45 protein-coding genes and 5 pseudogenes (2 of these 50 only partly in view) are annotated in these 56,937 nt (G+C 68.3%); 33 read left to right on the top strand and 17 right to left on the bottom strand.

Annotation, left to right across the window (positions count from 1 at the left end):
- The 6 genes and pseudogenes from Q0V34_RS07185 to Q0V34_RS07160 form a co-directional block, all read left to right on the top strand.
- A pseudogene (locus Q0V34_RS07185) lies at positions 1-6 on the top strand (hypothetical protein) (its annotated part extends 87 nt beyond the left edge of the window); the annotation flags it as partial.
- 23 nt (positions 7-29) lie between these two features.
- Positions 30-1,253 carry an acyl-CoA dehydrogenase family protein gene (locus Q0V34_RS07180; RefSeq protein ID WP_297509854.1) on the top strand — a complete coding sequence of 408 codons (1,224 nt, stop codon included), beginning with the start codon at positions 30-32 and terminating at the stop codon, positions 1,251-1,253.
- A 260-nt stretch (positions 1,254-1,513) separates the two neighbouring features.
- Positions 1,514-3,118: a tetratricopeptide repeat protein gene (locus Q0V34_RS07175; RefSeq protein ID WP_297509850.1), complete on the top strand. Its 1,605-nt coding sequence runs from the start codon at positions 1,514-1,516 to the stop codon at positions 3,116-3,118.
- Positions 3,118-4,572 (top strand): hypothetical protein, encoded by a 1,455-nt coding sequence (locus Q0V34_RS07170; RefSeq protein WP_297509847.1) that lies wholly within the window; start codon positions 3,118-3,120, stop codon positions 4,570-4,572. The genes Q0V34_RS07175 and Q0V34_RS07170 overlap by 1 nt, the downstream gene beginning before the upstream one ends.
- Entirely contained in the window at positions 4,569-5,078 is a 510-nt protein-coding gene (locus tag Q0V34_RS07165; protein WP_297509844.1) for a hypothetical protein, read from the top strand. The genes Q0V34_RS07170 and Q0V34_RS07165 overlap by 4 nt, the downstream gene beginning before the upstream one ends.
- A complete protein-coding gene (locus Q0V34_RS07160) occupies positions 5,072-5,230 on the top strand; it encodes a hypothetical protein (protein WP_297509841.1) in 159 nt (52 codons plus the stop codon). The genes Q0V34_RS07165 and Q0V34_RS07160 overlap by 7 nt, the downstream gene beginning before the upstream one ends.
- A gap of 127 nt (positions 5,231-5,357) precedes the next feature.
- Here Q0V34_RS07160 and Q0V34_RS07155 read toward each other — a convergent pair whose 3' ends face one another.
- Both Q0V34_RS07155 and Q0V34_RS07150 read right to left on the bottom strand, forming a co-directional pair.
- Complete coding sequence (locus tag Q0V34_RS07155) at positions 5,358-6,866, bottom strand: amidase (protein WP_297509838.1); 1,509 nt, start codon at positions 6,864-6,866, stop codon at positions 5,358-5,360.
- A 132-nt stretch (positions 6,867-6,998) separates the two neighbouring features.
- Positions 6,999-7,787: a thioesterase family protein gene (locus tag Q0V34_RS07150; protein WP_297509835.1), complete on the bottom strand. Its 789-nt coding sequence runs from the start codon at positions 7,785-7,787 to the stop codon at positions 6,999-7,001.
- 152 nt (positions 7,788-7,939) lie between these two features.
- Between Q0V34_RS07150 and Q0V34_RS07145 the strand changes: the two genes are divergently transcribed.
- Both Q0V34_RS07145 and Q0V34_RS07140 read left to right on the top strand, forming a co-directional pair.
- Positions 7,940-8,368, top strand: a complete 429-nt coding sequence (locus tag Q0V34_RS07145) for a hypothetical protein (protein WP_297509833.1) — start codon at positions 7,940-7,942, stop codon at positions 8,366-8,368.
- Positions 8,365-9,051: an HTTM domain-containing protein gene (locus Q0V34_RS07140; protein ID WP_297509830.1), complete on the top strand. Its 687-nt coding sequence runs from the start codon at positions 8,365-8,367 to the stop codon at positions 9,049-9,051. Before Q0V34_RS07145 ends, Q0V34_RS07140 begins: the two co-directional genes overlap by 4 nt.
- Here Q0V34_RS07140 and Q0V34_RS07135 read toward each other — a convergent pair.
- The 4 genes and pseudogenes from Q0V34_RS07135 to Q0V34_RS07120 form a co-directional block, all read right to left on the bottom strand.
- Positions 9,048-9,242, bottom strand: a complete 195-nt coding sequence (locus Q0V34_RS07135; RefSeq protein ID WP_297509828.1) for a hypothetical protein — start codon at positions 9,240-9,242, stop codon at positions 9,048-9,050. The two genes, Q0V34_RS07140 and Q0V34_RS07135, sit on opposite strands and share 4 nt — an antisense overlap.
- A gap of 134 nt (positions 9,243-9,376) precedes the next feature.
- Positions 9,377-11,592, bottom strand: a pseudogene (locus Q0V34_RS07130) (DPP IV N-terminal domain-containing protein).
- A gap of 76 nt (positions 11,593-11,668) precedes the next feature.
- Entirely contained in the window at positions 11,669-12,571 is a 903-nt protein-coding gene (locus Q0V34_RS07125; protein WP_297509894.1) for a polysaccharide deacetylase family protein, read from the bottom strand.
- Positions 12,569-13,759 (bottom strand): annotated as a pseudogene (locus tag Q0V34_RS07120) (SGNH/GDSL hydrolase family protein); the annotation flags it as partial. The pseudogene Q0V34_RS07120 and the gene Q0V34_RS07125, both read right to left, overlap by 3 nt.
- Before the next feature lie 253 nt (positions 13,760-14,012).
- Between Q0V34_RS07120 and Q0V34_RS07115 the strand changes: the two are divergent.
- Positions 14,013-16,019 (top strand): SPFH domain-containing protein, encoded by a 2,007-nt coding sequence (locus Q0V34_RS07115; RefSeq protein ID WP_297509825.1) that lies wholly within the window; start codon positions 14,013-14,015, stop codon positions 16,017-16,019.
- A 165-nt stretch (positions 16,020-16,184) separates the two neighbouring features.
- On the opposite strand, the gene Q0V34_RS07110 is transcribed toward Q0V34_RS07115, so the two are convergent.
- The gene (locus Q0V34_RS07110; protein WP_297509822.1) at positions 16,185-16,862 is read right to left on the bottom strand and encodes a nuclear transport factor 2 family protein; all 678 of its coding nucleotides are present in this window, start codon (positions 16,860-16,862) and stop codon (positions 16,185-16,187) included.
- On the opposite strand from Q0V34_RS07110, the gene Q0V34_RS07105 reads away from it, so the two are divergent.
- On the top strand, positions 16,806-17,147 hold the full coding sequence (locus Q0V34_RS07105; RefSeq protein WP_297509820.1) for an EF-hand domain-containing protein: 342 nt from the start codon (positions 16,806-16,808) through the stop codon (positions 17,145-17,147). The genes Q0V34_RS07110 and Q0V34_RS07105 overlap by 57 nt on opposite strands.
- 5 nt (positions 17,148-17,152) lie before the next feature.
- Here Q0V34_RS07105 and Q0V34_RS07100 read toward each other — a convergent pair whose 3' ends face one another.
- Genes Q0V34_RS07100 through lepB form a run of 3 tightly spaced genes read right to left on the bottom strand, consistent with a single transcriptional unit; the run spans position 17,153 to position 19,730 of the window.
- Positions 17,153-17,623 (bottom strand): DUF2269 domain-containing protein, encoded by a 471-nt coding sequence (locus Q0V34_RS07100; RefSeq protein ID WP_297509817.1) that lies wholly within the window; start codon positions 17,621-17,623, stop codon positions 17,153-17,155.
- Positions 17,623-18,915, bottom strand: a complete 1,293-nt coding sequence (locus Q0V34_RS07095) for an SDR family oxidoreductase (RefSeq protein WP_297509814.1) — start codon at positions 18,913-18,915, stop codon at positions 17,623-17,625. Before Q0V34_RS07095 ends, Q0V34_RS07100 begins: the two co-directional genes overlap by 1 nt.
- Positions 18,916-18,959: 44 nt before the next feature.
- Positions 18,960-19,730 carry a signal peptidase I gene (gene lepB / locus Q0V34_RS07090; protein ID WP_297509811.1) on the bottom strand — a complete coding sequence of 257 codons (771 nt, stop codon included), beginning with the start codon at positions 19,728-19,730 and terminating at the stop codon, positions 18,960-18,962.
- Positions 19,731-19,917: 187 nt separating this feature from the next.
- On the opposite strand from lepB, the gene Q0V34_RS07085 reads away from it, so the two are divergent.
- Positions 19,918-22,692 (top strand): pitrilysin family protein, encoded by a 2,775-nt coding sequence (locus Q0V34_RS07085; RefSeq protein ID WP_297509808.1) that lies wholly within the window; start codon positions 19,918-19,920, stop codon positions 22,690-22,692.
- 63 nt (positions 22,693-22,755) lie between these two features.
- Here Q0V34_RS07085 and Q0V34_RS07080 read toward each other — a convergent pair whose 3' ends face one another.
- Entirely contained in the window at positions 22,756-25,062 is a 2,307-nt protein-coding gene (locus tag Q0V34_RS07080; protein ID WP_297509805.1) for a TonB-dependent receptor, read from the bottom strand.
- Between the two features lie 230 nt (positions 25,063-25,292).
- Here Q0V34_RS07080 and ettA point away from each other — a divergent pair, with 230 nt between their 5' ends.
- The 6 genes from ettA to Q0V34_RS07050 all read left to right on the top strand — a co-directional run bounded on the left by ettA (position 25,293) and on the right by Q0V34_RS07050 (position 36,142).
- Positions 25,293-26,960 (top strand): energy-dependent translational throttle protein EttA, encoded by a 1,668-nt coding sequence (ettA, locus tag Q0V34_RS07075; RefSeq protein WP_297509801.1) that lies wholly within the window; start codon positions 25,293-25,295, stop codon positions 26,958-26,960.
- Between the two features lie 152 nt (positions 26,961-27,112).
- A complete protein-coding gene (locus Q0V34_RS07070; RefSeq protein WP_297509798.1) occupies positions 27,113-31,594 on the top strand; it encodes a hypothetical protein in 4,482 nt (1,493 codons plus the stop codon).
- 92 nt (positions 31,595-31,686) lie between these two features.
- Entirely contained in the window at positions 31,687-31,980 is a 294-nt protein-coding gene (locus tag Q0V34_RS07065) for a hypothetical protein (protein WP_297509795.1), read from the top strand.
- Positions 31,981-32,278: 298 nt separating this feature from the next.
- Positions 32,279-32,830, top strand: a complete 552-nt coding sequence (locus tag Q0V34_RS07060; RefSeq protein ID WP_297509792.1) for a type 1 glutamine amidotransferase domain-containing protein — start codon at positions 32,279-32,281, stop codon at positions 32,828-32,830.
- Positions 32,831-32,942: 112 nt separating this feature from the next.
- On the top strand, positions 32,943-33,902 hold the full coding sequence (locus Q0V34_RS07055) for a 2-hydroxyacid dehydrogenase (RefSeq protein ID WP_297509788.1): 960 nt from the start codon (positions 32,943-32,945) through the stop codon (positions 33,900-33,902).
- Positions 33,903-33,973: 71 nt separating this feature from the next.
- The gene (locus Q0V34_RS07050) at positions 33,974-36,142 is read left to right on the top strand and encodes an outer membrane beta-barrel family protein (RefSeq protein WP_297509786.1); all 2,169 of its coding nucleotides are present in this window, start codon (positions 33,974-33,976) and stop codon (positions 36,140-36,142) included.
- Here Q0V34_RS07050 and Q0V34_RS07045 read toward each other — a convergent pair.
- A pseudogene (locus Q0V34_RS07045) lies at positions 36,139-36,348 on the bottom strand (hypothetical protein); the annotation flags it as partial. The gene Q0V34_RS07050 and the pseudogene Q0V34_RS07045 overlap by 4 nt on opposite strands.
- A 3-nt stretch (positions 36,349-36,351) precedes the next feature.
- Positions 36,352-36,684 (bottom strand): annotated as a pseudogene (locus Q0V34_RS07040) (carboxymuconolactone decarboxylase family protein); the annotation flags it as partial.
- A 32-nt stretch (positions 36,685-36,716) separates the two neighbouring features.
- Here Q0V34_RS07040 and Q0V34_RS07035 point away from each other — a divergent pair.
- Positions 36,717-37,070: a transcriptional regulator gene (locus tag Q0V34_RS07035; RefSeq protein ID WP_297509782.1), complete on the top strand. Its 354-nt coding sequence runs from the start codon at positions 36,717-36,719 to the stop codon at positions 37,068-37,070.
- Here Q0V34_RS07035 and Q0V34_RS07030 read toward each other — a convergent pair.
- Complete coding sequence (locus Q0V34_RS07030) at positions 37,061-37,456, bottom strand: DUF4431 domain-containing protein (protein ID WP_297509779.1); 396 nt, start codon at positions 37,454-37,456, stop codon at positions 37,061-37,063. The two genes, Q0V34_RS07035 and Q0V34_RS07030, sit on opposite strands and share 10 nt — an antisense overlap.
- Before the next feature lie 57 nt (positions 37,457-37,513).
- Here Q0V34_RS07030 and Q0V34_RS07025 point away from each other — a divergent pair, with 57 nt between their 5' ends.
- The 8 genes from Q0V34_RS07025 (at position 37,514) to Q0V34_RS06990 (ending at position 48,597) form a co-directional block, all read left to right on the top strand.
- Positions 37,514-37,891, top strand: coding sequence for a VOC family protein (locus Q0V34_RS07025; protein ID WP_297509776.1), 378 nt, complete (start codon positions 37,514-37,516; stop codon positions 37,889-37,891).
- Between the two features lie 43 nt (positions 37,892-37,934).
- Positions 37,935-38,912, top strand: a complete 978-nt coding sequence (locus tag Q0V34_RS07020; RefSeq protein ID WP_297509774.1) for a metalloregulator ArsR/SmtB family transcription factor — start codon at positions 37,935-37,937, stop codon at positions 38,910-38,912.
- Positions 38,909-39,868, top strand: a complete 960-nt coding sequence (gene metF, locus Q0V34_RS07015; protein ID WP_297509771.1) for a methylenetetrahydrofolate reductase [NAD(P)H] — start codon at positions 38,909-38,911, stop codon at positions 39,866-39,868. Before Q0V34_RS07020 ends, metF begins: the two co-directional genes overlap by 4 nt.
- Positions 39,865-40,734: a CAU/MBL1b family subclass B3 metallo-beta-lactamase gene (blaCAU, locus tag Q0V34_RS07010; protein WP_297509767.1), complete on the top strand. Its 870-nt coding sequence runs from the start codon at positions 39,865-39,867 to the stop codon at positions 40,732-40,734. Before metF ends, blaCAU begins: the two co-directional genes overlap by 4 nt.
- Complete coding sequence (locus Q0V34_RS07005; RefSeq protein ID WP_297509764.1) at positions 40,731-41,807, top strand: homocysteine S-methyltransferase family protein; 1,077 nt, start codon at positions 40,731-40,733, stop codon at positions 41,805-41,807. Before blaCAU ends, Q0V34_RS07005 begins: the two co-directional genes overlap by 4 nt.
- 155 nt (positions 41,808-41,962) lie before the next feature.
- Positions 41,963-44,650, top strand: coding sequence for a methionine synthase (metH, locus tag Q0V34_RS07000; RefSeq protein ID WP_297509890.1), 2,688 nt, complete (start codon positions 41,963-41,965; stop codon positions 44,648-44,650).
- Positions 44,651-44,782: 132 nt separating this feature from the next.
- Entirely contained in the window at positions 44,783-46,948 is a 2,166-nt protein-coding gene (locus Q0V34_RS06995) for an EAL domain-containing protein (RefSeq protein ID WP_297509762.1), read from the top strand.
- A gap of 185 nt (positions 46,949-47,133) precedes the next feature.
- On the top strand, positions 47,134-48,597 hold the full coding sequence (locus Q0V34_RS06990) for a GH1 family beta-glucosidase (RefSeq protein ID WP_297509759.1): 1,464 nt from the start codon (positions 47,134-47,136) through the stop codon (positions 48,595-48,597).
- Positions 48,598-48,607: 10 nt separating this feature from the next.
- On the opposite strand, the gene Q0V34_RS06985 is transcribed toward Q0V34_RS06990, so the two are convergent.
- The gene (locus Q0V34_RS06985) at positions 48,608-49,393 is read right to left on the bottom strand and encodes a hypothetical protein (RefSeq protein ID WP_297509757.1); all 786 of its coding nucleotides are present in this window, start codon (positions 49,391-49,393) and stop codon (positions 48,608-48,610) included.
- 269 nt (positions 49,394-49,662) lie between these two features.
- Here Q0V34_RS06985 and Q0V34_RS06980 point away from each other — a divergent pair, with 269 nt between their 5' ends.
- From Q0V34_RS06980 to Q0V34_RS06960, 5 genes are all read left to right on the top strand, one after another.
- Positions 49,663-50,358: a DnaJ family molecular chaperone gene (locus Q0V34_RS06980; RefSeq protein ID WP_297509754.1), complete on the top strand. Its 696-nt coding sequence runs from the start codon at positions 49,663-49,665 to the stop codon at positions 50,356-50,358.
- A gap of 98 nt (positions 50,359-50,456) precedes the next feature.
- Positions 50,457-50,765 carry a hypothetical protein gene (locus Q0V34_RS06975; protein WP_297509752.1) on the top strand — a complete coding sequence of 103 codons (309 nt, stop codon included), beginning with the start codon at positions 50,457-50,459 and terminating at the stop codon, positions 50,763-50,765.
- A 181-nt stretch (positions 50,766-50,946) separates the two neighbouring features.
- Positions 50,947-51,237 (top strand): putative quinol monooxygenase, encoded by a 291-nt coding sequence (locus Q0V34_RS06970; protein ID WP_297509749.1) that lies wholly within the window; start codon positions 50,947-50,949, stop codon positions 51,235-51,237.
- Between the two features lie 4 nt (positions 51,238-51,241).
- Positions 51,242-52,453, top strand: a complete 1,212-nt coding sequence (locus Q0V34_RS06965; RefSeq protein WP_297509748.1) for an acyl-CoA dehydrogenase family protein — start codon at positions 51,242-51,244, stop codon at positions 52,451-52,453.
- Positions 52,454-52,651: 198 nt separating this feature from the next.
- Complete coding sequence (locus Q0V34_RS06960; protein WP_297509746.1) at positions 52,652-53,743, top strand: NADH:flavin oxidoreductase; 1,092 nt, start codon at positions 52,652-52,654, stop codon at positions 53,741-53,743.
- Positions 53,744-53,861: 118 nt separating this feature from the next.
- On the opposite strand, the gene Q0V34_RS06955 is transcribed toward Q0V34_RS06960, so the two are convergent.
- Positions 53,862-54,773, bottom strand: a complete 912-nt coding sequence (locus Q0V34_RS06955) for an SMP-30/gluconolactonase/LRE family protein (RefSeq protein ID WP_297509744.1) — start codon at positions 54,771-54,773, stop codon at positions 53,862-53,864.
- A 346-nt stretch (positions 54,774-55,119) separates the two neighbouring features.
- Here Q0V34_RS06955 and Q0V34_RS06950 point away from each other — a divergent pair, with 346 nt between their 5' ends.
- Together Q0V34_RS06950 and Q0V34_RS06945 are read left to right on the top strand one after the other, a co-directional pair.
- Positions 55,120-56,139, top strand: coding sequence for a hypothetical protein (locus Q0V34_RS06950; RefSeq protein WP_297509741.1), 1,020 nt, complete (start codon positions 55,120-55,122; stop codon positions 56,137-56,139).
- 61 nt (positions 56,140-56,200) lie between these two features.
- A complete protein-coding gene (locus Q0V34_RS06945) occupies positions 56,201-56,620 on the top strand; it encodes a hypothetical protein (RefSeq protein ID WP_297509738.1) in 420 nt (139 codons plus the stop codon).
- Here the strand turns inward: Q0V34_RS06945 and Q0V34_RS06940 are convergent.
- Positions 56,617-56,937 carry the 3' portion of a dihydrofolate reductase gene (locus Q0V34_RS06940; RefSeq protein WP_297509736.1) on the bottom strand. 198 nt of this gene lie beyond the right edge of the window, so 321 of the gene's 519 nt are visible here — the last part of the coding sequence; its start codon lies off the right edge, out of view; it ends in the stop codon at positions 56,617-56,619. The two genes, Q0V34_RS06945 and Q0V34_RS06940, sit on opposite strands and share 4 nt — an antisense overlap.

Below are 56,937 nucleotides of genomic sequence, written 5' to 3'. Positions count from 1 at the left end.
CGAGGGCCGACCAAGGGAAGAAGACGATCATGGATTTCAACGACTCCCCCGAAGAAGCCGCCTATCGCGAGAAGGCTCGCGCCTGGCTGGCCGAGAACGCCGCCGCCCATCGCGCCAAGTGGGGCGAGCCCAAGGCCAATACGCCCGAGCACATGGCCGCCGCCAAGGACTGGCAGGCGACCAAGGCCTCGGCCGGCTATGCCTGCATCACCTGGCCCGCGGCGATCGGCGGCGGCGGCGGCACGCCGATCCAGTCGGTGATCTTCGGCCAGGAAGAGACCAAGGCCGGCGTCGGCTACGGCTACTTCACCATCGGCCTGGGCATGTGCGTGCCCACCGTCATGGCCTTCGCCGACGGCGAGACCAAGAAGCGCTTCGTCGGCCCGGCCGTGCGCGGCGAGGAGATCTGGTGCCAACTGTTCTCCGAGCCCGCCGGCGGCTCGGACGTCGCGGCCCTGCGCACCCGCGCCGTGCGCGACGGCGATGACTGGGTGATCAACGGCCAGAAGGTCTGGACCACCGGCGCCCACTATTGCGACTACGGCATCCTGCTGGTCCGCACCGACCCCGACGTGCCCAAGCACAAGGGCCTGACCATGTTCTGGGTCGACATGAAGGACCCGGCCGTCGAGTGCCGGCCGATCCACCAGATGTCGGGCGGTCGCGAATTCAACGAGGTCTATTTCACCGACCTGCGGGTCAAGGACAGCCAGCGCCTCGGCGAGGTGGGGCAGGGCTGGCAGGTCGCCCTGGTCACCCTGATGAACGAGCGGCTGGCCGTCGGCGGCTCGGCCGGTCCGAACTATCGCGAGGTGATGAAGCTGGCGCGCGATCTGTCGGGCGTCACCGGCCCGGCGGTCAAGGACCAGGCCTTCCGGGAAAAGCTGGCCGATTGGTACGTGCAGTCCGAGGGCCTGAAGTTCACCCGCTTCCGCACCATGACCGCCCTGTCGCGCGGCCAGACGCCGGGGCCGGAGAGCTCGATCGGCAAGATCATCTCGGCCAATCAGCTGCAGGAACTGGCCAACACCGCCGTGGAGATGGAGGACCAGTACGGCATCCTCTCCGACCCGGAGGTCGCGCCGGCCGAGGCGGCGTTCCAGCAGAGCCTGATGTGGGCGCCGGGCCTGCGGATCGCGGGCGGGACGGACGAAATCCTCAAGAACATCATCGCCGAACGGGTGCTGGGCCTGCCGGGCGACGTGCGCGTCGACAAGGATGTCGCGTTCAAGGACATGCCGACCGGCCGTTGATTTCGTCGAATCTTCGTCTTCAGTCCGTAGATGCCGATCGAGCACCCACGAGCTTAGCCTTGGGGTTTCGAACGATCTCTTAGATGTTCCGGGAACGGTGAAACGTCACGAAAACCCGTGAATTCGCCTGGTGCGCGAGCGCGGATCGTCGTGACGAAGTCTTCATCGCCCGCCGGGTCGAGCTGACCTTGACAGGGTCCGATCCGGGGCACATGAGAGATCATTGATTTATGGTTAACGGCGCGGCTGAAGGGGGATTCATGCGCGAGGCCGGCGACGCAGTTGCGCGCCTTCGGACGCTCCGCGAAGCGGCTAGGCGCGCCTACGCCAGCCGCGACGTCCTGCTGCGTCGGATCCCCGTCACCGCCGTCGTCGCGGCGGTGGTGATTCCCCTGGTCGGCTGCGACACGGGGCCCGCCGCCTGGTTCCACAAGCGGGCCAGCGCCTGCCCGCGGCCCCAGGCCGCTCAAGGGGTCTCGGGCCAGTTCAACCAGCAGCAGCAAGAGATCCGCGCCCTCCGGCAGGGCGGCTTCCGCGGCGACTTCTTCGCCCAGTTGGAGCTCGCCCGCCGGTATGAGGGCCAGCGCGCGGTCGACAAGAATCTCGAGGATCCGGTCGAGGCGGCCGTCTGGTACGCCATGGCTCTGTCCAGTTCGGGCGGCTACGCGCCGATCTCGGCCTATGAGCGCCGGGGGGACTCGTCGCGGGCCCTGTCGCGCTTCGACGACTGCCGCGCCTTCGAGCGGCGCAGCGCGTATGGCGCGCTCGACCGCCTGCTGTCGCGCATGTCGACCGAGGAGCGCGAGAAGGTCCGCAATCGCGTGATCTACATCCTGTCGTCGCAGGGCGCCGACGGCTTCCGCACCCTGGCGCGGATCCATGACGGCTATTTCGGCCCGTTCGGCGAGCCCTCCGACAACCTTCAGGCCATCGAGGCCTACGGCAAGCCCAGCCAGCCCGGCGCGCCGGCCGCCCTGGACCTGTTCCGCCGCAACGACGTCGACGCCTATCTGTACAACTATCTGGCGGTCCAGACCGGCGACGTCTCGGCCTATGTGATGCTGAAGGACTTCGAGCGCAGCTCGCCGCAACGCGCCTCCTACGGCTCGTTCGTCGAGACCAAGGCCAAGCGCTGGATCCCGCCCTACGAGTTCTATCCGCCGGAGTCGCCCGACTCGGGCGTCCCGCATTCCGACGAATCGGATCTGGCCGGCGAGGCGCGCGAGGCGGCGCTGATACGCGTCAACGAGCTGCCCTTCGTCCATGTCGCCGAGGCCCTGGCCTATCTGCGGGTCATCCCCAAGCCGATGATCGACGAGAAGCTGCTCGCCGTCGGCGACGCCCAGACCTTCCAGGGCATGCTGGGCCGGCCGAACACCGGCCGCCTGGCCCCGATCGAGAAGGTGCGGGCCATCCAGTACGCTGCGGTCAACGGCTCGGCCAAGGCGCAGCTCGTCCTGGCGGTCATGTACTCCGAGGGCGTCGGCGTGCCGCGCGACTACGCCCGCGCCTACCACTGGTTCGAGGAGGCCGAGCGCCAAGGCTCGGCCGAGGCCAAGTACGCCATGTCGACCTACTTCTCGCTGGGTCTGCAGGGCGTGGCCGATCAGGATCGCGCCAAGGCGGTGGTCTATCAGATCGACGGGGCCCTGGCGGGCTTCAAGCCCTCCGCCCAGCGCCTGCAGCAGCTGCTGGCCCAGGTTTCCCGGCCGCCGCGCGCGCCGGGCGACCGGCCGCCGGGCCGTCCGAACCCGTATGGTCCGACCGTCTACGACGCCGCTCCGCGCGCCGACGACCGCGATCTTCGCCAGGACGCCGCCGGCCCCGACCGCGGCGCTCGGCCCTATAACGAAGGGAACTACTGATGCGCCGCCTCAGCCGCCTGATGGCGCTTTGGGCCGCCCTGATCTTCGGCTTCGCGCTGGGCGCGCCCGAACTGGCCGCCGCCTCGCCCGACGCCAAGGTCGATCAGCAGATCCGCCCGTGCTTCGGCCTGCTGCTGCAGCCGAACCTCTCGCAGGGCTGCAAGGTCCGCTACGCCAAGCCGCGACCCTGCGCGCGCGGCTACTACCGTTCGCGCGGTCGCTGCGTGCCCGTTTATGGCTACGGAAGCGGCTATGGCTACGGTTATGGCTATGGGGGCGGCTACGGCTACGTCTCTCGCGAGATCAACTGCGACTACGCCTATCCCGGCCAGGTGTCGGCGACCCTGGCGCGGCTCTATGACGGCGACACCCTGACCCTGACCTCGACGAACGGCGGGGCCTGCGTCGACTCGCTGAACATCACCCGATCGGTCAGCATCGTGGTGCGCGACTATACGCCCAGCCGCACGCGGCCCATCCTGGTCGCCGGCGCCGACCAGCCGTGCATCCGCATCCGTCCCGGGGTGCAATATGTGGTGCTGGACGGTCTCGGCATCGAGGCCACGCGGGCCGGGGGCTCGTCGTGCATTGTCGGCGGCGCGACCGAGATCGCGCTGAAGGGCGTGACGATCCGCTATGACGGCGACGCCTCGGCCTTCGACATCAGCGACAGTCGCATCGAGCTGCAGGACGTCACGTTCATCGGCCGCACGCGCTCGGCGGTGGTCAAGGCCACCGGCACGATCATGGCGTCCAATGTCGAGATCGCCGCCACGGCGATCGGCGGCGCCTTCGAGACCTCCGGCGACAGCCGCCTGCGCGACGTTCGCATCGTCCGTCTGGGCGACTGGACCGGCTCCTCGCGCACCCGCAACTCGGCCGGCTTCGTGATCAGCGGCATGAACCGCCAGCAGCTGGTGACCATCGACGGCCTCTATGTCGATGGCTTCTCGCGCGGCGTCTATATCGGGGGCGGCGACGAGACCACGCTTCTGCGGCCGGTGGTGCGCGACAGCGACTGGGCCGTGACGGTCGAAAACGCCAATCTGCGCCTGAACGAGGGCGAGCTGGAGGCCACCGATGTCGGTCTCTACGTCGCCTCGGGCATCGCCTACGCGGCCAACAACAAGATCGTGGGCGTCATGCGCTCGGGCATCTACGCCGACGCCGGCGGTCAGGTGCGCGCCGTCGACAATCGCATCTACGCCCGCCCCGAGGGCTGCAAGGCCCTGGTCAGCGGCTTCTTCGACGGGGAGCTGACCTGCCGGCCGTGGTTCGAGGCGCCGGAGCTCTATCGCACGCCGCGCGACCGCGCCCGCCTCGACTATGACGCCTATTGGCCGACCCAGGCGATCGGCCCGACGCCGCTGGCGGTCGGCGGCGCGCCGGCCGACTTGAGCCGTGACGCCGGCGGACCGCCGCATGGACCGCAACAAGGGGGAGTCCCCAAATGAGCAAGCTGGTTCGCGGTCTGGTGGCCGCTCTCCTCGTCACCTCGACCCTGGCGGCCAGCCAGGCCTGGGCGCAGCGGACGCCCACCGGTCCTCGCCGCGGCGGCGCCGGCGTCTGCGGCGCGCCCCTGACGGGGCAGGCGCCGGACATCATGACCTATGACAGCGCCACCGGCACCCAGGTGTTCGTCGGCGGGACGCGCGGCGGCGGGACGGACGTCTCGGCCTACAACGCGCAGACGGGCTCGGCCGCCGGCCTGTCGGGGGATCTCAGCCGCCCGGGCCTGGTGTCCTCGTGCGCCGTCGACGGGATCACCCACGAGTCGTACGGCGTGACCTCCGACCGTCCCGGCCAGGTCACGATGAGCGGTCGCGACGACCGGGGCGCGCGCTATCAGTTCACCCGCGCCGACGGCCGGACCGAGGTCTGGGAGCCGCGCTACGAGAACCGCTGCTTCCGCTCCAGCCTGGGCCTGTTCGGCTCCAGCCCGTCCGACCGCCGATGCTGAGACCGGCGCTCGCCCTGGCCGTGGTCGCGATGACCCTGGCCGCCTGCGGATCCTATCCCAACCATGGCCCGCCCGCGCCCGTGGCGCCGAGCCGCGCGCGGGTCACGCCGCCGCCGCCGCCCATCGAGGTGGTGCGGCCGAGGGGCCCCTGACCACCGCCATCCCGCGACGCGCTCGCGGGACCCAGGGTTCAGCGCCCACGTCAGCGGTTCGTCCGCTCCGCGCTCCCGCCGGTCAGAGGGGGCCCGCGCGTGAAGCGTGGGATGACGCGTATTCGGATCAGGGCGCGATCGTCGCCTTGAAGGTCGGCGCCTTGCGGTGGTGCGTCGCCTGCTCGTAGGCGTAGCCGAGGTTCAGCAGCAGCTTCTCGCTCCAGGCCGGGCCGATGAAGGACAGACCGACCGGCAAGCCCTTCACATCGCCCATCGGCACGGTCAGGTGCGGATAGCCGGCCACGGCGGGCAGGGTGGTGGCCGAGCCGCCGTAGTTGTCGCCGTTCAGCGGGTCGATGGTCCAGGCCGGCCCCGTGGTCGGCGCGATGATCGCCACCGCGCCCGTGTCCTTCAGGATCTTGTCGATGCCCTCCGGCCCCGCCAGCCGCTTGGAGTCGGCCAGGGCCTTCAGATATTCGGGATCATCGAGGCCCTTGGTCTTCTCGGCCTTTTCGAAGCTCTCCTGGCCGAACCATTCCAGCTCCTTGGGCGTGGCCTTGTTGAAGGCGATCAGGTCGGCCAGCGTGCGGCTCGGGACCTTCTTGGGATCGGTCGAGGCCAGGTAGCTGGCCATGTCCGCCTTCAGCTCGGTGTAGAGCACCACGCCCTCGGCCTTGCCGATCGGGCCTTCGTCGAAGTCCTTGATCTCGACCAGGGTCGCGCCCTGGGCCTTCAGGTCCTTCAGGGCCGCCTCGAACACCAGGTCGAGCTTGGGCGAATAGCCCGTGTAGAACCGCGCCACGGCCAGGGTCACGCCTTTCAGGGCGTCCTTGGAGAGGCCCTTGGCGTAGTCGGTCTTGTGGGCGTCGGCGTCCTTGGTGGCCGGATCGGCGGGGTCCGAGCCGGCGATGACGGTCAGCACCTTGGCCGCGTCCTCGACCGTGGTGGTCATCGGGCCGGCGGTGTCCTGGCTGTGGCTGATCGGCACGATGTGGGTGCGCGAGACCAGACCCACGGTCGGCTTCAGACCCACCAGGCCGTTGATCGCCGAGGGGCAGGTGATCGAGCCGTCGGTCTCGGTGCCGATGGCCAAGGGCGCCAGGCCCGCCGCCACCGCCGCGCCCGAGCCGCTGGACGAGCCGCAGGCGCTGCGATCCAGCACATAGGGGTTGCGCACCGTGCCGCCCACCGCGCTCCAGCCGCTGATCGAGTGGTTCGAGCGGATATTGGCCCATTCCGACAGGTTGGTCTTGCCCAGGATCACCAGGCCCGCGTCGCGCAGCCGCTTGGCGACCGGCGCGTCGCGGCCGGTGATGTTGTCCTTCAGGGCCAGCGAGCCGGCCGTGGTCGGCAGGGGATCGGCGCTCTCGATATTGTCCTTCAGCAGGATCGGGACGCCGTGCAGGGCCGAGCGGACCTTGCCGGCCTTGCGCTCGGCGTCCAGGGCCTTGGCGGCGGCGAGGGCGTTGGGGTTGGTGGCGATGACCGCGTGCAGCGTAGGGTTCTTGGCCTGGATCGTCGCCAGGGCGGCCTTCGTCGCGGCCTCCGAGGTCTGGGCCTCGGCGGCCCCCGCGAACAGCGCGACGGCGGCGGCGCTGGCGAGGCATGCCGACTTGAGACAGGCGAACTTGGTCATGAAGCGTTTCCCCGAGCTGTGCGCGCGATCGTGGCCCGAAACCTCGCCCTTCGACAAGCTCGGGGTGAGGTTTCTTGTGAGCGGCTCGCGGTAGCCCTCACCCCGAGCCTGTCGAAGGGGGAGCGCGGCCTGTCAGACGAAAACCGCCACGTTCTGTCGCGCCAGCACCAGGGGACGGCCGTTCGCGTCCCACAGATGCATCTCCTGGGTCGAGTAGCCGTCGCCGATCGTCTCGGCGCGCGTGCGCAGGAGCCGCCAGCCGTCGTCGCCTTCCGCAGGCGGGCCGACGATGTCCAGCGACCAGGTCATGGTCGAGATGGGGCCGAACTGGGGGAACAGCGCCATGGCCGGCGGCGGCGGCATGTCGGCCAGGGCGACCAGGGCCGAGAGCGAGGTCGCGGCCGGGTCGCGGTGGCGGATCCACAGCAGGTATTCCGGATCGCCGCCGGCCAGGGGACGCGTGCCGCCGGCCTTGCGAACCTCGAACTGGGCCGAGAAGTGCGGCGCGCCCTGGCGATTTTCCGGGAAGAACGGCTCGCATTGCTCGGCCGGCGCCACGCAAGGGAAGGGGACGTGTTCGTAGGCCAGAACCGAAGGCCGCGCCGCGCCGAAGGTCAGCACGCCGTGGGTGGCCACGCCTTGCTCGCCGACCAGGTCGACGGCCACGAACAGGGTCGACTTGCCCTGGCGCAACGGCTTGACCGCGATCGCCAGTTCGCCGGCCGCCGGGCCGACGAAGGCGAACTGGGCCGAGCGCAGCGGCGGCGCGTCGGGGAACGCGCGCAGCGCGCCCTCGACGCACAGCGCGGCGCTGAGCCCGCCATAGGTGGTGCGCCCCTGCTTCCAGTCGTCGGAGACGTGGGCGGACCAGCCGGTGTCGGTGGGCTCGATGGCGGCGATGAGGTCGGTATAGAGGGTCATGCCGGAAGGTTCGTTTTCTTTCGCTACGGAAGTCAAGCGCCGTGCGTCCTTCGAGACGCGCTCGGGAGCGCGCACCTCAGGATGAGGACAGATCACTCCGAATCCCTCATCCTGAGGCGCCCGCGGAGCGGGCCTCGAAGGACGCACAGCGCATGCAACCCCTCCGGCTCCTGCTGCCGGCCCTGATCCCGTCCTGGAACTTCTTCGACGTGATCGCGCCTTCGCCCCGCGTCGAATATGCGCTGCTGGGCGCGGAGACCGCCCCGCCGGAGGATTGGCGCGAGTTCCGCCCTCGGCCGGCGCGCGTCTCGCTCGTGACCATGGCCAGGCGCCTGCTTTGGAACCCCCAGTGGAACGAGAGCCTGTTCCTGGTCAGTTGCGCGGAGCGTCTTATCGATCAGCCCACGGATCATAGCGAGGCCGAGATCCTGAGCCGGATCGCCGCCGATCTGGCTGGCGATCCCGATGCGCCGCCCTGGCTGGCGTTTCGTCTGACGTTCGTCCGCCGCGAGGGCGAGGCGCTGATCCGCGAGGTGCTGTTCCAATCGGCCCCGCGCCGGCGCGAGGCGCTGGTCCGATGAGTTTCGTCGCCTCCGTCCGCCTGACCGAGATCCTGCTGGCCCTGGCCCTGATCCAGCAGAGCCTGGAGCACATGGCGGGGCCGCGTCGGGACAGGGCGACCTACGCCGTCCGGATCGCGTTGTGCGCCCTTGTGGTCAGCGGACTCGCGTCACCCTGGCCGCTGGTCGGGCTGGCGCTGCTGTCGCTGGTGATCCTCGAGCGCTTTCAAGGCCCCTACAACGGCGGGAGCGACCGGATGGGCCTGCTCTCGCTGTGGTGCGTGACCCTGGCGCACCTGCTGCCGGACGCGCGCTGGCAGCATCTGGCCTTCGGCTATCTCGGGGCGCAGCTGACGCTGTCCTATTTCATCTCCGGCGCGGTGAAGGTCGTCAATCCGGAGTGGCGCGATGGCCGGGCGTTGCGCGACGTCTTCCGGTTCTCGGCCTATCCGGTCAGCGAGGGCCTCCGCGCCTGGGCCGACCGGCCGCGCGTGCTGCTGGCGATGTCGTGGGCGGTGATGCTGTTCGAGCTGGCCTTTCCGCTGACCCTGCTCTGGCGGCCGGCCCTGATCGGCGGCCTGGTCGTCGCCGGCCTCTTCCACCTGGCCAACGCCTGCCTGTTCGGCCTCAACCGGTTCTTCTGGACGTGGCTGTCGGTCTATCCGGCGATCCTGTGGCTCCAGGCCCAGGTCGGGCGACTCTAGTGCAAGAGCCCGCGCCACGAGGCGTAGGCGCCGGCGTCGCGCCGGTCGTGCTCTTCTTCCAGGCTCATCTCTTCCAGCAGGATCGCGGCCAGCAGCCACTCCTCGAGGTCGGACGAGGTCGCGCGGCCGTCCTGCAGGGCCTGCTTGACCACTTCGATCAGTTGTTCGACGGCCTTGTCGGTCTTGGTCATGGCGCGCTCCGAAAGCTACGCCCTTAACCTAAAGACTGCTTCGCCTCGGAGGCCTGCGACATACCGTCGGCCCGGCCGCGCAAGTTGTCGCACCCGTTCGCGGCGGCGAAGGCCGCGAACGGGCGCGCCAGGGTCTATTGGCCCTTCAGCTTGCGATCGAAGAACTCCAGGTGCTTCTTCAGCACGCTGAGGCCCTTGGTCTTGCTGCCCGGCGCGCTGTGGCGCTCGCCGGGATAGAGGGCCATCTCGAACGGAATGGCCTTCTTCTGCAGCGCCGACATCACGCGGGTGCTGTTCTCGAAGATCACGTTGTCGTCGGCCATGCCGTGCAGCAGCAAGAGGCCGCCCGGCTTCAGGTTGTCCAGGCGGTTGTTGATGTCGGCATAGGCATAGCCGGCCTTGTTCTCGTCCGGCTTGCCCATGTAGCGCTCGGTATAGGCGGTGTCGTAAAGGCCCCACTGGGTGGGCGGAGCGCCCGCCGCGCCGGCCTTGAACGGCGTGTCCGGCGCGGTCATCAGCATCAGGGTCATGAAGCCGCCGTACGACCAGCCCATCACGCCCAGCTTGTTGGCGTCGACATAGGGCAGGCTGGCCAGGAACTTGGCGCCCTGCAACTGGTCGTCGACCTCGACCGTGCCCATGTGGCGGTCCAGGGCGCGCTTGAAGGCCGCCGAGCGGTTGCCGCTGCCGCGGTTGTCCAGCTTGAAGATCACATAGCCAGCTTCGAGATAGGTGCGCTCCGACGGGCTCTGCCAGGTCTTGCTGACCCGCTGGGCGTGCGGGCCGCCATAGACCGAGACGATGGCCGGATACTTCTTGGCCGGGTCGAAGTTCGACGGCTTGAGGATCTCGTAATACATCGTCTGGCCGTCGGCGGCCTTCAGGGTTCCGAACTCCGGCGTCGGCAGGTTCGCCGCGTACGGCCAGTACGGGTGACCCTCGGCCAGCTTGTTTTCCTCGATCCAGCGCACCCGGTTGCCGTCGGCCGAATAGAGCGCGGTCTGGGGCGGGGTCTTGGGATCGTTGTACGAGGCGGCGAAGGCGCCGCCGGTGTCGGCCACCTTGGCCGTCCACCAGCCGCCGCCCGGGGTCAGGGCCTTGGGCTTGCCCGGCTTGGCGTAGGAGACCTCGTAAATGCGTCGCTCCAGCGGGCTGTCCATCGAGGCGCCGAAGATCACCACCTGGCGCGCCTCGTCCACGCCCTCGACGCCGCCCACGGGCCAGTCGCCCTTGGTGATCTGCGCCAGCAGCTTGCCGTCGGCGGCGTAGCGATAGAGGTGCTGGTTGCCGTCGCGCTCCGAACCCCACAGGAACGTGCCGTCCTTCAGGGGCTTGAAGTCGTTGTTCAGCTCCAGGAAGTGCGGGTCGGTCTCGGTCAGCACCACGCGGCTCTTGCCGGTGGCGGCGTCGAAGGCCAGCAGGTCGAGGGTCTTCTGGTCGCGCGACAGGCGCTGGACATAGACGGTCTTGCCAACTGGGCCCAGGCAACGCGCGCGACATAGATGTCCTTGTTCGCGCCCAGGTCCAGCTGGATCGCCTTGCCCGAGGCCAGGTCGCGGACGAACAGGTCGACGACGGCGTTCGGCCGGCCGGCGCGCGGATAGCGCTGGTTGACGACCGTGGCGCCGCCCGGGCCGATGTCGGCGCGCGGCACGATGTCGACGCCGCTCTCGTCGACGCGGGTATAGACGATCCGCGCCTCGTCCGGGCTCCACCAGTAGCCGGTGAAGCGGTCCAGTTCTTCCTGCGCGATGAACTCGGCGACGCCGAACGACAGGGCGTCCTTGCCCTCGGTGGTCAGGGCCGTCTCGGCCCCGCCGGTGATCGGCTTGATATAAAGGTTCTGGTCGCGGACGTAGGAGACGTAGCCGCCTTTCGGCGAGACCTTGGCGTCGACCTCGTCGCCGGGCGTCTCCGTCAGCCGGGTGACCTTGCCGTCGGCGACGCTGTCTAGATAGAGGTCGCCGTCCAGCGGCACCAGGATGAAGCGGCCCTGCTTGTCCCAGCTATATTCGACGATGCCGCGCGCCTGCACGCGGGCGCGCTCGCGGCGGGCCTTCTCGGCTTCCGACAGCTCCTTGTTTCCCGACGACAGCGCCGCCGAGTCGATCAGCCGATAGGGCTCGCCGCCCTTGACGTCGGCCGCCCACAGGTCCTGGACGTTGGCCGCCTCGGGCTTGGACTTCAGGTAGGTGACCCGCTTGCCGTCCGGCGACAGCGCCACGCCCTTGGCCGTCGGGCCAGACAGGCTGGGGTCGGCGAAGATCCGTTCCGGGGTCAGTTGTTCCGCCAGAACCGGCGAGGAGAGGGCGAGGACGGCCGCGAGCGCCGTGAGCGAGGGCTTTTTCATGGCGCCGGACGCTAAGCGGGAGCGTGCGGGTTGTCAGCAGGGAAGTTGTTACGGGGTTGAAACGCGCCAGCGGCCCCTACCGACAGATCGCGCCCAGCTCGGCGTCGCTGACCGGTTCCGGCGAGACCGGCAGGCCCTTCGCCCTCATCGCCGCGTCCAGGGTCGTCGGCTGGGGCGCGAGGCTCGGATCGACGTCGGTGCGGTAGAACGGATGCTTCTCGGCCTCTTCCAGCGTGGTGAAGCCGAAGCCTCGCTCCTGGTAGAGCTTGAACAGACGCGGCGCCATGCGGGCGTCGAAGGCGCCGCCGTGCATCAGCAGCACATAGGGGATGTCCTGGCCGTACAGCGTCAGGCTCATCGCCCGGGCGCGATCGGCCGCCGCCGCCGCGCCGTCCAGGTAGCGCTTCTCCAGATCGGCGACCGCGGCCTGGTCGCCCTTGGCCATGCAGCGGGCATAGGGATCGTTGAAGGCGTAGTCGTGGAAGCTCATGGTCACGCTGGCGATCTTGTAGCGGTTCGACGCCAGCCATTCCCGCACCGCCAGCCGCTTTGCCTGCGTGTCGCCCTCCGAGAGATAGGGGTAGCGCAGCCAGCGCCAGTCTTCCTTGCCCATCAGGCCTTGCAGCAGCGGCTCGTTCTTGGCCGTGTCGGCCGCGAACTGCTCGGGCGTCGCGCCGGTAAGGTTCAGGTGCGACCAGGTGTGGTTGCCCAGCGGCTGGCCGGCCTGGCGCCACATCGCCAGAACCGGGGTTGAGGCCGGCTCGCGCTCGGTCTGGACGCCGTTGACGAAGCCGAACGCCGGGGCCTTCGCGTCCGCCGACGCTTTCAGCAGATCGGCGGCGATCTGGACGCGCGTCACGCCCGGCGGCAGGGCCGCGTGGGCGGGCAGGTCGTCCCAGGTGAAGGCGATCAGCGGCTTGCCCTGGGCGGCGCTCTTCGCCTTGAGCCCCAACAGGTCCAGCGGCACGGCGTTGGCCATCACCTTATAGCCGCCCAGGTTCGGATGCAGACCGTCGTTGTCATAGGCCTTCAGCATGTGCGTCGGCTGGGCCGGATCGCGCATCACCGCGTCCCAGTCGATCACGGCGTCGAAGCTGCCCGGCGTCCGGATCCAGGCGTTGATGGCCTGGCGATCGGCCTCGCTCTCTGGGCCGGGGTGATAATAGGCCGAGCCGCCATAGGGCAGGATGGTCGCGCCGATCGTCCGGAGGCCTCGGGCGCGGGCGCGGGCGACCATCTGGCGATAGGCGGCGATGACCTGCTGGACGAGCGCCTTGTGCGCCTCGGGCGTCGCGGGCGCCTCGCGCGTCAGGACGCCCAGGTCGTTGACGCCTTCCAGGAAGATCACATGGCTGACGCCCGACTGGCTCAGCACGTCGCGATCGAAGCGCGCCAGGGCGTTGGGGCCGAGCCCGTCTTGGATCACCCGATTGCCGCCGATGCCCAGGTTCAGCACGGCCAGGTTCTGGCCTTTGACGCGCTCGATCAGGCCGTCGGTCCAGCGCAGGTTGGTGTTGGGCAGGACGCCATAGCCGTCGGTGATGCTGTCGCCGAACGCGACGACGGCCCGCGCCGTGTCCGAGGCCACATCGACGCCGGCGATCTGGAACCACTGGTTAGCGGTTTTGGCGCCCGGCAGGTCGACATCGGCGACGTGATCGCCGGCCAGCACGTAGGAGGTGGCGCGCGAGCCCGGATGGCCGGTCTGGACGCTGGGGGCGGCCTCGTAGCGCAGGCTGATGGCCAGCGAGGTCAGCGGCGCCACCTTCAGGGACACCGGATCGGACCAATAGTCGGCGCCGGCGGGGATCGTCACCTCGGACCGGCCCGAGAAGGTCAGGGCGCGGTCGCTCGCCGGGTCGATACGGGCGGTGGCGAGATCCGCCGAGATCGCCACATGCGCGGCCTTCAAGGTCAGCGGCTGGGTCCCGAACGCGTTCGAGAGCCGCACGCGCAGCGCGTCGCCGCCGATCGACAGCCGCACCACCTGACGCAAGGTGGCGTTCGCATAGTCCTCGGGCGCGAGGCGGTTCTTCTCGTCCGGCGCGATCTGGGCGCTGGCCCAGGCGCCGACCCAACGGGGCGTCTTGGCCGGCGTCGCGGCCTGGGCGGGCAGGGCGACGGCGATCCATAGACCAAGCGCGGCGAACGCGGACCGCCAGACCATCTTCATCAGCGTTTTCTCCCTGCGCCGCGTCGATCGCGCGGTAGCGGTAACATTGCTATGGCCTCGCGGCGCGTCCGTAAAGGGCCGCGCCGGATTACGGCGTTTTCATCCGCTCTCGTTCCCGTGATCCGAGGTGATCCGATGTGATCGCCTTATGGTGGAGTTCGGTCAAGGCCAAGCATACATGTAACGCGGCCGCCGATTGACGGGCCGCGATGATCGCGCTCCGGACGGCCGTTTAGGGGCTCTATCCATGTCCAATATCCTGGCGTTTGGACCGGTCGCCGGTTCAGCGCTTGCCGTCGTGCTTATCGCCGCGCTGATCGCCGTGTCCGGCATGATCCGCTATATCGGCAACAACCGCGTCGCGGTGGTCGAGAAGCTGTGGTCGGGCAAGGGCTCGATCGCGGGCGGCCTGATCGCGCTGAAGGGCGAGGCCGGCTTCCAGCCGGACGTCCTGCGCGGCGGCCTGCACTTCTTCTTCCCGTTCCAGTACCGCCTGCACATCCAGTCGCTGGTGACGATCCCGCAGGGTCGCATCGGCTATGTCTTCGCCCGTGACGGCGCGCCGCTGGAGGCCGACCAGGCCCTGGCGGCCAATCCGGACGACGTCGACTTTCAGGACGCCCGCGCCTTCCTCGAACGCGGCGGCCAGAAGGGGCCGCAGCGCAAGATCCTGCGCGAGGGCGCCTACGCCATCAACCTGGCCCAGTTCGTCGTCGTGACCCGCGACCAGACCTTCGCCCTCAGCCTGGACCGGGCCGAGGAAGGCCTGCTGGCCCAGATGGCCGAGGTGATCGAGGCGCGCGGCGGGTTCGAGCCGGTGGTGATCAAGGACGCCGACGACCAGATCGGCGTGATCACCGTCCACGACGGCCCGGGGTTGCCGGCGGGCGAGATCATCGCGCCGCTGGTCGGCTCGGACTCGGCCGACGCGGCGACCTTCCACAACAGCTTCCAGGACGCCGAGGCCTTCCTGCGCGCCGGCGGCCGCAAGGGGCGTCAACTGGAGGTGCTGGTCGAGGGCACCTATTACATCAACCGGCTGTTCGCGACGGTCGAGCGCATCGGCAAGACCGTGGTCGAGGTCGGCCAGGTGGGCGTCGTGGTCTCGTATACCGGCGCGACCGGCGTCGACACCTCGGGCGAGGGCTATCGCCACGGCGAACTGGTCGCCAACGGCCAGCGCGGCGTGTGGCGTGATCCGCTGCTGCCGGGCAAGTACGCCTTCAACACCTATGCCGGCCGCGTGACCATGGTGCCGACCACCAACTTCATCCTGAAGTGGGAGACGATGGCCGTCGGCTCGCACCGCTTCGACGAGAACCTGGCCGAGGTGTCGCTGATCACCCGCGACGCGTTCGAACCGACCCTGCCGGTGTCGGTGGTGGTCCACATCGACTACCGCAAGGCGCCGCTGGTCATTCAGCGCTTCGGCGACATCAAGAAGCTGGTCGAGCAGACGCTGGACCCCATGGTCAGCGCCTATTTCAAGAACATCGGCCAGACCCGCACCCTGATCGAGCTCTTGCAGGACCGCAGCGCGATCCAGAGCCAGTCTAGCGAGGAGATGAAGGTCAAGTTCGGGGCCTATAACCTTGAACTGCAAGAGGTTCTGATCGGCACGCCGCGTCCCGCCCAGGGCGGCGACGACCAGATCGAGAAGATCCTGACCCAGCTGCGTCAGCGCCAGATCGCCGACGAGCAGGTCGGCACCTACGAGCGCCAGAAGCTGGCGGCCCAGAAAGAACGCGAACTGCGCGAGGCCGAGGCGTTCGCCAAGCAGCAGACCGCGATCACCGAAAGCCAGCTGTCGATCCAGGTGCAGCAGAACCAGGGCAAGGCTTCGCTGGCCCGCTCCGAGCAGGAGGCCCAGCAGCGCCGGACCCTGGCCAAGGCCGACGCCGACGCGACCCGGCTGATGGGCGAGGGCGAGGCCGGCAAGGTCGTGGCCCTGGCCCGCGCCGAGGCCGAGAAGGTGACCAAGGTGGGTCTGGCCCAGGCCGAGGCGATCGCCAGCCAGGTCGAGGCCTCGGGCGGCGCGCGCTATCAGCTGGCCCGCCAGGTCGCAGAGCGCTTCGCCCAGGCCCTGGAGACCAGCGGCGTCGACGTGGTGCCCAAGGTCCAGATCACCGGCCAGGGCGGCGAGGCCGGCGCCAATGGCGGCGTCATGCAGGCTCTGCTGACCCTGCTGATGTCCGAGAAGCTGGGCCTGCCGGTCGAGACCGCGCCGGCCCAGTACGAGGCGGAGCAGGCCTAAAGCCGCCCATCGCTGAAGAAAGGGCTTGTCACCGGTGTCATGTTAGCGTTATCAATCCGGTGTGAGGTGCCGAGCGCCTCTGCCCTTCCTGGGCGTTTCCTCCCTAATGACTTTTCAGCCCGGTCGCTTTGGCCGGGCTTTCTTTTTGGCGGAAGGCTGACGTCTTTAGACCGTCACGGCGTTGGACGCGTGGATATGGAGGATCTTCCAAACGCCGCCGCGCTCGACCAGGACGATCGTCCGGCGCGCCAGACTGGTGGCGGTCTCGAGATGGAAGGTGCAGAGGGCCACTGGCCCTTCGACCTGGATCAAGAGATCGCGGGGCGTGAGGTCGCGGTAGGGCGGCGAGCCCCCCGTCTGACGGCTTCGCTCGACCAGCGCCCGCATCGCGGGCGGCATTCCGGGCCGGCGTCGAAGGGCCGCGAGGTCGAGATCGGGCGTCCCGTGCGGCGAGGCGACGACCGGATCGAAACTCACCGCGTCCGGCGCGAACGCAGCCGACATCGTTGGCAGGTCATCGTTTTCAAACGCCTTCAGAAAGGCCTGAAGCGCGGCTTCGGCGGTGGCGCGCCGCTCGGCTTCGGGCGGCCGCGCGCTGGCGGCGCCGGCGGCGGTCGCCAGCGCCGAACCTAAGGCCAGGCGCCGGCTGATCCGAGTTTGTTGTCCCATGGCCGACATAGTGTCGCGGCGCTCCGGAGCGTCAATGCTCAAGGTCCATGATGGGCTTGCTTTTTGCTCGGCGCGAACGGTGCTACCTTCGCCAGCGACATGACGAGGTTGGTTCTGATGAGCGTCGGCAAGCCGCCCAAGAAAAGCGAAGTGCTCGAGGTTCGCCTGCCGCACGAGACCAAGGCCGCCTTCATGGCGCGCTGCCATGGGGCCGGGCGCACGGCCAGCGAGGCGGTGCGCGTGTTCATCGACCAGGAACTGGCGGGCAAGGCCGCCAAGCCGGCCCGCTCCCCGGGGCCCCTCTGGCGCGCGCTCATCGCGGCCCTTGCCGGCCTGGCCGTCGGCGCGGTCGCCGTCCCCTCGCTCGCCCGGCCGACCGCCGTCTCCCGCGCGACGTTCGAGCGCCTCGATAAGAACCACGACGGCGTGCTGAGCTTCGAGGAATTCAGCCGGCGGTAGGGGGCTCAGAAGGACGGCTTGGCGACCATCAGCCATACGATCCCCAAAACGGCGGCGAAGGCTGGAAAGCCTAAAACGAACCACAGCCGGAAGAGCCGGAAATAGCGTTCGGGTAATGGCGTGCCGGTCACGACCGCCTGGATCGCCAGATCTCGCAGGCGTAACTGGATCCAGACCACCGGCAGCCAGCACAGGCCGGTGATGACATAGAGCGCCAGGCTCAGTCCAATCCATCCCGCTAAAAGCCGATAGCCGGCCAGATGGGCTAGGCTCGCGCCCGTAATAGGCTGCAGGATCACGGCCGAGGCCGTGAATACGGTGTCGGCTAGCACCACGACCCCGGCTGTATGGGCGACCAAGGCCGGATCTCGGGTCCGATGGGCCATCAGCATGAAGAAAGCGATGCCCGCGCCCGTGCCCAGCAGCACCGTCGCGCCGATCACGTGGGCGACTTTGACCAGCACGTAAAGGTCCATCAGCGTTCATCCAGCGTAGTCAGGGCGGCCAGGGCCAAAAAGCCGGCCGGAACGCTCTTCAGCAGCGGTCCCATAGGGTCCAGCCACAGGTCGGGACGCACCACTGCGCCGCCGATCAGGTACGCGGCCGTGACCAGCGGCATTGCTTGCAAGGCTCTGCCGGTGGTTGGTCGATAGGCCAGCATCAGGGCCAGGGTCATGTCGACCAGGCCGCCGACGACGACCGCCGCGGTGGCGGGGGCGACGTTCATGCCCGAAGCGGTAAGGACTCCGACGGCATCGCGGAAGCCGACGGTTAGTCCGATCACTCCCGACAGGAACCAGAAGGCGAACAAGCAGACCAGGATAGCGGGCTTGGCGAAATACGCGCGGGCGAACCAGCGCTCTTGAACGCCCGATGGGGCGGCGGCGAGCAGAGCGTCGAAAGATCGCGGCTTCCAGTCCAGGCGCGCGGCGTCCTCGGCGCGTCCGCGAACGCCCATCCGAAGCTGTTCAAGAGCGGCTGTGCGCATGGGGCTACGCCAACCCAGCCAGGACAGGGCGTCGCTGGCGGCGGCGGTCGCTCCGGCGAGGTAGGAGGGCAGGCGCAGGACCGGGGCCGGCGGCAAGCCTAGCCAGCCGCGCAGGCGCGTCACCAGATCGACCAGACTCAGGGCTTCTTCGTGAACCAAATCCAGGCTGACCCGCGTCGGCGCCTCGTCGGTCAGACAGCGCGCTACCGCCAGCGCCAGGTCCTCGGCCCCGACGACCTGGACTCGGCTTTCGCCATGCGCCACGAGACTGACGCCTGGAAATCCCGCCAGGCCCCGGAGCAGAGCCGTACCGCCATAGGCCGCCGGGGCGAATACCAGGCCGGGGCGCAGAATGATCCAGTCGGTGGAGGCCTGGGCCAGCAGGCGCTCGGCTTCCAGCTTGGTGTCGTTGAAGGCAGTGACCCTTTCAGGCCCGACCCCAGCCGCCGAAACATGCACGATCCGTTGGACCCCAGCGACCTCGCAGGCCTGGATGAGGCGGCCGACGCCGTCGACATGCACCGCCCTGAGATCATCGCGAGGGCTGTCCTGCAAGGCGCCCGCGCAGTTGATGACGGCATCGACGCCGGCCAGTAGAGCCGTCCAGTCCTCAACGCCGCAATCGGCGAGGTCGGCGCGCTTCCAGTCCAGAGCGGGAAGGCGACGGCGCGCCGCTTCGATATTCCGGCCGATACCGACCACGCCATGACCGTCGGCCACGAGCCGCGCTGACACGTAAGAGCCGACAAGCCCGTAGGCTCCGATGATCGCGATGCGCATCACCGAGGCTTAGCGTGTGGGCTCCGGAGGTGAAAGCGCCCGCTCTACCGTATCACCCTGAAAAACCGGCCCCATTGCAGGTCCAGCCAGGTCCAGGGCTTCAGGATCGAGGCCCCCGGCTTCCAAGACAGCAGGACGATCTTCGCCCGGCCGACCAGGTTCTCGGCCGGCAGCAGGCCGACGCCGCCCATCGCGGGAGAGAACCGGCTGTCCAGCGAGTTGTCGCGGTTGTCGCCCATCACGAAGTATTGGCCCGGCGGGACGACATGGACCTCGGTGTCGTCGCCAGGCTGTCCGGGGCCGCCGTCATAGGTGACGTAGGCGCGGCCGTTCGGCGTCGTTTCGCCGACTTGCAGGACGGCGCGATCCGGGGCGTCATGGTCTTGGGTCAGGCCGATCGCGGTCTGGGGCAGGGCGGTTCCGTTGACGAAGACCTGGCCGCGCCGGATCTGAACGTGGTCGCCCGGCAGGCCGATCACGCGCTTGATCCAGGTCTGGGACGGATCGCGCGGCGGGCGGAAGACCACCACGTCGCCGCGCTGGGCCTGGCGCCCCAGGAAGCGGCCCTTGAAGAGCGGCGGGTTCAGCGGAAACGACGCCCGGCTCCAGCCGTAGGCCAGCTTGGAGACGACGATGTAGTCGCCGGTCACCAAGCCGGGCTCCATCGACGACGAGGGGATGGTGAAGGGCTGGAACACCACGATCCGAAGCACCAGGGCTATGCCGAGCGCGACGGCGACGGTGCGGATGATCTCGAGCATCTCGCGCCAGAGGCTGGCGGCGGGCGAGGCGGAGGGGGCGGTGGTGTCGGTCATGCGCCCATCGGGCCCCGCGCCGTCTTGGAAGGCCAGCGATGCCTTGTCCGGACGCGCCCTGAATCGTGTCCGGACACGAAACGGAGAGGCCCTTCACTTTGCTTGCGAAGGGGGCTTGTGGCGAAGCCAGCGGGCAACCTACGGTGAAGGTCCGCTCGTCGGGGAGCGCGCCTTATTCGGGATCGTCATGCACAAGCTTTTCGTGTCCGCCGCCGTCTCGGCTCTGCTGGCGGTGTCGCCCGCCGTCGCCGCCACGCCCGCCAAGTCGCCGCCGAAGGCCGCCGCGAAGGTGACCGGCGCCCTGGCCGCGCCTCTGCCGACCATCGATATCCCCTACACCCGCTTCCAGCTGTCCAACGGCCTGACCGTCATCGTCCACGAGGACCACAAGGCGCCAATCGTGGCCGTGAACGTCTGGTACCACGTCGGTTCCAAGAACGAGCCGGCGGGCAAGACCGGCTTCGCGCACCTGTTCGAGCACCTGATGTTCAACGGCTCGGAGCACTTCAACGACGACTGGTTCAAGGCGCTGGAGAAGGTCGGCGCCACCGACATGAACGGCACCACCAACCAGGACCGCACCAACTATTTCGAGAACGTGCCGACGGCCGCCCTCGACCAGGTGCTGTGGCTGGAGAGCGACCGGATGGGCTGGCTGGTCGGCGCCATCGACAAGGCCAAGCTCGACGAGCAGCGCGGCGTCGTCCAGAACGAGAAGCGCCAGGGCGAGAACCAGCCCTACGGCCAGGTCTGGAACCTGATCACCGACAGCACCTATCACCGCGACCACCCCTATGGTCACACGGTGATCGGCTCGATGGCCGACCTGGACGCCGCCTCGCTGGACGACGTCAAGACCTGGTTCAAGACCTATTACGGTCCGGCCAACGCCACCATCGTCCTGGCCGGCGACATCACCGTCGCCGAGGCCAAGGCCAAGATGCAGAAGTATTTCGGCGACATCCCCTCGGGCCCGCCGGTGGCGCGTCAGAAAGCGTGGGTCGCCAAGCGCGCCGGCTCGCAGCGCGCCGAGATGCAGGACCGCGTGCCGCAGACGCGAATCTACAAGGTCTGGAACGTGCCAGGCGACGGGACCGCCGACGCCGACTATCTGGAACTGCTGAGCGACGTGCTGGTCTCCGACAAGACCTCGCGCCTCTACAAGCGGCTGGTCTATGGCGACCAGACCGCCACGGCCGTCGGCGCCTCGATCTCGGCCAGCGAGCTCTCCAGCCTGTTCGTGGTCACCCTGACGGTGAAGCCGGGCGGCGATCCGGCGGCGGTCGAGAAGGCCTTCGACGAGGAATTCCAGCGCCTGCTGCGCGACGGCCCCACCCCCGAAGAGGTGGCCAAGGTTCGCACCAACAATCTGGCCAGCTTCGTGCGCGGCGCCGAGCGGATCGGCGGCTTCGGCGGCAAGTCCGACATCCTGGCCCAGGGTCAGGTCTTCCAAGGCCGTCCCGACGCCTACAAGGACACCTTGGAGCGCTACCGCGACGCCAAGCCTGCCGATCTGCTGGCGGCCGGGCGCAAGTGGCTGACCGACGGCGACTTCACGCTGACCGTCACGCCGTTCCCGAACTACCGTCCCGCCGCCGCGGGCGCCGATCGCAAGACGATGCCGGAAGTCGGGGCGATCAAGGCGCCGGCGTTCGCCAAGCTGCAGCGCGGCGTTCTGTCGAACGGCCTGAAGGTGATCGTCGCCGAGCGGCACGATACGCCGCAGATCCAGTTCAACCTGCTGTTCGACGCCGGCCTCGCCGCCGAGGCGGGCGCCAAGCCCGGCGTGTCCAGCCTGACGGTCGGCATGATGAGCGAGGGCACCACCCATCGCGACAACCTGACCCTCAGCCGCGAACTGGCCCAGCTGGGCGTCAATCTCAGCGCCAGCAACGGCCTGGACACCTCCAGCGTGTCGCTGAACACCCTGACCGCGACGCTGGACCCGGCCCTGGCGATCTATGCCGACGTGCTGCGCAACCCGGCCTTCACCCAGGCCGATCTCGAGCGCCGCAAGAAGCTGTCGATCGCGGGCATCCAGCAGAGCAAGCAGAACCCGAACGCCATGGCCTCGCGGATCCTGCCGGTTCTGGCCTATGGCCCGAACAGTCCGTACGGCCTGCTGTCGACCGAGGCCACCGTCGGCTCGATCACCCGCGACGACGTGGTCGACTTCCAGAAGACCTGGCTGCAGCCGAAGGGCGCCACCCTGATCGTGGTTGGCGACACGACGCTGGACCAGATCATGCCCAAGCTCGAGGCCCAGCTGGGCGGCTGGACCGGCGCGCCGGCCAAGACCAAGCCGCCGCTGACCGGCGCGGGCGGCAAGGGCGCGGTCTATCTGCTCGACCGTCCCGGGGCCCAGCAGTCGACGATCATGGCCGGCGATCTGCTGCCGGCACGCGATCCGGCCGACGAGGCGGCGATCGACGTGATGAACACCGTGTTCGGCGGCGACTTCGTCTCGCGCCTGAACATGAACCTGCGCGAGGACAAGCACTGGTCCTATGGCGCCAGCAGCAGCATCCGCTCGGCGCGCGGATCGCGCCTGTTCATCGCCGCCGCGCCCGTCCAGACCGACAAGACCGCCGAGTCGTTCGTCGAGGCGCGCAAGGAGCTGACGGGCATCGTCGGCGACAAGCCGATCACCCCCGCCGAACTGGCCAAGGCCCAGAACAGCCTGACCCTGTCGCTGCCGGGCTCTTGGGAGACCGGCATGGGCGTCGGCCGCTCGATCGCCGAGCTGGTCAACTTCAACCTGCCCGACGGCTACTTCGACGCCTATCCGGGCGAGGTGAGGGCGGTGACCGTCGACGCCGCCACCGCCGCGGCCCGCAAGGCGATCAAGCCGGACGAGCTGATCTGGGTGATCGTCGGCGACCGGGCGACCATCGAGCCCAAGCTGCGGGCCCTGGGCCTGGATCCGAAGGTGATCGACGCCGACGGCAAGCCGGTGAAGTAGGCGCCAATAGAAAAGGCCGGGAGGTCGCCCTCCCGGCCTTCCTTTCGCGAGGTCAGATGCCCTTTAGAAGCGCTTCTTGACCGACAGGAACACCTGACGCGGCGGCGCGGTCAGCACGGTTTGCGCGTCGCCGGTCGGGTCGCTGTTGACGAAGCCGCCCGAGCCGATGGTCGAGATATAGTCCTTGTTGGTCAGGTTGGTGACGTTGATCTGCACCTCCAGGCCCTTGCCCCAGCCCTCTTCGGCGAAGCGATAGCCCAGGGTCAGATCGGCCACGGTGGTCGACGGCGCCAGGCCGCCGATGTTCTCGTAGGTGTAGTAGCGCTCGCCGGTATAGGCGACGCCCAGCTTCCCGAAGAAGCCGTTCTGGTCGAAGCTGATCTCGCCCTTGAAGATGTTCTTGGGCGTGTTGACGACCGTCTTGCCCTTGGTGCGGGCTTGCAGCTTGCCGTCCAGCGAGACGACGTCGTTGTCGTATTTGGAGTCGTTGTAGGTGTAGGCCCCGTAGACGCTCCAGGCATCGGTCAGGCGGTAGGTGCCCGCCAGTTCGATGCCCTTGGTCTCGACCGAGCCGACGTTCGACAGCACCGGGGCGTTGCCGACGATCGCCGAGCCTTGCGCCACGGCCAGCAGGCGGTTGTCGAAGGCGACATGGTAGGCCGCGGCCACGCCTTGGAACCGCTCGGTCCGGTAGCGCGCGCCCAGTTCGAAGGTCTTGGAGCTTTCCGGCGCCAGGGTCTTGGCGATGTAGTTGACCCGGTCTTGGTTCTGCGAGGCGAACGGACCCGAGGTGGCCGCCGAGACATAGGCGCCCATGTTCTCGGTATAGCCGCCGAACACCTCGAAGTCGGGCGAGGCCTTGTAGACGAAGCCGACCTGCGGGAGGAACTCGTCCTTGCTCTCGATCTGTCCGGTCAGCGGGTTGCCGGCCACGGTCTTGACGCTGTTGGTCACCTTCATCGACTTGAAGCCGAAATTGATCTTGAAGGCGTCCGAGAGGGTCCACTCGTCCTCGATGTGACCGGTCCAGGTCTTGGTGACGAACGCGTACTGCCACTGGGTGAAGAACGGGTTCGACTGGAAGCCGAGCGGGTCGCGCGACGGCGCGGCGGCGGTCTCGCCGTAGAAGCGGCGCGCCTGGTTGAAGTTGTTGACCTCGTGCCAGAAGCCGCCGCTGAGGCGGTGCGCGCCCAGGTCCGCCGTCAGGCCGGCGATCACGCCGCCGCGGTCGATGTCGTACTCGGTGGTGCGGATCGACAGCGGCGCGGCGGGCGAGCCGGCGGTCCCGAAGCCCGGGGTCGGGACATAGGGCGTGTACCACAGGCCCTGGCCCTTATTCTTGTGCTGGTAGGCGGTGGCGTCCAGCTTGACGTGGTCGGCGAGCTTGACGTTCAGCTTGGCGCCGTAGAGGTCGTCGTCGCGCACGCCGGCCCCGGCGTAGTAGGCGTCGTCGACCGTCTGGAACGGCGCGGGCAGCGGCGCGCCGGTCAGGTAGGCGCGGGCGGCGGCGATGGCCAGGGCCCAGTTCGGCTGGGTGTTGTCCCAGTCGCGACCCAGGCGCTTGATCATGTTGAACGACAGGTCCTGATAGTCCTGCTCGCGACGTTCCGAGCGGTGGTAGAAGGCGCTCAGGTCGCCGCGGTCGCCCAGCGGCATGACCAGCTTGGCGTCATACTGGCGCTGCTTCTGCTGGCCGCCGCCCTTCCACTTGTCGCTCTTCTGGTCGGCGACCGAGACATAGCCGCGCAGACCGCCCAGCTGTTCGATCGCGCCGGTTTCGAACCGGCCGAAATAGCGGTGCATGGCGTCCGAGCCGCCGGTCAGGTCGAGCTCGCCGCCCAGGGTCGCTTGCGGATCGCGCGAGAAGAACTGCAGCGTGCCGCCCAGGTTCGAGGTCGAGGCGGTGCCGAGGGCGCCGGCGCCCTGGGCCAGCTCGACGCGGCCGATGTTCTCGCTGGCGATGGCGCGGCTGATGTGCAGGCCGTTGTGGTTGCCGTAGCTCATGTCGCCCAGCGGCACGCCGTCGAGGGTGAAGCCCAGCTGGTTCTGGTTGAAGCCGCGGATCGAGATGCGCGTCGACCACTCGTAGGCGCCGAAGGCGTCGGCCGACTGGAAGGTGACGCCCGGCAGCTTGTCGATCGCCTTCAGGGCGCTGGTGCCGGCGGCTTCGAGGCCGATCGTGTCGTCCTTGAGCGTCTGAACCTGGCGGCTCTGGCCCTGGCCGATGATGATCACCGTGTCGAGCTCGGTGTTCTCGGCCGGCGCGGCCGGCGCGGCGGCGGCGTCGCTCTTATCGGCCGCCAAGCTGGGCGAGGCCGCCACGATCACCAGGGCGCCGATCGCGGCGCTCAGCAGCAGATGGTTCTTCATTGGATATCCCCCTGTTCGCGGCGCGGGTCCCGCCGACGCCTGCGGAGGGTCGGCTAACAGGGGTGTGCGACGGGACGGCGAAGGATCCGTGTCGGCTTTCCGACACTGACGCGACGGCGGCGCGCCGCGCGTCGCGGACGCCGAGGCGCCGCGTGATTGCACGAAGGGCCGGGGACGGCTATCTCAGCCCCCAATCCCCGAAACCCTCGTCCAGCGAGCACGCGAGCCTCATGGCGCAGCAATATATTTTCCAGATGCAGGGCCTGACCAAGGCCTATCCCGGCGGCAAGAAGGTCTTCGAGAACATCTGGCTGTCGTTCTATTCCGACGCCAAGATCGGCGTCGTGGGCGTCAACGGCTCGGGTAAGTCGACCCTGCTGAAGGTCATGGCCGGCCTCGACAAGGAGTTCTCGGGCGAGGCCAAGGCCGCCGACGGCGTCAAGCGCGGCTATCTTCCGCAGGAGCCGCAACTGGACCCGAACCTCGACGTCTGGGGCAATGTCATCGCCGACTGCGAGGACAAGAAGGTCTTCGACAAGTACAACGAACTGGCGGCCAAGCTCGGCGAGGAATACTCCGACGAGCTGATGGACGAGATGACCAAGCTGCAGGAGATCATCGACGCCAAGGATCTGTGGGACATCGATTCCAAGATCGAGATGGCGATCGACGCCCTGCGCTGCCCGCCGAACGACGCCAATATCGAAAAGCTGTCGGGCGGCGAGAAGCGCCGTATCGCCCTGGCCCGTCTGCTGCTCAGCAAGCCCGACATGCTGCTGCTCGACGAACCGACCAACCACCTGGACGCCGAGTCCGTGGCCTGGCTGCAGCACCATCTGGAAGAGTTCCCGGGCTGCGTGATCCTGGTCACCCACGACCGTTACTTCCTGGACCAGGTCACCAAGTGGACGCTGGAACTCGATCGCGGCAAGGGCATCCCCTACGAGGGCAACTATTCCGGCTGGCTGGAGCAGAAGCAGAAGCGCGTCGTCCAGGAACAGTCGGAGTCCGAAGCCCGTCAGCGCGCGCTCACCCGCGAACTGGAATGGGTCCGCTCGGGCGCCAAGGCCCGCCAGGCCAAGTCCAAGGCCCGTCTGGCCGCTTACGAGAAGATGGTCGCCGACCAGGAAAACGCCAACAAGGCCCAGACCTACGCCCACATCCAGATCCCGCCGGGCCCGCGCCTGGGCAATCTGGTGCTGGAGGTCAACGGCCTGGAGAAGGAGTACGGCGACAAGGTCCTGTTCAAGGATCTCTCCTTCAAGCTGCCGCCCAACGGCATCGTCGGCGTGATCGGTCCGAACGGCGCCGGCAAGTCGACCCTGTTCAAGCTGATCACCGGCCAGGAGACCCCGGACGCGGGCACCGTGCGCCTCGGCGAGACGGTCAAGCTGGCCTATGTCGACCAGTCGCGCGACGCGCTGGACCCGAACAAGACCATCTGGGAAGAGATCAGCGGCGGCACCGACGTGATGATGGTCGGCAAGCGCGAGATCAATTCCCGCGCCTATGTCGGCAGCTTCAATTTCAAGGGCAGCGACCAGCAGAAGAAGGTCGGCCTGCTGTCGGGCGGTGAGCGCAACCGCGTCCACCTGGCCAAGACCCTGGCCGCCGGCGGCAACCTCGTCCTGCTCGACGAACCGACCAACGACCTCGACATCGAAACCCTGCAGGCCCTGGAAGAGGCGCTGGAAGAGTTCGCCGGCTGCGCCGTGGTCATCAGCCACGACCGCTGGTTCCTGGACCGCCTGGCGACCCACATCCTGGCCTTCGAGGGCGATAGCCACGTCGAATGGTTCGAGGGCAACTTCGAAATGTACGAGGAAGACAAGAAGCGCCGCCTGGGCGCCGACAGCCTGATCCCCAAGCGCATCAAGTTCCAGAAGTTCGCGCGGTAACGGGACTTCCCGACGATCAGACGGGCGGTGGTCGCAAGGCCGCCGCCTTTTCTTTGCGTTTTGCGCGGATCTTTTGATTTAGTGGGTTGTTAAACTCAACCCCACATAGTGTATTACCGGTTCTGGTTTCGCGTCAGGGTCGGGTGGGTTTCGTGAGCACTTTTCAGACGATCGCCACCGGCGATCTGAAGGACATCGTCCTAAGCAACGACGGCAAGATCGCCTACGTCTCGAACAGCGATGGCGTCGTCAACGCCTTCAATGTGGCGACGGGGGATTTCGTCGCGCGCTGGAAGGTGGGAACCAACCTGGGCGGCATGGACCTGTCTCAGGACGGCCGCTACCTGGTGGCGACCGAGCAGACCTTCACCAGCACCCCGTCAGGCTCCAACCAGATCGCCACGGTCACGGTTCACGTGCTGGACCTGACGACCAATCAGGTTCGCGACTACACGACGACGAAAGACAACGGCAAGCCCTACTACGACGCCGTGTTCCTCTCGGACGGCAAGATCATGCTGTCGGATGGCGCGTACTGGGGCCAGTTTGCGATCCTTGATCCGAACTCGGGCGCGTTCCAGCGTTCAAGCGAAACCTATTCCGAGCAAGGGGTGCTCTCGGCCTCGATCGACGGTTCCAAGGTGATCTTCGCGCCGCAGGACATCTCGGACATGCCCATCTTTGTCTACCAGACAAACAAGGGCATAACGGCCTCGCACCAGAACTATCAGGATGGCGTTCAGGGCTACAATTCCGGGTTCCAGGCGATCTCGCCTTCGGGCGACCTTATCGTCCAGCATGGAAACATCTACGATGGAAACCTGAAGTTCAAAGGCACGCTGGCGACCTTCCAGAAGGAAACGATCTATGCCGTCGGCATGGCGTTCAGCGCCGATGGGTCCAACCTCTACGTCCTCGACCGGAACACGGCGAATATTCTGCAGTTGTCGACGACGGACTGGTCGATCCAGAGGACATTCTCGTCCGGCCTGGCCCAAAATGCCTACTACTCGGACCTTTTCAACGGGGGCGCCTACGGCGATCGCGTGACGGCCTCCGCCGACGGCAAGTACCTGCTCGTCATGAGCGACAAGGTCGTGAACGTCATCAATCTGGCGACCGTCACCAGCCCGGACGGCACCGATCGCGCCGACACCCTGACCGGCGACGCCTCGGCGAACGTCATCCACGGCTATGGCGGCAATGACGTCATAGACGGCGGGGCCGGCAACGACACCCTCTATGGCGGCTACGGCGACGACCGGCTGATCGGAGGGGCGGGCGACGACACCTTGGACGGCGGCGCGGGCTTCGACCTGGCCGACTATTCCACGGCGACGAGCGCGATCAAGATCGACCTGAGCTCGACCTATGTCCAAGACACCGGCGGCGCTGGACGCGACATCCTGACCGGCATCGAAGGCGTGATCGGCAGCGCCTTCGCCGACACCTTGACCGGCGACGCCAACGCCAACCGCCTCGAAGGCGGCGGCGGAAACGATGTGCTCAAGGGGGCGGCTGGTTCGGACACGCTGCTGGGCGGGGACGGGGACGACATCCTGAACGGCGGGAGCGGGGACGACGTCCTCGACGGCGGCGCCGGCGTGGACATCGCCTCCTACGAGGGCGCGACGGCGGGAGTCCGCGTCGATCTGAACAAGACCGGTGTCATTCAGAACACGCATGGGGATGGCCTGGACACGCTGACCGGCATCGAGGGGCTGAGGGGCTCGGCCTTCGCCGACGTGTTCCAGGGGACCGCGGCGGATGAGACCTTCCAGGGCGGTGGGGGCGACGACGTCATCGACGGCGGCGGCGGCATGGACACGGCCATCTATGGCGCGGCGTCTTCCAACTATAGCTGGGTGCGCAACGCCAACGGGACCTGGACGGTGCGCGACCTGCGCGCCACGGGCGGCGAGGGCTCCGACACGTTGCTGAACGTCGAAAAGCTGCAATTCACCGACAAGACCGTGACGCTGTCCTCTTCGGACGCGAGCGTGACGGTGAAGGACGTGGCGCCGACGGGCGCCGTCGACACCATCGCCACCGGCCAGATCGTCGATGTCGTGCTCTCGCCCGATGGCAAGACGACCTATGTCTCCAATCGCGAAGGCTATCTGGCGGCTCTGAACACCGCGACGGGCGACGTAATCTCGAAGTGGAAGGTCGGCTCGCAGCTGGCGGGCATGGACGTGTCGGCGGACGGCCGGTACGTCGTCGTCGCCGACCGCGCGATCGAGAACGTGACCAACAGCGCCACGGGTTCGACGGCCACGAGCAAGCTCCACGTGCTGGACACCCAGACGGGTCTCGTCAAGGACTACGCCCTGACTGGCAGCTACGTCTCGGGCTTCTACGATGTGGCCGTCACCAGCGATAACAAGGTGATCGTCGGGCAGACGGGCTTCTGGGGCGACACGGCGCCCATCACGCTAGACCTGGCGACGGGCGTGTTTTCCGGCTTTAGCGCGCCCAACACCCTCTATGGCTGGCTGGTGGCGAGCGACGACCACAGCAAGGTGCTTTTCAGCGACAGCAGCTCCGATGGTCCGCTTTACATGTATGCGGCCGGCGCCCCTCGGCAGACCGCCTTCCACGGCATGTACGCCGACGGGGTCTATGGCTACGGCAACGCCGTCACCGCCATCTCGGGCAACGGAAATCTCGTCGCGCAGTTCTCCGGCGGCCTCTATGTCTATGACGGCTCCCTGAAGTTCATCGGCGACATCGCCAAGACGCATCCCGAACTGGGGACGGGCGTCTTCGGCATGGATTTCAGCGCCGACGGGCAGCACCTCTACGTGGTCGACGCCACGACGGACCGGATCTTCCAGTACGCCACGGGGTTCTCGGTCGGAAGCTGGGCCCTGGAGCAGGTCTATTCGCTCGGGGTCGATGTCGGTCTCAGCCCATCGGGCTACTATGCGGCGGGGTTCGGCGACCGGGTGCTGGTCAGCGCTGACGGGGCGCGGATGGTGATCAGCAGCGACACCAGCGTCGTGTCGGTCAATCTGTCGACCCTGAAGGCCGATGGGGGCACGGACAACGCCGACACCCTGATCGGGACCAGCGGCGCCGACCGTCTGGAAGGCTTCAACGGCGATGACACGATCTCCGGCGGCGCGGGCGACGACATCCTGCTCGGCGACAACGGCAACGACGTTCTGGCCGGCGGCCTCGGCAACGATCGCCTGGACGGCGGGGCCGGGAACGACTGGGCGGACTATCGCGACGCCATCACCGGCGTCACCGTCAATCTCAACCTCACCTCTGCGCAGGACACGAAGGGCGCGGGGGTCGATACGCTGAACAGCCTGGAGAACCTGTTCGGTTCGGCGTTCAGCGACACCCTGATCGGAGACGCCGGCGCCAATCTGATCATCGCCGGCGCGGGCAACGACATCGTGCGCGGCGGCGCTGGCGGCGACACGCTCACGGGCGACGCCGGCGACGACATCCTGAGCGGAGACGCCGGCGACGACATCATCTACGGCGGCGCGGGTTTCGACATCGCGTCCTACGAGACCGCCTCCAGCGGCGTCACGGTCGACCTGACGAAGGCCGACGCGCCGCAGAATACCCGAGGGGCTGGCGTTGATTTCCTGGACGGGATCGAAGGCCTCAAGGGCTCGGCCTTCGCCGATGTCCTGACCGGCGACAGCGGCGTCAACACGCTCGACGGCGGCGCGGGCGACGACACCTTGTCGGGCGGCGGCGGCAACGACACGCTGATCGGCGGCGCGGGCAACGACGTGATCGACGGCGGCGACGGCGAGGACGTGGCCGTCTACTCCAGCTGGGCGTCGAACTATTCCGTGGTCAAGAACGCGGACGGATCGACGACCGTCACCGACCTGCGGACCGGATCGCCGGACGGCGTCGACCGTCTGGTCAATGTCGAAAACATCGTCTTCGCCCCGACCCCCTCGGCGAGCGAGATCTCGAACGAGATGATCGCCATCCTGCGGCAGGCCTACACCAGCAGCGCGGCCCTGACCGCGATGCTGGAGGACCTGTTCAAGCGGTGGGGCGCTGGCCAGCTGACCGCGGACCAGGTCACCGCCGAAATCATCAAGACTGCCGGCGCAACGACCTCGGTCGCCACGCTGGCCTATGAGTTCTTCACCGGGAAGATCCCCGGGCAGGCCGGGATCGACTACCTGGTTTCACCGACCGGGCCGAACGCCAATAACCTCAACAGCGCCTACTACCAGAGCTTCAATCTGGAGAACCGCTACATCAATTTCGCCGTCAACCTGGGCAAGCTGGGCGAGGGCAAGGACGCTTTCCTGGCCAAGTACGGTTCGATGAGCCTCTTCGACGCCACGCGCGAAGCCTACAAGACCATCTTCGGCGCCGCGCCGACCGACGCCAAGATTCACGCGTTGATCGACACGCGCGTCGACTATTTCGCCGCCTATGGCGGCGACGGCGCCGGCGGCATCGGGACCAAGGCGGCGATGGTCGGGTGGCTGCTGGCCGAGGCTCAGAAGGCCGATCTGGGCGTCATGGTCCGGTCCAACGACGCGTGGCTGACGGACCTGGCGGACGGCTTGGCGCCATTCGCGATCGACATCCTCGATCCCGCCAAGGGCTACTACAAGGGCGACTTCGTCTTCGGCGGCGCCTGACGGGCCCCGGGGCGGCGCGCCGCCCCGGAGGATCAGGTTACTTCGGTTCGGTCGGCGGGGTCGTCGGCGCGGTCGACGGCGACCCCGGCTGATTGGACATCGTCGTCGAGTCGCCGGGTTGCGGCGTCGCGTTCGTCGGCGGCGTCATCGGCATGCTTTGCGGCGTCGTCGACGACGAGGAGGACGGATTCACCGAGCTGTCGGTGGAGGTCGACGAGGACGAAGTCGTCGAGGAGTCGGTCGTCGAGCCGCTCATCGTCGATCCGCTCATCGTCCCGCCGTTCGAGGACGGAACCGTCGCCGAGGTGTCGGTCGAGGCGCCGGTGCTGGCGGAGCCCGCCCACCAGTCGCGGCTGGCCCGCGTCTTCGGCGAGGCCTTCATATAGGCGTTCAGCTGGGAGTAGGGGATCGGCTGCTTGGGGCCGGCCGTGGCCGACGATCGGGACTGGGCCAGGGCCGAACCGCCGGCCACCAGCATCGAAAGCGCCGCGGTCGCGGCGAGCGTCTTGGTCAACATGGAGGTTTCTCCGAATGAGGCGCGCCTTCTGGGACGCCACCGTGTGAAACCCTTGGCGGCGCGCGTTGTTCACAGCTTGGCCGCGCGAACCGACGCTCGCGGCGGGGAACCGTCGTCCGAAGCCCCGGGTTCTTGGCGGGCGCCATCCCGCCACGAGGACATATCCCATGACCGATCAAACCCTGTCCGGCCGCAAGGTCGCCGTGCTCGCCACCGACGGCTTCGAGCAATCCGAACTGGAAAAGCCCGTCGAGGCTTTGAAGGCCGCCGGCGCCCAGGTCGAGATCGTCTCGCCAAAGGCGGGCGAGATCCAGGGCTGGGAACATCACGACAAGGGCCGCGCCGTGCCGGTCGACCGTGAGCTCAGCGCCGCCGATCCCTCGACCTACGACGCCATCATGCTGCCGGGCGGGGTGATCAACCCCGACGCCCTGCGGCTTGAGCCCAAGGCCATCGACTTCATCCGGCACTTCGTCAGCGAGAAGAAGCCGATCGCCGCGATCTGCCATGGCCCCTGGACCCTGATCAACGCCGGAGCGGTCGAGGGCCGGGAGATGACCTCGTGGCCGTCGCTGGAGACCGACCTGAAGAACGCCGGCGCCAACTGGGTCGACCGCGAGGTGGTGGTCGACGACGGCCTGGTCACCTCGCGCAAGCCCGACGACCTGCCGGCCTTCTGCGCCAAGATGATCGAGGAGTTCGCCGAGGGGCGTCACTAACGGCGATCCACGTCACCAGACCGTGAAGGCCCGTCCGCTAGCGGCGGGCCTTTTTCGTTGCTTAGCTGCGGGCAACAGGCGGCAAGAGCAGCCTACATTACGGAGGACACCCATGCCGCAGACGCCCGTGGACAAGCCGCACGTCCTGCTCTCGCACGAGATGCTGATGCCGCTGCAGCCCTTGCTCGAGGGCGCCTACACCGTCCATCGGCTTTGGGACCACGCGGACCGGATGGCGTTTCTCGAAGGGCCCGGACGCCAGGTGCGGGCCATCGTCCACGCCGGCGAGTTCGCCCTGTCGCGCGACATGCTGTCGGAGATGCCGCGCCTGGGCCTGATCGCCTGTGTCAGCGTCGGCTATGACGGGGTCGACGTGCCGTGGTGCAAGGCGCACGGCATCGCCGTCACCCATTCCACGGGCCTGAACGCCGCCGACGTCGCCGATCACGCGGTGGGCCTGGTGCTGGCCGCCTGGCGCGGCATCGTCGAGGGCGACCAGCGCCTGCGCTCCGGCCACTGGACCCACGCCGAGCGCATGGCGCCGCGCCACGGCCTGCGCGGCCGCAAGGCCGGCATCGTCGGCCTGGGCCACATCGGCGAGGCCGTGGCCCGCCGCCTCGCGGCCTTCGAGATGAAGATCGCCTGGTGGGGGCCGCGTCCGAAGGACAGCGACTATCGCCGCGCCGAAAGCCTGATGGCCCTGGCGCGCGACAGCGACGTGCTGGTCGTCTGCGCCCGGCCCGACGCCAGCAACCGCCACATGATCGACAAGGCGGTCATCGAGGCGGTCGGGCCCCAGGGCCTGATCGTCAATGTCGGGCGCGGCTCGCTGATCGACGAGGACGCCCTGATCGCCGCGCTGAAGGCGGGGACCCTGGGCATGGCCGCCCTCGACGTCTACGAACAGGAGCCGACCCCGCCGGCCCGCTGGGCCGGCGTGCCCCACACGGTGCTCACGCCGCACACCGCCGGCGCGACCCTCGACAGCATCCCGGCCATGGTCAACCTGACCCTGGAGAACCTGCGCCGCTACTTCCACGGCGAGCCGCTGGCCTCGCCAGTGGCGGCCTAGGAGCGCTTGACACCGGGCGGCGAAGCTTTATCGCCGAGGTTGTTGGCGTTCAGCTTAAGCGACAGGTCGAGATGGTGGTTTCGTTTGGCCTGTCCGTGATGGCCTTCGCGTACGCCGAGGTCCAGGCGACCGCGCCAACCCCGCCGCCGCCCACGCCGGCCCAGTCCAGTCCGCCGCCCTCCAATTCGACCGCGCCGAACAGCGTGGAGGGCGTGGTGGTCTCCGCGCCTTCCACGGACGGCGTGCGGGCCAGCATCGACCGCCGCAGCTACAGCCTTTCCGGTGACCTGCAAGCGACGACGGGTTCGATCGGCGACGCGCTGGGGAACCTGCCGTCGGTCGAGGTGGACACCCAGGGGAACCTGTCGCTGCGCGGCGACTCGAACGTCACCATCCTGGTCGACGGCAAGCCCTCCGGCCTCTTCAAGGGCGCCGGCCGGGCGGCGGCCCTGCAGCAGCTGCCCGCCAGTCAGTACGCGCGGGTCGAGATCATCACCAACCCCTCGGCCGCGTTCGACGCCAATGGCTCTGGCGGCATCATCAACCTGATCAGCAAGAAGACGAAGGGCGCGGGGCGGACGGGCACGCTTCAAGCCAGCGCGAGCAACAAGAGCGACGCCAGCGCCAGCGCGGCCATCGGCTACAACACCGGCAAGCTGTCGCTGAACGCCGATCTCAGCGCGCAACGCGACGTGCGCACGATCCGGATCAGCAATCATCGGGTTCTGTCCGGCGGCGTCGAAAGCGACAACGTCCGCCGCGCCCGCCCGGTGACTGAGACCGTCACGGCGCATGTCTCGGCCGATTACGACCTCGACCCGCGCACCAAGTTGTCGGCCGAGGCGCATGCGATGGAGATGGATTTCACCAGCCATCCCACCGATGACTTCGTGGTCCGCTCGCCGGTCGGTGAGCGTCGCTCCGCGCGCGAGGGCCGGCGGACCAATTGGGTCCATGACGACGAGATCGACACTCAGCTGGTCCGACGGTTCTCGGGCGAGGATCACGACCTGACCATCGCGGCGGTGCGGGGATCGACGATCAACAAGGACCGCCAGCCGTTCGCCTACAGCCTGGGCGCGCCCTCGACCGGCGCCTACGAGGCCTTCGACTTCGATCAGCACCAGACCCTGACGCGCCTCTCGGTCGACTATCGCAAGCCGCTGCCGAAGGACGCCAAGCTGACCGCCGGCGGTCAGGTCGAGGACGACGGTTATCTTTACGAGAACAGCGGCGCGCGGGGCGCCAACGCCGCTATGGCGACGCTGGATCCCGGCCTGACCAACCGCTTTCGCTATGGTCGGGTGGTGTCGGCGGCCTATGCGACGGCGGAGCGGCCGTTCGGCAAGCTGACCGCTCAGATCGGCTTGCGGGTCGAGCACGCCCGCGTCAGGACCGAACAGCTGACCCTGGGCGGCGTGCGGCGAAACAGCGAAACGCGCGCCTTTCCGTCGCTCTATCTGGACTATGGGCTGGACGACAAGACGCGCCTGAGGGCCAGCTACGCCGAGAGGATCGAGCGCCCGGACCCCGACGACCTCAACCCCTTTCCCAGTCGCGACGGCGCGCTCGCCGTCACGGCCGGCAATCCGAACCTCGGGCCGGAGCTCACCCGCAGTTACGAGGTCTCCTACGAGTATCGGGACGGCCCTACCTATCGGCTGGCGACCCTTTTCCTTCGCGACATCCGCGACACCGTCACCGACATCGTCACGCCGCTGGATGGCGGCGTGCTGCTGTCGACCAAGGAGAACCTCGGACGCAAGCGCAGCGCCGGCCTCGAGCTCTCGTCGGGCGGACGCCTTGCGCCGAAGCTGACCTATACGCTCAGCGCGACGGCGACCTATGTCGAGATCGATCCGACCAGCCTCGCCGTCGGCCCCAAGCGTTCCGCGGTGCTGATCGGCGGCAAGCTCAATCTGAACAGCCAGATCACCGCCGACGACCTTCTCCAGTTCAACCTCGTCATTCGCGCCAGGCGACTGACGCCTCAAGGCTACGGGCTTCCTTACGGCCGGCTCAATCTCGGCTATCGGCGCAAGATCAACGACCGGCTGTTCCTGGTGGCCAGCATGCGCGACGTCTTCAAGACGGGGTGGCGCGTGCGAGACTTCATTGATCAGCCCGGCCTCATGCAGCGCGGCGAGTACGTCTACGACCCGCACCGGATCACGGTCGGCTTCTCCTATGCCCTGGGCGGCAAGGCCAAGAAGGCGCCGAGCCTGGACTACGGCTCCTAACCGGCCGGAAACGGCGTCGCGAACGGCTCGGGCTCCAGACGCAGGCCGTTCGCGAGCAGGCTGACGGTGCGGTAGAAGCCCGCCAGCATCATCAGTTCGATGCGGGCTTCCTCGGAGAAGGCCTCGGCGAGCCGGCGCCACAGGTCGTCGTCGATATCGGCGCGGGCGTTCACCGCGTCGCAGAAGGCGATCAGCAGCGCCTCGCGCGGCCCCCAGCAGGAGGCGACGCCGGGCTCGACCGTGGCCGCCAGCTGTTCGGCGTCGAGCCCGGCCGCCGCCGCGAAGATCGCCGCGTGCACGCCCCACTCGTAGCCGCAGCCGTTCAGGGCGCAGACACGGTGGATGACGATCTCGCGCTCCCGCAGGGTCAGATGACCTTTGTCCAGCAGGCCCGCGCCGGTGAACCGGGCGAACAGCCGCTCGTCCCGGGCCAGGGTTCGGAACAGCGACAGCGCCTGGTCGCCGGGCGTCTTCAGGCGCTCCAGCGTCCGCGCGACGCTGGGAGCATAGGGCGCCTTCGCGGGTTCGATCCTCGGCGACATCCCGTCCTCCTTTGTGCTACAGAATTTGTATCATGAAGGACCGTGACGACGCTACAAAAATTGAAGCGCCTCTTCCTGGGCGCGTCGTGCGGGGGTCGGAGACCGGCAAGCCGATCATGGCGGCGCTGGATCTCCTGGGGCGGCGCGGCGCGCTGCGCATTGTCTGGGAATTGCGCGAGGGTCGCGTGCTGACCTTCAGGGCGCTCCTGGCGGCGGCGGGGCTGCCGCCCGGCACGCTGAATACGCGCCTGGCCGAACTGCGCGCCGCCGACGTCGTGACCGCCGATGGCGGTTATCGGCTGAGCGCGCGGGGCGCCGAGCTGATCGTCGCCCTTTGGCCGCTGATGGCCTGGTCCGAGGCCTGGGCCGACTCGCTTCAGCCTTGAGGCCGGCGGGCCAGGGTCACGCCTTCCAGCAGGATCGACGTATGATGGTGACCGCTGATCGGGCTCATGAAGTCGCCCTGGGCGACGATCGGCTTGCCCATCAGCGGACGATAGCGGGCGAAGTCCTCGGGCGACAGGATAAGCTGGATCTCGCGCACGTCTCGCGCGCCCCCGCCGGTCTCGGGATCGTTCGGGTCGTCCGCCACGCAGATCGGGCGGGCCAGGCGCAGCAGCCAGTAGCGCTCGGGCCGATCGCCGTCCTTGATCGACTCGAAGTTGGGCGGCCCGGGGAAGGTGCGGGCGACCAGCACGCCCTCGAGGCGTTGTGGACCCGCATGAGGCAGGCAGTTCGGCGCGGAAAGCAGCATCAACGCGGCAAGAAGCATGGCGGGGCCTCGAAACCTTGCTAGGCTTTCAGGGTCGCAGCGTTGGGAGGCGTGAAAATGGCCAAGGTGCTCGGACTGGGCGGTGTGTTCTACAAGGCCGAGGATCCGGCGGCGGCGCGGGACTGGTATGCGCGCGTTCTGGGCTTCGACATCCACAAGTGGGGCGGGGCGGTGTTCAAGGCGCCGCGCATCGTCACCACCACCTGGTCGCTGTTCGGCGCCGACAGCCAGTATTTCGCGCCCTCGACGGCGCCGTTCATGATCAATTTCATCGTCGACGATATCGACGGGGTGCTGGCCAAGGCGGCCGCCGAGGGCGTCGAGCCCACGGGGCGCCAGGACGAGGACGGCATGGGGCGTTTCGCCTGGCTTATCGATCCGGCGGGGGTCAAGATTGAGCTTTGGGAGCCGCCAAAAGGCGAACCCGAGGCATAAGTTTCTCTTGCCAAATCGGACATAAAGATATCTTTATGTCCGTATGAAGCTTTCCGCCGAACAGGTCGTCGATGTGCTGCGCGCCGCGGGCGAGTCCACGCGCCTGCGTTTGCTGGCCCTGCTGGCGGCCGAGGAGCTGTCGGTGCTGGAGCTGTGCCGGATCCTCGACCAGAGCCAGCCCCGCGTCTCGCGCCACCTGAAGCTGCTGGCCGAGGCGGGGTTGGTCGAGCGGTTTCCGGACGGGGCCTGGGTCTTTTACCGCCTGGCCGCCAAGTCGCCGGGCCGGTTCCTGGTCGAGCAGGCGCTCGATCTGATCGACGACGCCGATCCGATCGTGCGTCTCGACGCCGACAAGCTGGCCGCCGTCCGCGCCGAGCGCTCGACCGACGCCCAGGCCTATTTCGCCCGCAACGCCGCCCGCTGGAACGAGATCCGCTCGCTCTATGTCGACGAGGCCGAGGTCGAGGCGGCGATCCTGCGGGCGACCGGGGAGGGGCCGTTCGACGAGATGGTCGATCTGGGCGCCGGGGCCGGGCGCATGCTGACCCTGCTGGGCAAGCGGGCGTCCAACGCCCTGGGGCTCGACCTCTCGCAGCAGATGCTGAACATCGCCCGCGACGAGGTGGCCAAGGCGGGCCTGACCGCCTGCGAGCTGCGCCACGGCGACATCTTCCGCACCGGCCTGCCGGGCGGCTGCGCCGATCTCGTCACCGTCCATCAGGTGCTGCATTACCTGACCGATCCGGCCAACGCCGTGGCCGAGGCCGCGCGCCTCGTCACCCCCGGCGGGCTGCTGCTGATCGCCGACTTCGCCCCGCACGACCACGAGTTCCTGCGCGAGGTGCACCAGCACCGGCGCCTGGGCTTCGACGACGTCGAGATCGTCACCTGGCTGCAGGCGGCGGGCCTGGCGCTGGAAAGCAATATCGCCTTGCCGCCGGCCACGGACGAAGGGCTGACCGTCAAGATCTGGACCGCGCGTCGCCCGGCCAAGGTCGTCGCCGAGAGGAGCGCCGCATGACCCTTCCGCCGACCCGCCGTGTCATCGGTCCCGTCGCTCGCGCCGGCGAGCGCGGGCAGAACTCCTCGGGCGGCCGCCCCCGCGTGTCGTTCGAATTCTTCCCGCCCAAGACGCCGCAGATGGAAGAGAGCCTGTGGCAGGCGATCACCCGCCTGGCGCCGCTCGACCCGGCCTTCGTGTCGGTCACCTACGGCGCGGGCGGCTCGACCCGCGAGCGCACGCACCGGACCGTCAAGCGCATCCTCGATGAGACGACCCTCAAGCCGGCCGCCCACCTGACCTGCGTCGGCGCCAGCCGGGAGGAGGTCGACGAGGTGATCCGCGACTACTGGCGCACGGGCGTTCGGCACATCGTCTCGCTGCGCGGCGATCCGCCGCCCGGCGAAGGCGGCATCGGCGGGGCCTATGTTCCGCGCGCGGACGGCTACGCTAACGCCACCGAGCTGACCCGCGCCGTGCGCGGCGTGGGCCCGTTCGAGGTGCTGGTCGGGGTCTATCCCGAGAAACACCCGGAGAGCCCGTCGATCGAGCACGACATCGACGTGCTGAAGCAGAAGATCGACGCCGGCGCGACCCTGGGGATCAGCCAGTTCTTCTTCGACCTCGACGCCTTCCTGCGCTTCGTCGACAAGGTCCGCGCGGCCGGGATCACCATTCCGATCGTGCCGGGGATCATGCCGGTGACCAACTTCAACGGTCTGAAGAAGATGGCCGCCGCCTGCCAGACGGCGATCCCGGCCTGGCTCGGCAATCTGTTCGACGGCCTCGAGGACGATGCCGAGACCCGCCGCCTGATCGCCTGCTCCGTGGCCGCCGAGATGTGCGCCAAGCTGCAGGAGCAGGGCTTCGAGGACTTCCACTTCTACACCCTGAACCGGGCCGATCTGGTCTACGCCATCTGCCGCGTGCTGGGCGTGCGCGAGACGGCGGCGACTTCGGCGGAGGCGGCGGCATGAGACGCGTTCTGATCGCATTGACCCTGGCTCTGGCCGCCGTCGCGCCCGTGGCCCGCGCCGAGATGCCGGCTAGCTGGACCAAGCCGACCCGGCCCTACCGCGTGGTCGGCAACATCTATTACGTGGGGACCGAGGGCATTTCGTCCTGGCTGATCACCTCGTCGGAGGGGCATGTCCTGCTCGACGGCGGTCCGAACGCGGAGGTCGGCAAGCAGATCGAGCGCAATATCGCCACGCTGGGCTTCCAACTGGCCGACGTTAAGATCCTGGCCAACACCCACGCGCATTACGACCACGCCGGGGGCCTGGCCCAGCTGAAGGCCGACATTCCGACCGCCAAGCTGTGGATCTCGCGTGGCGACGCGCCGGCCATCGAGCAGGGCCATCACATCGGCGACAATGAGAACGGCCCGACGCCGATGCCCCCCGTGAAGGTCGACAAGACCTTCGGCGACGGCCAGAAGCTGAGGCTGGGCGAGACCACTCTGGTGGCGCATCTGACGCCCGGCCACACGATCGGCTGCACCAGCTGGACCACGGCCGTCGTCGAGAAGGGCCAGCCCCTGACCGTGACCTTCCCGTGCTCGCTGTCGGTGGCCGGCAACGTGCTGGTCGGCAACAAGACCCACAAGACGATCGTCGCCGACTATCGCGAGAGCTTCGCCAAGCTGCGCGCCATCCCGACCGACGTGATGCTGCCCGCCCACGAGGAGCAGGGGAATCTGCTGGCCAAGCGCCAGAAGCAGCTGCGCGCCGTCCCCAACGCCTTCGTCGATCCGACGGAGCTGGCCCGGTTCGTCGACACGAACGAAGCCGCTTTCAACAAGGAACTCGCGCGCCAGCAGGCGGCGGGGGCCAAGCAATGACCGACCTCTCCGTCCGCGCCAATCGCGTCGCCGCCCTGAAGGCCGCCGCCAAGGAGCGCATCCTGATCCTCGACGGCTCCTGGGGCGTGATGTTCCAGAAGAAGGGCCTGTCGGAAGCCGATTATCGGGCCCAGCGCTTCGCCGCCTACAACGGCCAGATGAAGGGCAACAACGACATCCTGTGCCTGACCCGGCCGGATCTCGTGGCCGAGCTGCACGACGCCTATTTCGCCGCCGGCGCCGACATCTCCGAGACCAACACCTTCTCGGGCACCACGATCGCCCAGGCCGACTATCACCTGTCGGAACAGGACGTCTGGGACATCAATCTGGAAGGGGCCAGGATCGGTCGCTCGGTAGCCGACCGCTGGAACGCGAAGAATCCGGAGCGCCCGAAGTTCATCGCCGGCTCGATCGGGCCGCTGAACGTCATGCTGTCGATGTCGTCGGACGTGAACGATCCGGGCGCGCGCAAGGTGACCTTCGACCAGGTCTACGCCGCCTATCGTCAGCAGGTGGACGCCCTCTACCAGGGCGGTGTCGATCTCTTCCTGATCGAGACCATCACCGACACCCTGAACTGCAAGGCGGCGATCAAGGCCATCCTCGACCTGCGCGACGAGGGGCACGAGGAGCTGCCGATCTGGATCAGCGGCACCATCACCGACCGCTCCGGCCGCACCCTGTCGGGCCAGACGGCCGAGGCGTTCTGGAACAGCGTCAAGCACGCCAAGCCGTTCGCCGTGGGCTTCAACTGCGCCCTCGGCGCGGACCTGATGCGGCCGCACATCGCCGAGATGGCCCGCATCGCCGACACCCTGGTCGCGGCCTATCCCAACGCCGGCCTGCCCAACGCCATGGGCCAGTACGACGAGGAGCCGCACCAGACCGGCCACGCCCTGCACGAATGGGCCAAGGACGGTCTCGTCAACATCCTGGGCGGCTGCTGCGGCACGACGCCGGACCACATCCGCCACGTCGCCGATGAAGTGCGCGGCGTCGCGCCCCGTCAAATCCCCGAGCGCCCCAAGGCCATGCGTCTGGCGGGCCTCGAGCCGTTCGAACTGGCCTAGTGTTTTCGCGGCTCCCGTCTTCTCCCTTCCCCCTTTGATGGGGGAAGGGCGGGGATGGGGGTGACAGCGCTTCAAGATTGAACGCCTCGGTCGGGATCGGCCGCCGCGTCACCCCACCCCTACCCCTCCCCATCAAGGGGAGGGGAGAGAGCTATCTGGACTTCCCGCCTATGAGACCCGTCTTCGTCAACATCGGTGAGCGCACCAACGTCACCGGCTCGGCCAAGTTCAAGAAGCTGATCGTCGAGGGCAACTACGCCGAAGCGCTGTCGGTCGCGCGCCAGCAGGTCGAGGCCGGCGCCCAGGTCATCGACGTCAACATGGACGAGGGCCTGCTGGACAGCCAGCAGGCGATGATCACCTTCCTGAACCTGATGGCCGCCGAGCCCGACATCGCCCGGGTGCCGGTGATGATCGACAGCTCCAAGTGGGAGGTGATCGAGGCCGGTCTGAAGTGCGTCCAGGGCAAGGCGATCGTCAACTCGATCAGCCTCAAGGAGGGCGAAGCCAAGTTCCTGGAACAGGCCAAGCTGTGCCTGCGCTACGGCGCCGCCGTGGTGGTCATGGCCTTCGACGAGGTCGGCCAGGCCGATACCGAGGCGCGCAAGGTCGAGATCTGCGAGCGGGCCTACAACACCCTGGTGGAGAAGGTGGGCTTCCCGCCCGAGGACATCATCTTCGACCCGAACATCTTTGCCGTGGCGACCGGGATCGAGGAGCACGACAACTACGCCGTCGACTTCATCGAGGCCACGCGCCGCATCAAGCAGATGCTGCCCTATGCGCGGGTGTCGGGCGGGGTATCGAACGTCTCGTTCAGCTTCCGCGGCAACGAGCCGGTGCGCCGGGCGATCCACTCGGTGTTCCTGTACCACGCCATCAACGCCGGCATGGACATGGGCATCGTCAATGCCGGCGACCTGCCGGTCTATGACGACATCGATCCGGTGCTGCGCGAGGCCGTCGAGGACGTGATCCTCAACCGTCCCCAGCGCGACCCGAACCAGACCAACACCGAGCGCCTGGTCGAGATGGCCCCCCGCTACAAGGGCGAGAAGGGCCAGCAGCAGGTCGCTAACCTAGCCTGGCGCGAGGGCACGGTGAACGAGCGCCTGACCCACGCCCTGGTCCACGGCATCACCGAATTCATCGAGGCCGACACTGAAGAGGCGCGCCTGGCCGCCGAGCGTCCGCTGCACGTGATCGAAGGCCCGCTGATGGACGGCATGAACGTCGTCGGCGACCTGTTCGGCGCGGGCAAGATGTTCCTGCCCCAGGTCGTGAAGTCGGCCCGCGTCATGAAGCAGGCCGTCGCCTGGCTGATGCCGTTCATGGAGGCCGAGAAGGAAGGCCAGGAGCGCCAGGCCGCCGGCAAGGTGCTTATGGCGACCGTGAAGGGCGACGTCCACGACATCGGCAAGAACATCGTCGGCGTCGTGCTGCAATGTAACAACTACGAGGTCGTCGATCTCGGCGTCATGGTCCCCGCCGACCGCATCCTCGACGAAGCGAAAAAGCACAAGGTCGATATGATCGGCCTCTCCGGCCTGATCACCCCCTCGCTGGACGAGATGGTGTTCGTGGCCGCCGAGATGGAGCGCCAGGGCTTCGACATCCCGCTGCTGATCGGCGGCGCCACCACCAGCCGCACCCACACGGCGGTGAAGATCGAGCCGGCCTATCGCCGCGGCCCCACGACCTATGTCGTCGACGCCAGCCGCGCCGTGGGCGTGGTCTCCTCGCTGCTGTCGCCGACCGAGCGCGACAAGACCATCGCCGAGACCCGCGCCGAATATGTGAAGGTCCGCGAGCAGTACGCGCGCGGCCAGACCACCAAGGCCCGGACCTCGATCCAGGAGGCCCGCAAGCGCGCCTTCGTCATCGATTGGAAGGGCTACACGCCGCCCAAGCCAGCGTTCCTTGGCGCGCGGACGTTCGAACCGTCCCTGGCCGAGCTGGTCCCGTTCATCGACTGGTCGCCGTTCTTCGCAAGCTGGGAGCTGATCGGCCGCTTCCCGCAGATCCTGGAGGACGACGTGGTCGGCCAGGCCGCCACGGACCTCTATCGCGACGCCCGCGCCATGCTGGACAAGGTGGTCGAGGAAAAGTGGTTCGGGGCCAAGGGCGTGATCGGCTTCTGGCCCGCCCAGGCCCAGGGCGACGACATCGTGCTCTACACCGACGACACGCGGACCGCCGAGTTCTCGCGCCTGCACACCCTGCGCCAGCAGATGGACAAGGGGGAGGGCAAATCGAACGTCGCCCTGTCGGACTTCGTCGCGCCGATCGGGCAGGGGGCGGACTATGTCGGCGGCTTCGCGGTCACGGCCGGCCATGGCGAGGACGAGATCGTCAAGAAATTCAAGGACGCTGGCGACGACTACAGCGCCATCATGGCCTCGGCCCTGGCCGACCGCCTGGCCGAGGCCTTCGCCGAGTGGCTGCACCACAAGGCCCGGGTCGAGCTGTGGGGCTACGCCGCCGACGAGGACGCCGATGTCGAGCGCCTGATCGCCGAGAAGTACCAAGGCATCCGCCCCGCGCCCGGCTATCCGGCCCAGCCCGACCACACCGAGAAGGGCACGCTGTTCAAGCTGCTCGACGCTGAGGCGGCCACGGGGCTGAAGCTGACCGAGAGCTACGCCATGACCCCCGGCGCGGCGGTCTCCGGGCTCTATTTCAGCCATCCGCGGGCGCACTATTTCGGCGTCGGCAAGATCGACGCCGACCAGGTCGAGGACTACGCGGTCCGCAAGGGCTGGGACCTGGCCACCGCCGAGCGCTGGCTGTCGCCGATCCTCAATTACGACCCGCTGGCGAGGGCGCGGGGCGAGGCGGCCTGACCGACCTGTTCGGCCAAGGGCGCCCGAAACCCCATTTCGCGTAACAACGTCAGATAAAGCGCCTACGGAAGGTTTCGCATAAGGTTTCCGCAAGGGTTATCGTCAAGGATGCGCCCATCTCTGGGGAGAGAGATGGACCGTCGCAACATAGAGCTTAAGATCTTTGGCCTGATCGTCGGCATGGCGGCGGGCATGATCCTGCTCGCCGGTATCGCCCTGACTCTCGCCACGCGGCACGCCGATCAGCGGGAGCGTCAGTACGAGCAGACCCTGGTCGGCAACGGTCTGCGCCAGCGCGGCAAGGAGGTTCAGACCGCGCTCAATCCCTATGTGATCTGGGACGAGGCGATCATCAAGCTGGACAACCAGTTCGACCCGGCTTGGGCGCGTCAGAATATCGGCGCGTCGCTGGGCGGGGCCCTGGGCTACAAGGTCGTCTATGTCCTGGATGCCGACGGCCGACCGATCTATGGCCACGTCAACGGCCAGGACGTCGCTCCGGAGACCTACGCGCGCTACGCGGGGCCGACCCAGCGGCTCGTCGAGACCGTCCGCGAGATCGAGAAGGATCCCAAGAAGGTCGCCGAGTTGCGGGCCGTGCACGGCAGCCGCGTCGAACTAATCGGCGCCGAGCCGGTGCTGATGACCGTGTCGCTGATCCGCCCCGATCTGAAGGCCAAGACCCGAGGCCCCCGCGCGCCGCTTTTGGTGACGGGCATTCCGGTGGCCAACAGCGTGATCAAGACCTTCTCCGACCGCTTCCTGCTGCACGACGCCCATATCGCCATCGTCAGGCCGGCCGACCCGCCCTCGGCCGACGCCGAGACGGTGCTGGGCAAGGCGACCGATGGGCGACGCATCGTCCTGCGCTGGAGCGCCCGCAAGCCAGGCGAGGAGTTGCTGAGGTCGGCGAGCCCGCTGCTGGGCCTGGCCATCCTGGCGGCCGGCGCCGGCTCCATCCTGCTGTTCCGCATCACTCGCCGCGCGGCCAAGAAGCTGCTGCTGAGCGAGGCCGAGGCCAAGCACCTGGCGCTGCACGATCCGCTGACGGGCCTGGCCAACCGCACCCTGTTCACCGACCGGCTGGTCCACGCCCACGCGACCCTGAGGCGCAAGCCCGGCCATCTGGGCGTGCTCTGCATCGACCTCGACCGGTTCAAGGAAGTCAACGACAGCTACGGCCACGACGCCGGCGATCAGCTGATCCGCGAGGTGGCCCGCCGTCTGAAGGTGATCTGCCGCGAGACCGACACCATCTGCCGCCTGGGCGGCGACGAGTTCGCCATCATCCAGCCCGACACCACGCCCAATGGCGCCGCGGCCCTGGCCCAACGCGTCGTCGACGGCCTGTCCGGCGAGGTCGATCTGTCGATCGGTCGGGCCGAGCTGTCTTGCTCGGTCGGCGTCGCGGTGGTCTCCGACGCCGAACAGGGCCAGGCCGAGCTTCTGCGTCAGGCCGACGTCGCCCTTTATCGCGCCAAGGAGGCCGGCCGCGGCCGCTTCGCCTTCTTTGAGCCGGAGATGGACGCCGCCCTGCGCCTGCGGAAGGGCTTGGAGCGCGACCTGCGGGCCGCGCTCGACAATGACGCCCTGACCGTCGCCTACCAGCCGTTGACCGACGCCAAGCGTCGCATGGTCGGGGTCGAGGCGCTGGCCCGCTGGACCCACCCCGAGCGGGGCGAGATCTCCCCCGCCATCTTCATTCCGCTGGCCGAGTCCTGCGGCCTGATCGGCGCGGTCGGCGCGGCCGTGTTCCGCCGCGCCTGCTATGACAGCCTGCGCTGGACGGGGCTGGAGGTGTCGGTCAACGTGTCGGCGCTCCAGCTGTCGGCGCCCGGCTTCGTCGGCGAGGTCGAGGCGATCCTGGCCGAGACCGGCGCGCGGCCCGAAACCTTCATGCTGGAAATCACCGAGACCGCGCTTCTGAAGGACAGCGACGGCGTGCACGAGGCTCTGCGGCGCCTGAAGCGCCAAGGCTTCCGGCTGGCGCTGGACGACTTCGGCACCGGCTATGCCAGCCTGGCCTATCTGCGCCGCCATCCGATCGACAAGCTGAAGATCGACCGCTCGTTCGTGTCCAGCCTTCCCGGCAATGGCGAGTCGGTGGCGGTGGCCTCGGCGATCGTCAGCCTGGCCAAGTCGCTGGGCCTGAAGACCACCGCCGAAGGGGTCGAGACCCAGGGCCAGTTCGACGCCCTGATCAAGCTCGGCTGCATCGAGTTCCAGGGTTACCTGCTGGGTCGTCCGATGTCGGCCGACGCCATCTCCGCCGTCCGGATCCAGGCCAAGGCCAGCTGATTTCCCAAGCGTGAGCTAGAGCCAGTCTGTTTCGAATGGACCCATTCGAAACAGATAAACAGGCTCGATTTCAAACATTTAGAGCCTGCTAGCCGCCGAAACCGCTCACACTTACGGCTAGCACGCTCTAGCCAACGCATCCTCGCGGCCGCATCTTGTTCCCAACGACAAGACGGGAGGGGACGATGGAGCGGTCAGGCGTCAGCCGCCGGACTTTGGGGGCCCAGGCTCTGGGCATGGCGGCGCTGGGCGGCGCGGCCTTCGGGCTTGAGGGCTGCGAGAATGCGCGCCCGACCGACCTGAAGCCGAAAAGCCGGCGATTTCCGGAAGACTTCGTCTGGGGCGTCGCCACCGCCGCCTTCCAGACCGAAGGGGGCCAGACCGCCGACGGGCGCGGTCCCAGCGTCTGGGACCTGTTCGAAAAGGTCCCCGGTCACGTCAAGGACGGCTCGGACGCCACGGTCGCCACCGACAGCTATCGGCGCTTCCAGGAGGACGTCGACACGATGGCCGCGATGGCGCTGAACGCCTACCGCTTCTCGATCAGCTGGTCGCGGATCCTGCCGACGGGGGAGGGCGCGGTGAACGCGGCCGGTCTCGACCACTACGCCAGGCTGGTCGATGCGCTGCTGGAAAAGGGGATCACGCCCTATGCGACCCTGTTCCACTGGGACCTGCCCCAGGGCTTGCAGGCCAAGGGCGGCTGGGCGAGCCGCGACACCGCCCAGCGCCTGGCCGACTACGCCCACGCGGTCGTCGACCGGCTGGGCGACCGGCTCAAGCACTACATCGTCCTCAACGAGGCGGCGGTGCACGCCGTGTTCGGCCATGTGCTCGGCGAGCACGCCCCGGGGCTGAAGGACATCGGCCTGCTGGGCAAGGTCGTCCATCACATGAACCTCGGCCAGGGCCTGGCGATGCAGGCGCTGCGGGCGGGGACCCAAGGCGCGACCGTGGGCACGACCATGGCGCTGCAGCCCTGCCGCCCGGCCGGCGGGCCGTGGGCGGTCTGGAACCGCCTGGCCTCCGACGGGCTCGACGCGCTGTGGAACAAGGCCTGGCTGGATCCCCTGTTCAAGGGGTCCTATCCCAAGGACATGGACGACCTGCTGAAGGGCGTCGTTCGCGACGGCGACATGGCCGTCACCCGCCAGCGCGTCGACTTCCTGGGCGTGAACTACTACGCCCCGGCCTATGTGCGGCTTGATCTGTCGTCGCCCAGCAAGATCGCCCCGGCCCAGCCGCCGAGGGGCGCGGAGCTCGACGCCTTCGGCCGTCACATCGATCCGTCCGGCCTGTTCGAGGTCCTGGACCGCGTCCGCCGCGAGTACGGCGCGCCGAGGATGCTGGTCACCGAGAACGGCTGCTCGGATCCGTTCGGGACCGGGCCGGCCATCCTCGACGACCGTTTCCGCATCACCTATCTGCGCCGGCACCTGGAGGCGGTGCTGGCCGCCCGCGAGGCCGGCTGCGACGTGGGCGGCTATTTCGAATGGACCCTGGTCGACAATTTCGAGTGGGACCTCGGCTACACCTCGAAGTTCGGCCTGATCGCCATGGACCGGAAAACCGGCGCCAGGACGCCCAAGGCCTCCGCCGCTTGGTACGCGGCGCTGGCCAGGACGGGCGGCCTGCCGGCCACGCCCTGATCCGGCGAAACTAGTCGGCCTTGCAGAGCAGCACGTCCTTGCCGCCGCGCTTGGCGGGGACAAGGCTGCCGGCGCACGGCGCGGGGTTGGCCGGATCGACGATGGTCTCCTTGCTCGCGGAGACGGCGGGCTTGGCCGCGGGCTTCGGCGCGGCCTTAGTGGTCTTGGCGGCGACCTTGGTCGTCTTGGTCTCGGTCTTGGCCGGCTCGGGCGCGACGGCGGTCGACGGCGTTTCGGCGGGCGGCGGCGCGGCGGGGGTGGGCGACGCGGGCGCAGGCGATTGCGCGTTCACCGCCGAGGCGGCGTTGTAGTTCAGGGCCTTGCCCAGGATGGTCGACTTGACCTCCAGGGCCTTGGCGCGGCGCTCGCAGTCGCCGGGCGGGCTCCAGCTCATCCACATCTGCGCGAGGCGGGCCTTGTCCACCGAATCGGCGCCGCTCCACATGGCCGCGCCGCGCTTGACCTGCGCGCCGCCATATTCGGAGATCGGACGCGGGCTGGCCTTTTCGGCCGCCGTGATCGCCGAGGCGAAGGTCTTCAGGTCCTTCTGCGCCTGGGCGCGCAGCTCCGGATAGGTCTTCAGCGCGGCCTGCACCCCGTCGGGACCGGGGAAGGCCTTCTCGATGCGCGTCACCTCCGGCATCACCCGGTCGTACAGCGACGTGTAGCCGCCCAGCGCGCCGTAGCACCAGGCGACATAGCCGTACTCGTCCGTGGGCGGCGCGTTGGGACCTTGGGGGGCGGCCGAACCGTCCTGGGCCAGGAGAGCGAGAGCGAGAAAGAGGGCGTTCGCCATGCGGGCGGAGGTCCTTTTGAAACAGCGTCGGGACTGACTAGAGCATTTCGGTCGCGAATGGGACCGTAGCGTGGCGCGGACGCCAAGCGTGGCCATAACGAGCGACGCGCCGTTTGGCTCCCGCGTCGCGGCGGGGAGCCCTTTCGCCGCATTGCGCTAAAGTCATGTGAACGATCATTCTCAATGTGCTACGTAACTTGATGAGGGGCTGATCCGGATGGGTCTGTCCCGCGTATGTCTAATGTCCGTCGCTGGTTTCGAGGCGCTCCATGACCTTCTGGCGCAATATCGCGAGCATCGCCGCCCGCCGCCTTGACCTGGCGGACTGCACCGAATGTCCGAGCGGCCTGCCCGGCGAGGACCCCGCGTTCTCGACGGCGGTGACGGCGCTGGGCGCCAAGCTGGCCAAGGTCGACGGCCGGGCCGACGGCGGCGAGTTCGCGGCCTTCACCGAGGTGTTCCAGCCCGATCCGGCGTCGGAGCAGAACATTCACCGCCTGTATGACCTGGCGCGCCAGACCACCCACGGCTTCGAGAGCTACGCCAAGCGCCTCGCCAAGCGCTACAGCACCTGCCCGCAGCTGCTGGAGGACGTGGTCGACGGCCTGTTCCACATCGCCAAGGCCGACGGCGTGGTGACCCACGACGAGCTCGACTACCTGGAGCGGGTGTCGAAGCTGTTCGGCATGTCGCCGCTGTCGTTCCGCCGCCTGCGCGCCACCCATCTGGGCGTCGGCGCCGATGATCCCTACGCCATTCTGGAAGTGGCGCCGGACGCCGATGACGCGACCGTGCGCCACGCGTGGAAGCTGGCCCTGTCCAGCGCCCACCCGGACCGCGCCCGCGCGCGCGGCCTGCCGGCCGAGTTCATCGAGGTCGCCGAGGCCAAGGCCGCCGCCATCAACGCGGCCTTCTCGACCGTGATGCGCGAGCGTCGGGAACTGGGTTTGGCCGCGGCGGGTTGAGCGAGGCGAATGGCCGCTGTCCGCAAGGCGTCAAAAAGGCTTTCCAACCCGCGCCGACGGGTGTTCAGTTGCGGTTCAGGGCTTGTGAACCAACTTGATTGATCATGAGCGCCTACGAAAGGACGACGATGACCCGCACCGCCGCCGCCTCGCCCTGGCATAACCTGGCCTGGTTCGTGGGCGCGCTCGCCACCTCGGCGGCCGTGGTGATCGGGGCGGTGCTGGCGGTGGTGTTCGCCGCGACCGTCGTCGCCGTCGGCTTCATGGGCAGCGCCCTGTTCGGCCTGGCGGCCTTCGCGTTCCGCGGTCGCAAGACGATCAAGACCCCCGCCGACGACGGCCTGATCGAAGCCCGCCACCTGGGCGGCCACTCCTGGGTCGCCTACGGCTGGAACGAGCGGTCGTAGCCCAAACGCCGTCCATCCCCGCGAAAGCGGGGACCCAAGCTGACTCTTCGGAGATCCTCTGACGTCGAGCGAGCGGTCGATCCCGCATGGGTCCCCGCTTTCGCGGGGATGAGCGGAAGAGGGGTTGCCCTGCGTCGCCGCGTATCCCATCCTCCATTCAAACAAGTGTTGGGAGGTAAGCATGATCGGTGTGGTCGCGACCTTGAAGGTCCAGCCGGCGAAGGCCGCGGAGTTCGAGAAGACGTTCCTGGACCTGGCCGCCAAGGTCAAAGCCAACGAGCCGGGCTGCCTCGTCTACCAGCTGACCAAGTCGCGCACGGAAGAGGGCGTCTACAAGGTGCTGGAGCTCTACGCCTCGGCCGACGCGCTGAAGCACCACGGCGGCACCGACTACTTCAAGGCCGCGGGCGCGGCGATGGGCCCGACCATGGCCGGCGCGCCGGTCATCGAATATCTCGACGCGGTGGAGTAGGGCGGTGGATCTGGCCTTTTCGCCCGAGGACCTGGCGTTCCAGCGGGAGGTCCGTGACTGGATCGCCACCGCCTATGACGAGGGCCTGCGGGCCCAGATGGCGCGCTCCAAGAACGGCTATCTCGACAAGGCCGGCCAGGTGGCCTGGCAGAAGAAGCTCTATCAGCGCGGCTGGGTCGCGCCGGACTGGCCGGTCGAGCTGGGCGGGGCGGGTTTCACGCCGTCGCAGCGCTATATCTTCAACATGGAGATGAGCCTGGCCGGCGTGCCGACCTCTTCGCCGATGGGCCTGAAGATGGTCGCGCCGGTGATCATGGCCTTCGGCTCCGAGGAGCAGAAGGCCCAGCACCTGCCGCCGATCCTGCGGTCGGACATCTGGTGGTGCCAGGGCTATTCCGAGCCGGGTTCGGGCTCGGACCTCGCCAGCCTGCAGATGCGCGCCGTCCGGGACGGCGACGACTACGTGCTGAACGGTTCGAAGATCTGGACCACCCACGCCCAGTGGGCCGACTGGATGTTCTGCCTAGTCCGCACCTCGACCGAGGGCAAGCCGCAGGAGGGCATCTCGTTCCTGCTGCTGCGGATGGACACGCCCGGCATCCAGATCAAGCCGCTGCCGACCCTGGACGGCCCGCCCGACGGCGAGCAGGAGATCAACCAGGTCTTCTTCGACAATGTCCGCGTGCCGGTCGCCAACCGCATCGGCGAGGAGAATAAGGGCTGGACCTACGCCAAGTACCTCTTGGAATTCGAACGCGGCAACGCCTACGCGCCCGGCCTGATGAACATGCTCAAGAAGGTCAAGCGCATCGCGGCCCTGGAGGCGGCCGACGACGGCGGGCGGCTGATCGACGACGCGGGCTTCCGCGACAAGATCGCCAATCTCGAGATCCAGGTGCAGGCGCTGAACGCCACCGAGCTGCGGATCTTCTCCGGGCGCTCGGCGGGCAAGGCGATCGGGCCGGCCTCGTCGATGCTGAAATGCGTCGGGTCGGAGTATCAGCAGGCGATCACGGAGCTGACCCTGGAAGCGGTCGGGACCTATGCCGCGCCGTTCGTCCAGGACCCGTGGAGCCAGAGCAACGAGCTGCGCGCCGGACCGGACTACGCCGCGCCGGCGGCGCCGGCCTATTTCAACTACCGCAAGGCCTCGATCTACGCCGGCTCCAACGAGATCCAGCGCAACATCATGGCCAAGATGGTGCTGGGGCTTTGAGGCTTCGCGTCCTTCGAAGCCCGCTTCGTGGGCGCCTCGGGATGACGAAGACAGTGCAATAGGTCCCTCATCCCGAGGTGCGCGCGCCTGAGCGCGCCTCGGGGGCTGCCCTCGGGCGCGCTGCTAGTTTTTCTCGATAGCGCTGGCTCCAAACAAATGTTTGGATCGCCCCCGACACCTCCTGTTCCGGAACGCCTCATGTCGCTCGACGCCCTGTTCAAGCCCTTCGAATTCAAGTCGCTGAAGCTGCCCAACCGGGTGGTGATGGCCCCGATGACCCGGTCGTTCTCGCCGGGCGGCGTGGCCACCGACGACGTCGCCGCCTACTACCGCCGGCGGGCCGAGGGGCAGGTGGGCGTGATCGTCACCGAAGGCACGGGCGTCGCGCGTCCGGCCTCGCTGAACGACGCCAACGTGCCGCGCTTCCACGGCGACGCCGAACTGGCCGCCTGGAAGAAGGTCGTCGACGAGGTCCACGCCGCCGGCGGTCTGATCGCCCCGCAGCTGTGGCACGTGGGCTCGGCCAAGGGGCCGGCGCAGCTGGGCAAGGTCGACAGCCCCTCGGGCCTGTCGAAGGCCGGTGGCAGCGTGTTCACCGAGCCGATGACCGACGCCGACGTGGCCGACACCATCGCCGCCTTCGCCACGGCCGCCGCCGACGCCAAGCGCCTGGGCTTCGACGCCATCGAGCTGCACGGCGCCCACGGCTATCTGATCGACCAGTTTTTCTGGAACGGCACCAATGTCCGCGACGACGTCTTCGGCGGCCCGACCATCGCCGAGCGCAGCAAGTTCGCCGCCGAGATCCTGAAGGCCGTGCGCGCCGCCGTCGGCCCCGACTATCCGGTGATCATCCGCCTGTCGCAGTGGAAGCAGCAGGACTACACGGTCAAGAACGCCGAGACGCCGCAACTGCTGGAGGCCTGGCTGCAGCCGCTGGCCGACGCCGGCGCCGACATCTTCCACTGCAGCCAGCGCCGCTTCTGGGAGCCGGAGTTCGAGGGCAGCGACCTCAACTTCGCCGGCTGGGCCAAGAAGCTGACCGGCGCGCCGACCATCACCGTCGGCTCGGTCGGCCTGTCGGGCGAGTTCATCGCCGCGTTCGGCGGGGAGGGCAGCCAGCCCGCCTCGATCGACGGCCTGCTGGAGCGCCTGGAGCGCGACGAGTTCGACCTCGTCGGCGTCGGCCGCGCCCTGCTGCAGGACCCCGAATGGGTGGTGAAGATCCGAGACGGCCGGACGGATGAGCTGAAGAGCTTCGAACGCGCGGCGCTGGGCGTGCTGTACTGACATCTTCCCCCCAGGAGGAGGCGGCCGAAGGCCGGAGGGGGAAGTTCGGGGTCTCCAGCTTCTTCCCCCTCCGTCGTCTCTTCGAGCCGACACCTCCCCCCTCCGGGGGGAGGATTTCCTAGGCGTTGAAGTTCAGCTTCAGGCCCGGCCGCGGCCAGCGCGCCTTGTAGAGCTTGCCGGTGCCCGAGGCGGTGATCCAGGCGTCGCGCATGTCGGGGCCGCCGAAGCAGATATTGGTCACGATCACGTCCGGGAAGGCGTAGTGCTCGGTCGAGCCGTCCGGGGCGAAGGCCGTGATCCCGCCATTGATGATCGTCGCCACGCAGACCTTGCCGCTCGCCTCGACCGCCAGGCTGTCCAGCAGCTGATAGCCCGGCAGGTTGCAGACCACGTTGCCCGGCATGAGCGGCGCGGCCTCGGTCAGGACGCCAGGCTCGGCGATGTCGAACGACCACAGCCGCCCCAGCATGGTGTCGGCCATGTAGACGGTCTTTTCGTCGGGCGAGAGGCCCACGCCGTTGGGCGAGACGAAGTGGTCGCGCCAGCGCACGATCTTCGAGCCGTCGGGCAGGGCGTAGTACAGCGCCCCGTACTTGCGGCCGTCGGGCGTCGAACAGCCGTGGTCGGTGAACCAGAAGCCGCCCTGCTTGTCGAAGACCAGATCGTTCGGGCCGACCAGCCGCTTGCCGTCGAAGTCCTGATAGAGCGTTTTCACCGAGCCGGTCTTCAGGTCCACCCGCTGGATCGAGCCGCCCGCGTGGGTGGGCGGGGTCGGGCCGGGGATGTTCAGGCCATTGGCCTCGAAGAAGTGGAACGCGCCGCCGTTGTTGGTGATGTAGACCGCGCCGTCGGGCCCGATCGCCGCGCCGTTGGGGCCGCCCGGCAGATCCGCCAGCGTCTCGCGGTTCCCGTCGGGCGTGACGCGGGTCAGCGTCTGGCGCTGGATCTCGACCAGGATGATCGAACCGTCCGCCATGGCGATCGGTCCTTCGGGAAACTGCAGGCCTTCGGCGACCAGTTCGATGTCCATCAGCGTCTCCTCCGCGCCTCTGTCGGGCGTCTCGGCGACTATAAACGCCCGTTTGAACCTCGCCAGCGTGACGTTCGGAGAACCGTGTCCTCCCGGTCACAGCGATCGCGGAGCGTGCGAGAACGCCGTTCTCGCCTCTTGCGACGAGTCGGCGGCCATGGGATCAGCCAAGCCTCAACCAGCTCCGGGAGGCCGATCCGCCGCATGACCGTCGTCGCCGCACAGACCAACGCACCGCCGAAGGCGGGTTGGCGCGCGCCGTCGAAGCCGTGCCGCCGATCCGCCGATCGCCTCTCGCGTCACTACCGCTAGCCGCGGCCGCTCCGGTCGCCGCCGGAGCTTTTTCATGACCATCCTGCCCTTGGCCAGCGCGACGTCCGTCGCCTCGCCGCTCTTGAAACTAATCGCCCCGGCCTATGCCGAGGTGCTGGCCGCCCTGTGGCCCGCGCCGCATACGGCCTTTCTGACCGCGCCAGCGGCCCGACGCCACCTGGTCTGCCTGATGCTGGCCGCCGAGCCCCGCGGCGGGCCGCCGATCGACGTCACCGAGCTGATGGACCTGCCGCTGCGCAAGGCCATCCGCTTGGCCCTGGAGAACGCCGCCCCCGACGGCCTGCGCCGGGCGCTGGAGCATCTGGGCGAGATCGCCTGGGCGCCGGAGGACTATCGCGCGCTCCTGAGGCTGCTGGCCGACCGAGCCCCGGCCAAGACGCTGCGGCACGCGCCGGCCATCACGCCCGATCTCGTGCGGGCGCTGAGCGCCTTGCCCGCCGACCTGCGCGAAGCCGGCGGCGTCGCGCTGCGCGTCACCCCCGCCCAGGCGGCGCTTCTCGCCGAGGCGCACGCGGTGCTGAAGAAGCGTCTGGCTCCGGAGGTTCTGGCCCAGCGCGTCGCGGCCTGGGGCCATGCGCCCACGCCCAAGGCGCTGTTCAGCCTGATCGCCGACGACTTCCGCCGCGAGCTGCCGCCGCCGCCGCATCCGGGCACCCAGCGCCTGCGGCCGCTGGAAACCATCGACGCCATCCGCGATGCGGCCCGTCGCTACCGCAACTGCCTGGCCACCTATGTCGACTACGCCGTCGACCGGCAGAGCGCGATCTACGAATGGCTGCCCGCGCCGGGGGCGGTGGTCGAGCTGACGCCCGACGCCTTCTTCGGCTGGCGTCTGGACCAGGCGCGGCTGGAGAACAACAAGTCGGTCGACGAGGCCACGCGGGAGGCCATCATCGCCGAACTGCGGGGCATGGGCGTCCACGTCGGCCGTAGCGCCTGGCAGATCCGCCGCGCCCTGGAGCGCGCCGCCTCGCCGAAATTCGAGCTCGAACCCGTCGACGCCGCGATCGCCGACTACTTCACCGACGACTGAGGCCTTGCGCGCGACCTTGATCCGGGGTGAGCGTGGTCCGCGTTTAGAAGGGGATTCTGTGATGCGGGCGTCTTTCGCGGCGATGACGATGGCGGGTCTGGTGTTGGCGGGCTGCGGGACGCGGCTGCCCGTGCTGAGCGCCAAGCCGGCGGCCATGCCGACCCGACCCAGCTGCCCGGCCATGAAGGACGAGGCGTGGAAGCCCGTCGTCGACGCCGCCGTGCACAAGGTCTTCGACCGCGATCTCCAGAAGCGCTTCGGCGGCACGGCCGTCCAACAGCGCATCGCCTGGAGCAAGACCGGTCGCGGCGACACGGTGATCACCGCGCTGCGGATCGGTCCGGCCGCCTACGCGCTGCCCGACGACGGCAAGGGCGGCGCCCTCGAGGTCGTGTTCAAGGCGTGTACGGGCAAGGTCCTGAAGACCCGCAAGCTCTCCGGTCTGGAGCGTAAGCCGAGGCCGCTGGCGGCGACGAATTAACGGCGCTCCAGCACCCTGAAAACGAAAGCGTGGTCGTCGCCCTCGCCGGCGGGATGCGCCTCGCGGCGGACCTCGGTCCAGGCGCTTTCGTCGAAGTCGGGAAAGCGCACGTCGCCCTCGACCTCGGCGGCGACCTCGGTCAGGTAGAGGCGCTTGGCCTTGGGCAGGGCCAGCTCGAACAGGGCCCGGCCGCCGATCACGCAGACCTCGTCGACCCCGTCGTCGGCCGCCTGTTCCTTGGCGATCTGCACCGCCTCCGACCAGTTGTCGGTGACCACGGCGCCGGCGGGTTCGAAGCTCTGGTCGCGGGTCAGGAC

The sequence above is a fragment of the uncultured Caulobacter sp. genome (assembly GCF_947036865.1).
Taxonomy (GTDB): domain Bacteria; phylum Pseudomonadota; class Alphaproteobacteria; order Caulobacterales; family Caulobacteraceae; genus Caulobacter.
The sequence above is the reverse complement of the archived record's forward strand: the minus strand, read 5'-3'. Positions and strand labels throughout refer to the sequence as shown.

What these genes read in the sequence shown, in the direction of transcription:
- Q0V34_RS07145 (WP_297509833.1), top strand. Translation starts at nt 7,940, where the DNA reads ATGCAACCCCTCCGGCTCCTGCTGCCGGCCCTGATCCCGTCCTGGAAC.
- Q0V34_RS07050 (WP_297509786.1), top strand. Translation starts at nt 33,974, where the DNA reads ATGGTGGTTTCGTTTGGCCTGTCCGTGATGGCCTTCGCGTACGCCGAG.
- Q0V34_RS07025 (WP_297509776.1), top strand. Translation starts at nt 37,514, where the DNA reads ATGGCCAAGGTGCTCGGACTGGGCGGTGTGTTCTACAAGGCCGAGGAT.
- Q0V34_RS06945 (WP_297509738.1), top strand. Translation starts at nt 56,201, where the DNA reads ATGCGGGCGTCTTTCGCGGCGATGACGATGGCGGGTCTGGTGTTGGCG.
- Q0V34_RS07085 (WP_297509808.1), top strand. Translation starts at nt 19,918, where the DNA reads ATGCACAAGCTTTTCGTGTCCGCCGCCGTCTCGGCTCTGCTGGCGGTG.
- Q0V34_RS07030 (WP_297509779.1), bottom strand. Translation starts at nt 37,456, where the DNA reads ATGCTTCTTGCCGCGTTGATGCTGCTTTCCGCGCCGAACTGCCTGCCT.
- blaCAU (WP_297509767.1), top strand. Translation starts at nt 39,865, where the DNA reads ATGAGACGCGTTCTGATCGCATTGACCCTGGCTCTGGCCGCCGTCGCG.
- Q0V34_RS07005 (WP_297509764.1), top strand. Translation starts at nt 40,731, where the DNA reads ATGACCGACCTCTCCGTCCGCGCCAATCGCGTCGCCGCCCTGAAGGCC.
- Q0V34_RS07150 (WP_297509835.1), bottom strand. Translation starts at nt 7,787, where the DNA reads ATGACCCTCTATACCGACCTCATCGCCGCCATCGAGCCCACCGACACC.
- Q0V34_RS06980 (WP_297509754.1), top strand. Translation starts at nt 49,663, where the DNA reads ATGACCTTCTGGCGCAATATCGCGAGCATCGCCGCCCGCCGCCTTGAC.
- Q0V34_RS06990 (WP_297509759.1), top strand. Translation starts at nt 47,134, where the DNA reads ATGGAGCGGTCAGGCGTCAGCCGCCGGACTTTGGGGGCCCAGGCTCTG.
- Q0V34_RS06995 (WP_297509762.1), top strand. Translation starts at nt 44,783, where the DNA reads ATGGACCGTCGCAACATAGAGCTTAAGATCTTTGGCCTGATCGTCGGC.
- Q0V34_RS07175 (WP_297509850.1), top strand. Translation starts at nt 1,514, where the DNA reads ATGCGCGAGGCCGGCGACGCAGTTGCGCGCCTTCGGACGCTCCGCGAA.
- Q0V34_RS07140 (WP_297509830.1), top strand. Translation starts at nt 8,365, where the DNA reads ATGAGTTTCGTCGCCTCCGTCCGCCTGACCGAGATCCTGCTGGCCCTG.
- Q0V34_RS06955 (WP_297509744.1), bottom strand. Translation starts at nt 54,773, where the DNA reads ATGGACATCGAACTGGTCGCCGAAGGCCTGCAGTTTCCCGAAGGACCG.
- Q0V34_RS06960 (WP_297509746.1), top strand. Translation starts at nt 52,652, where the DNA reads ATGTCGCTCGACGCCCTGTTCAAGCCCTTCGAATTCAAGTCGCTGAAG.
- Q0V34_RS07035 (WP_297509782.1), top strand. Translation starts at nt 36,717, where the DNA reads ATGAAGGACCGTGACGACGCTACAAAAATTGAAGCGCCTCTTCCTGGG.
- lepB (WP_297509811.1), bottom strand. Translation starts at nt 19,730, where the DNA reads ATGACCGACACCACCGCCCCCTCCGCCTCGCCCGCCGCCAGCCTCTGG.
- Q0V34_RS07170 (WP_297509847.1), top strand. Translation starts at nt 3,118, where the DNA reads ATGCGCCGCCTCAGCCGCCTGATGGCGCTTTGGGCCGCCCTGATCTTC.
- Q0V34_RS07165 (WP_297509844.1), top strand. Translation starts at nt 4,569, where the DNA reads ATGAGCAAGCTGGTTCGCGGTCTGGTGGCCGCTCTCCTCGTCACCTCG.
- ettA (WP_297509801.1), top strand. Translation starts at nt 25,293, where the DNA reads ATGGCGCAGCAATATATTTTCCAGATGCAGGGCCTGACCAAGGCCTAT.
- Q0V34_RS07095 (WP_297509814.1), bottom strand. Translation starts at nt 18,915, where the DNA reads ATGCGCATCGCGATCATCGGAGCCTACGGGCTTGTCGGCTCTTACGTG.
- Q0V34_RS06950 (WP_297509741.1), top strand. Translation starts at nt 55,120, where the DNA reads ATGACCATCCTGCCCTTGGCCAGCGCGACGTCCGTCGCCTCGCCGCTC.
- Q0V34_RS07105 (WP_297509820.1), top strand. Translation starts at nt 16,806, where the DNA reads ATGAGCGTCGGCAAGCCGCCCAAGAAAAGCGAAGTGCTCGAGGTTCGC.
- Q0V34_RS07060 (WP_297509792.1), top strand. Translation starts at nt 32,279, where the DNA reads ATGACCGATCAAACCCTGTCCGGCCGCAAGGTCGCCGTGCTCGCCACC.
- Q0V34_RS06985 (WP_297509757.1), bottom strand. Translation starts at nt 49,393, where the DNA reads ATGGCGAACGCCCTCTTTCTCGCTCTCGCTCTCCTGGCCCAGGACGGT.
- Q0V34_RS07160 (WP_297509841.1), top strand. Translation starts at nt 5,072, where the DNA reads ATGCTGAGACCGGCGCTCGCCCTGGCCGTGGTCGCGATGACCCTGGCC.
- Q0V34_RS07020 (WP_297509774.1), top strand. Translation starts at nt 37,935, where the DNA reads ATGAAGCTTTCCGCCGAACAGGTCGTCGATGTGCTGCGCGCCGCGGGC.
- Q0V34_RS07115 (WP_297509825.1), top strand. Translation starts at nt 14,013, where the DNA reads ATGTCCAATATCCTGGCGTTTGGACCGGTCGCCGGTTCAGCGCTTGCC.
- metF (WP_297509771.1), top strand. Translation starts at nt 38,909, where the DNA reads ATGACCCTTCCGCCGACCCGCCGTGTCATCGGTCCCGTCGCTCGCGCC.
- Q0V34_RS07155 (WP_297509838.1), bottom strand. Translation starts at nt 6,866, where the DNA reads ATGACCAAGTTCGCCTGTCTCAAGTCGGCATGCCTCGCCAGCGCCGCC.
- Q0V34_RS07125 (WP_297509894.1), bottom strand. Translation starts at nt 12,571, where the DNA reads ATGGCCAACGCCGTGCCGCTGGACCTGTTGGGGCTCAAGGCGAAGAGC.
- Q0V34_RS07135 (WP_297509828.1), bottom strand. Translation starts at nt 9,242, where the DNA reads ATGACCAAGACCGACAAGGCCGTCGAACAACTGATCGAAGTGGTCAAG.
- Q0V34_RS07055 (WP_297509788.1), top strand. Translation starts at nt 32,943, where the DNA reads ATGCCGCAGACGCCCGTGGACAAGCCGCACGTCCTGCTCTCGCACGAG.
- Q0V34_RS07080 (WP_297509805.1), bottom strand. Translation starts at nt 25,062, where the DNA reads ATGAAGAACCATCTGCTGCTGAGCGCCGCGATCGGCGCCCTGGTGATC.
- Q0V34_RS07100 (WP_297509817.1), bottom strand. Translation starts at nt 17,623, where the DNA reads ATGGACCTTTACGTGCTGGTCAAAGTCGCCCACGTGATCGGCGCGACG.
- Q0V34_RS07180 (WP_297509854.1), top strand. Translation starts at nt 30, where the DNA reads ATGGATTTCAACGACTCCCCCGAAGAAGCCGCCTATCGCGAGAAGGCT.
- Q0V34_RS06970 (WP_297509749.1), top strand. Translation starts at nt 50,947, where the DNA reads ATGATCGGTGTGGTCGCGACCTTGAAGGTCCAGCCGGCGAAGGCCGCG.